The sequence below is a fragment of the Streptomyces luteolus genome (genome assembly GCF_029968015.1).
GTDB classification, from domain to species: domain Bacteria; phylum Actinomycetota; class Actinomycetes; order Streptomycetales; family Streptomycetaceae; genus Streptomyces; species Streptomyces luteolus.
Genome location: NZ_JASCIS010000002.1, coordinates 115,344 through 172,045, shown reverse-complemented (window position 1 = coordinate 172,045; position 56,702 = coordinate 115,344). Strand labels below are relative to the sequence as shown.

At 71.3% G+C, this 56,702-nt stretch carries 51 protein-coding genes and 2 riboswitches (2 of these 53 cut by a window edge); of the genes, 26 read left to right on the top strand and 25 right to left on the bottom strand.

Annotation, left to right across the window (positions count from 1 at the left end; all coding sequences use genetic code 11):
* Positions 1-633, bottom strand: the 5' portion of a protein-coding gene (locus QIT00_RS02495; protein WP_408909704.1) for a L,D-transpeptidase. The gene continues 582 nt to the left of window position 1, outside the view; only the first 633 of its 1,215 coding nucleotides appear in the window; the start codon lies at positions 631-633; its stop codon lies off the left edge, out of view.
* A gap of 316 nt (positions 634-949) precedes the next feature.
* Between QIT00_RS02495 and QIT00_RS02490 the strand changes: the two genes are divergently transcribed.
* Positions 950-1,720: an alpha/beta fold hydrolase gene (locus QIT00_RS02490; RefSeq protein ID WP_282533358.1), complete on the top strand. Its 771-nt coding sequence runs from the start codon at positions 950-952 to the stop codon at positions 1,718-1,720.
* On the top strand, positions 1,717-2,994 hold the full coding sequence (locus QIT00_RS02485) for a cytochrome P450 (protein ID WP_282533357.1): 1,278 nt from the start codon (positions 1,717-1,719) through the stop codon (positions 2,992-2,994). Before QIT00_RS02490 ends, QIT00_RS02485 begins: the two co-directional genes overlap by 4 nt.
* 145 nt (positions 2,995-3,139) lie before the next feature.
* Here the strand turns inward: QIT00_RS02485 and QIT00_RS02480 are convergent, their stop codons facing one another.
* Positions 3,140-3,349: a hypothetical protein gene (locus tag QIT00_RS02480; protein ID WP_282533356.1), complete on the bottom strand. Its 210-nt coding sequence runs from the start codon at positions 3,347-3,349 to the stop codon at positions 3,140-3,142.
* Between the two features lie 231 nt (positions 3,350-3,580).
* Positions 3,581-4,336 carry a hypothetical protein gene (locus QIT00_RS02475; RefSeq protein WP_282533355.1) on the bottom strand — a complete coding sequence of 252 codons (756 nt, stop codon included), beginning with the start codon at positions 4,334-4,336 and terminating at the stop codon, positions 3,581-3,583.
* A 128-nt stretch (positions 4,337-4,464) separates the two neighbouring features.
* Between QIT00_RS02475 and ggt the strand changes: the two genes are divergently transcribed.
* Both ggt and QIT00_RS02465 read left to right on the top strand, forming a co-directional pair.
* On the top strand, positions 4,465-6,276 hold the full coding sequence (gene ggt / locus QIT00_RS02470; protein WP_282533354.1) for a gamma-glutamyltransferase: 1,812 nt from the start codon (positions 4,465-4,467) through the stop codon (positions 6,274-6,276).
* Positions 6,277-6,295: 19 nt separating this feature from the next.
* Positions 6,296-6,982 (top strand): glycoside hydrolase family 75 protein, encoded by a 687-nt coding sequence (locus QIT00_RS02465; RefSeq protein WP_282533353.1) that lies wholly within the window; start codon positions 6,296-6,298, stop codon positions 6,980-6,982.
* 198 nt (positions 6,983-7,180) lie between these two features.
* Here QIT00_RS02465 and map read toward each other — a convergent pair whose 3' ends face one another.
* The gene (gene map / locus QIT00_RS02460; RefSeq protein WP_282533352.1) at positions 7,181-7,948 is read right to left on the bottom strand and encodes a type I methionyl aminopeptidase; all 768 of its coding nucleotides are present in this window, start codon (positions 7,946-7,948) and stop codon (positions 7,181-7,183) included.
* Between the two features lie 78 nt (positions 7,949-8,026).
* On the opposite strand from map, the gene QIT00_RS02455 reads away from it, so the two are divergent.
* The 8 genes from QIT00_RS02455 to cycA all read left to right on the top strand — a co-directional run bounded on the left by QIT00_RS02455 (position 8,027) and on the right by cycA (position 17,083).
* Positions 8,027-8,278 (top strand): helix-turn-helix domain-containing protein, encoded by a 252-nt coding sequence (locus QIT00_RS02455; RefSeq protein WP_282533351.1) that lies wholly within the window; start codon positions 8,027-8,029, stop codon positions 8,276-8,278.
* 104 nt (positions 8,279-8,382) lie between these two features.
* Positions 8,383-8,793 (top strand): PPOX class F420-dependent oxidoreductase, encoded by a 411-nt coding sequence (locus QIT00_RS02450; protein WP_282533493.1) that lies wholly within the window; start codon positions 8,383-8,385, stop codon positions 8,791-8,793.
* A 67-nt stretch (positions 8,794-8,860) separates the two neighbouring features.
* Complete coding sequence (locus QIT00_RS02445; protein WP_408909703.1) at positions 8,861-10,222, top strand: hypothetical protein; 1,362 nt, start codon at positions 8,861-8,863, stop codon at positions 10,220-10,222.
* 198 nt (positions 10,223-10,420) lie between these two features.
* Positions 10,421-11,263, top strand: coding sequence for a nitrilase-related carbon-nitrogen hydrolase (locus tag QIT00_RS02440; RefSeq protein ID WP_282533350.1), 843 nt, complete (start codon positions 10,421-10,423; stop codon positions 11,261-11,263).
* A complete protein-coding gene (locus QIT00_RS02435; protein WP_282533349.1) occupies positions 11,260-12,540 on the top strand; it encodes an aspartate aminotransferase family protein in 1,281 nt (426 codons plus the stop codon). The genes QIT00_RS02440 and QIT00_RS02435 overlap by 4 nt, the downstream gene beginning before the upstream one ends.
* A 56-nt stretch (positions 12,541-12,596) precedes the next feature.
* Positions 12,597-14,003 (top strand): dihydropyrimidinase, encoded by a 1,407-nt coding sequence (gene hydA, locus QIT00_RS02430; protein ID WP_282533348.1) that lies wholly within the window; start codon positions 12,597-12,599, stop codon positions 14,001-14,003.
* A gap of 10 nt (positions 14,004-14,013) precedes the next feature.
* Entirely contained in the window at positions 14,014-15,036 is a 1,023-nt protein-coding gene (locus tag QIT00_RS02425) for a TIGR03842 family LLM class F420-dependent oxidoreductase (protein ID WP_282533347.1), read from the top strand.
* A 97-nt stretch (positions 15,037-15,133) separates the two neighbouring features.
* Positions 15,134-15,231: riboswitch (glycine riboswitch) on the top strand.
* Positions 15,232-15,321: riboswitch (glycine riboswitch) on the top strand. It begins immediately after the preceding riboswitch.
* Between the two features lie 268 nt (positions 15,322-15,589).
* Positions 15,590-17,083 (top strand): D-serine/D-alanine/glycine transporter, encoded by a 1,494-nt coding sequence (cycA, locus tag QIT00_RS02420; protein WP_282533346.1) that lies wholly within the window; start codon positions 15,590-15,592, stop codon positions 17,081-17,083.
* On the opposite strand, the gene QIT00_RS02415 is transcribed toward cycA, so the two are convergent.
* The 4 genes from QIT00_RS02415 to QIT00_RS02400 all read right to left on the bottom strand — a co-directional run bounded on the left by QIT00_RS02415 (position 17,073) and on the right by QIT00_RS02400 (position 22,083).
* Positions 17,073-18,593 (bottom strand): NCS1 family nucleobase:cation symporter-1, encoded by a 1,521-nt coding sequence (locus tag QIT00_RS02415; RefSeq protein WP_282533345.1) that lies wholly within the window; start codon positions 18,591-18,593, stop codon positions 17,073-17,075. The genes cycA and QIT00_RS02415 overlap by 11 nt on opposite strands.
* A 113-nt stretch (positions 18,594-18,706) precedes the next feature.
* Positions 18,707-19,339 (bottom strand): hypothetical protein, encoded by a 633-nt coding sequence (locus tag QIT00_RS02410; RefSeq protein WP_282533344.1) that lies wholly within the window; start codon positions 19,337-19,339, stop codon positions 18,707-18,709.
* Between the two features lie 184 nt (positions 19,340-19,523).
* Positions 19,524-20,579, bottom strand: a complete 1,056-nt coding sequence (locus QIT00_RS02405; RefSeq protein ID WP_282533343.1) for a lipoyl protein ligase domain-containing protein — start codon at positions 20,577-20,579, stop codon at positions 19,524-19,526.
* Positions 20,580-20,808: 229 nt separating this feature from the next.
* Complete coding sequence (locus tag QIT00_RS02400) at positions 20,809-22,083, bottom strand: TIGR02569 family protein (RefSeq protein ID WP_282533342.1); 1,275 nt, start codon at positions 22,081-22,083, stop codon at positions 20,809-20,811.
* A 414-nt stretch (positions 22,084-22,497) separates the two neighbouring features.
* Here QIT00_RS02400 and QIT00_RS02395 point away from each other — a divergent pair, with 414 nt between their 5' ends.
* On the top strand, positions 22,498-24,300 hold the full coding sequence (locus QIT00_RS02395; RefSeq protein ID WP_282533341.1) for a gamma-glutamyltransferase family protein: 1,803 nt from the start codon (positions 22,498-22,500) through the stop codon (positions 24,298-24,300).
* A 138-nt stretch (positions 24,301-24,438) separates the two neighbouring features.
* Complete coding sequence (locus tag QIT00_RS02390) at positions 24,439-25,275, top strand: inositol monophosphatase family protein (RefSeq protein WP_282533340.1); 837 nt, start codon at positions 24,439-24,441, stop codon at positions 25,273-25,275.
* Here QIT00_RS02390 and QIT00_RS02385 read toward each other — a convergent pair.
* On the bottom strand, positions 25,211-25,918 hold the full coding sequence (locus QIT00_RS02385; RefSeq protein ID WP_282533339.1) for a hypothetical protein: 708 nt from the start codon (positions 25,916-25,918) through the stop codon (positions 25,211-25,213). The genes QIT00_RS02390 and QIT00_RS02385 overlap by 65 nt on opposite strands.
* 141 nt (positions 25,919-26,059) lie before the next feature.
* On the opposite strand from QIT00_RS02385, the gene QIT00_RS02380 reads away from it, so the two are divergent.
* The gene (locus QIT00_RS02380) at positions 26,060-27,475 is read left to right on the top strand and encodes a phytoene desaturase family protein (protein ID WP_282533491.1); all 1,416 of its coding nucleotides are present in this window, start codon (positions 26,060-26,062) and stop codon (positions 27,473-27,475) included.
* Positions 27,476-27,669: 194 nt separating this feature from the next.
* On the top strand, positions 27,670-28,182 hold the full coding sequence (locus QIT00_RS02375) for an O-acetyl-ADP-ribose deacetylase (protein ID WP_282533338.1): 513 nt from the start codon (positions 27,670-27,672) through the stop codon (positions 28,180-28,182).
* Positions 28,183-28,396: 214 nt separating this feature from the next.
* Here the strand turns inward: QIT00_RS02375 and QIT00_RS02370 are convergent, their stop codons facing one another.
* The gene (locus QIT00_RS02370; protein ID WP_282533337.1) at positions 28,397-29,071 is read right to left on the bottom strand and encodes a helix-turn-helix domain-containing protein; all 675 of its coding nucleotides are present in this window, start codon (positions 29,069-29,071) and stop codon (positions 28,397-28,399) included.
* 322 nt (positions 29,072-29,393) lie between these two features.
* Here QIT00_RS02370 and QIT00_RS02365 point away from each other — a divergent pair, with 322 nt between their 5' ends.
* From QIT00_RS02365 to QIT00_RS02350, 4 genes are all read left to right on the top strand, one after another.
* A complete protein-coding gene (locus QIT00_RS02365; RefSeq protein WP_282533336.1) occupies positions 29,394-30,833 on the top strand; it encodes an NCS2 family permease in 1,440 nt (479 codons plus the stop codon).
* 160 nt (positions 30,834-30,993) lie between these two features.
* Entirely contained in the window at positions 30,994-32,517 is a 1,524-nt protein-coding gene (locus QIT00_RS02360) for an AlkA N-terminal domain-containing protein (protein ID WP_282533335.1), read from the top strand.
* A 10-nt stretch (positions 32,518-32,527) separates the two neighbouring features.
* Positions 32,528-33,031: a methylated-DNA--[protein]-cysteine S-methyltransferase gene (locus QIT00_RS02355; RefSeq protein ID WP_282533334.1), complete on the top strand. Its 504-nt coding sequence runs from the start codon at positions 32,528-32,530 to the stop codon at positions 33,029-33,031.
* A gap of 204 nt (positions 33,032-33,235) precedes the next feature.
* A complete protein-coding gene (locus QIT00_RS02350; protein ID WP_282533333.1) occupies positions 33,236-33,511 on the top strand; it encodes a hypothetical protein in 276 nt (91 codons plus the stop codon).
* Between the two features lie 8 nt (positions 33,512-33,519).
* On the opposite strand, the gene QIT00_RS02345 is transcribed toward QIT00_RS02350, so the two are convergent.
* The 3 genes from QIT00_RS02345 to QIT00_RS02335 form a co-directional block, all read right to left on the bottom strand.
* Positions 33,520-34,251, bottom strand: coding sequence for an SIR2 family NAD-dependent protein deacylase (locus tag QIT00_RS02345; RefSeq protein WP_282533332.1), 732 nt, complete (start codon positions 34,249-34,251; stop codon positions 33,520-33,522).
* 55 nt (positions 34,252-34,306) lie between these two features.
* The gene (locus tag QIT00_RS02340) at positions 34,307-34,735 is read right to left on the bottom strand and encodes an NUDIX domain-containing protein (RefSeq protein ID WP_282533490.1); all 429 of its coding nucleotides are present in this window, start codon (positions 34,733-34,735) and stop codon (positions 34,307-34,309) included.
* Positions 34,736-34,928: 193 nt separating this feature from the next.
* A complete protein-coding gene (locus QIT00_RS02335; protein WP_282533331.1) occupies positions 34,929-36,047 on the bottom strand; it encodes an ADP-ribosylglycohydrolase family protein in 1,119 nt (372 codons plus the stop codon).
* A 254-nt stretch (positions 36,048-36,301) separates the two neighbouring features.
* Here QIT00_RS02335 and QIT00_RS02330 point away from each other — a divergent pair, with 254 nt between their 5' ends.
* Positions 36,302-37,426, top strand: coding sequence for a glycerate kinase (locus tag QIT00_RS02330; protein WP_349017153.1), 1,125 nt, complete (start codon positions 36,302-36,304; stop codon positions 37,424-37,426).
* Positions 37,427-37,669: 243 nt separating this feature from the next.
* On the opposite strand, the gene pssA is transcribed toward QIT00_RS02330, so the two are convergent.
* The 9 genes from pssA to QIT00_RS02285 all read right to left on the bottom strand — a co-directional run bounded on the left by pssA (position 37,670) and on the right by QIT00_RS02285 (position 48,672).
* Positions 37,670-38,491, bottom strand: a complete 822-nt coding sequence (gene pssA / locus QIT00_RS02325) for a CDP-diacylglycerol--serine O-phosphatidyltransferase (RefSeq protein ID WP_282533489.1) — start codon at positions 38,489-38,491, stop codon at positions 37,670-37,672.
* A 22-nt stretch (positions 38,492-38,513) separates the two neighbouring features.
* A complete protein-coding gene (locus QIT00_RS02320; RefSeq protein WP_282533329.1) occupies positions 38,514-39,170 on the bottom strand; it encodes a phosphatidylserine decarboxylase in 657 nt (218 codons plus the stop codon).
* Positions 39,171-39,341: 171 nt separating this feature from the next.
* The gene (locus QIT00_RS02315; RefSeq protein ID WP_282533328.1) at positions 39,342-40,547 is read right to left on the bottom strand and encodes an acyl-CoA dehydrogenase family protein; all 1,206 of its coding nucleotides are present in this window, start codon (positions 40,545-40,547) and stop codon (positions 39,342-39,344) included.
* A 24-nt stretch (positions 40,548-40,571) separates the two neighbouring features.
* Entirely contained in the window at positions 40,572-41,075 is a 504-nt protein-coding gene (locus QIT00_RS02310; RefSeq protein ID WP_282533327.1) for a MaoC family dehydratase, read from the bottom strand.
* 17 nt (positions 41,076-41,092) lie between these two features.
* Complete coding sequence (locus QIT00_RS02305; protein ID WP_282533326.1) at positions 41,093-42,109, bottom strand: HpcH/HpaI aldolase/citrate lyase family protein; 1,017 nt, start codon at positions 42,107-42,109, stop codon at positions 41,093-41,095.
* Positions 42,106-44,154: a protein meaA gene (locus QIT00_RS02300; RefSeq protein WP_282533325.1), complete on the bottom strand. Its 2,049-nt coding sequence runs from the start codon at positions 44,152-44,154 to the stop codon at positions 42,106-42,108. Before QIT00_RS02300 ends, QIT00_RS02305 begins: the two co-directional genes overlap by 4 nt.
* Positions 44,155-44,188: 34 nt before the next feature.
* On the bottom strand, positions 44,189-45,526 hold the full coding sequence (gene ccrA / locus QIT00_RS02295; RefSeq protein ID WP_282533324.1) for a crotonyl-CoA carboxylase/reductase: 1,338 nt from the start codon (positions 45,524-45,526) through the stop codon (positions 44,189-44,191).
* A gap of 451 nt (positions 45,527-45,977) precedes the next feature.
* Positions 45,978-46,796, bottom strand: a complete 819-nt coding sequence (locus QIT00_RS02290) for a TetR family transcriptional regulator (RefSeq protein ID WP_282533323.1) — start codon at positions 46,794-46,796, stop codon at positions 45,978-45,980.
* 91 nt (positions 46,797-46,887) lie between these two features.
* Positions 46,888-48,672 carry a 3-hydroxyacyl-CoA dehydrogenase family protein gene (locus tag QIT00_RS02285; RefSeq protein WP_282533322.1) on the bottom strand — a complete coding sequence of 595 codons (1,785 nt, stop codon included), beginning with the start codon at positions 48,670-48,672 and terminating at the stop codon, positions 46,888-46,890.
* Between the two features lie 377 nt (positions 48,673-49,049).
* On the opposite strand from QIT00_RS02285, the gene QIT00_RS02280 reads away from it, so the two are divergent.
* On the top strand, positions 49,050-49,634 hold the full coding sequence (locus QIT00_RS02280; RefSeq protein ID WP_282533321.1) for an adenylosuccinate lyase: 585 nt from the start codon (positions 49,050-49,052) through the stop codon (positions 49,632-49,634).
* 95 nt (positions 49,635-49,729) lie between these two features.
* Here the strand turns inward: QIT00_RS02280 and QIT00_RS02275 are convergent, their stop codons facing one another.
* The 3 genes from QIT00_RS02275 to QIT00_RS02265 form a co-directional block, all read right to left on the bottom strand.
* Positions 49,730-50,260, bottom strand: a complete 531-nt coding sequence (locus QIT00_RS02275; protein ID WP_282533320.1) for a GNAT family N-acetyltransferase — start codon at positions 50,258-50,260, stop codon at positions 49,730-49,732.
* A gap of 14 nt (positions 50,261-50,274) precedes the next feature.
* Complete coding sequence (locus QIT00_RS02270) at positions 50,275-51,876, bottom strand: alpha/beta hydrolase (RefSeq protein WP_282533319.1); 1,602 nt, start codon at positions 51,874-51,876, stop codon at positions 50,275-50,277.
* A gap of 136 nt (positions 51,877-52,012) precedes the next feature.
* A complete protein-coding gene (locus QIT00_RS02265) occupies positions 52,013-53,056 on the bottom strand; it encodes an Rv2578c family radical SAM protein (RefSeq protein ID WP_282533318.1) in 1,044 nt (347 codons plus the stop codon).
* 166 nt (positions 53,057-53,222) lie between these two features.
* On the opposite strand from QIT00_RS02265, the gene QIT00_RS02260 reads away from it, so the two are divergent.
* The 4 genes from QIT00_RS02260 to QIT00_RS02245 form a co-directional block, all read left to right on the top strand.
* The gene (locus QIT00_RS02260; protein ID WP_282533317.1) at positions 53,223-53,822 is read left to right on the top strand and encodes a TetR/AcrR family transcriptional regulator; all 600 of its coding nucleotides are present in this window, start codon (positions 53,223-53,225) and stop codon (positions 53,820-53,822) included.
* On the top strand, positions 53,819-54,994 hold the full coding sequence (locus tag QIT00_RS02255) for a GDSL-type esterase/lipase family protein (protein ID WP_282533316.1): 1,176 nt from the start codon (positions 53,819-53,821) through the stop codon (positions 54,992-54,994). Before QIT00_RS02260 ends, QIT00_RS02255 begins: the two co-directional genes overlap by 4 nt.
* Before the next feature lie 305 nt (positions 54,995-55,299).
* Positions 55,300-55,743, top strand: a complete 444-nt coding sequence (locus QIT00_RS02250) for an SRPBCC family protein (protein ID WP_282533315.1) — start codon at positions 55,300-55,302, stop codon at positions 55,741-55,743.
* A gap of 319 nt (positions 55,744-56,062) precedes the next feature.
* A protein-coding gene (locus QIT00_RS02245) for an MFS transporter (RefSeq protein WP_282533314.1) crosses the window boundary here: on the top strand, positions 56,063-56,702 show its beginning. The gene runs 1,778 nt beyond the window's last position; the window shows 640 of its 2,418 coding nt (coding positions 1-640); it begins with the start codon at positions 56,063-56,065; its stop codon lies off the right edge, out of view.

The following is a 56,702-nucleotide window of genomic DNA, read 5'->3' as shown; positions in this document are numbered from 1 at the left end:
CTTCGTGCCCGGCTTCCAGTACTCCTTGGGGCGCCAGTCGATCCGGTCCTTGCCGGAGTAGTCGGTGATCCAGCCCCAGGATCCCTGGGTCGAGTTCGAGGTGGTGACCTTGAGGTGCTTCTCCACGTCCTTCTTGTTCTTCACCGGGTTGTCGAACACGATCGACAGCGGCTGGGCCACGCCCACCGTGGTCTTGTTGCCGGGCGCGAGGGTCAGCTTGTTCACCCGGCCCGCCGCCTCCGTGGTGAACTTCCGCTCGGCGGTGCGGCCGCGGTCGTCCTGGGCCTTCACCTCGTACTTCGTGCCGGGCGAGGCCACGCGGTCCGAGGTCCAGGTGCGGCCGTCCTTCGAGATCCGGCCCGCGAGTTCGCCGCCCTCGTCGTCGCCGACCGAGACGTCCTTCAGGCGTCCCTCGGTCAGCTTTACCTGGACGCGCTCGCCGGCCTTCGCGTTGTCGCCGCGCAGGTTCACGGAGACCTCCGCGTCCTTGTCCGCGCCCAGGTCGGCGCTGCCGTTCGCGGTGCCGCCCGCGCAGCCCGTCAGCGCCAGCGCGAGGCACGCGGCGCCCACGGCGTACACCGTGCCGTGGGGCGGCGAGATGTGACGTATTCGGGTCGGGCGTGTACGGCTCAAGGTGAGACCTCCAGTGCTGCTCTCGGTTCACGGGGGAGGAGTGGGCGGCGGGCGCCGAGGTTGCCGGGGCGGTACGGAAAAATCGCCGGAAACGGTGTGACATGGATTGCACCGGACTCCGGGAGCGGCCGCCCCGGGACGCGGCGGCTCCGGGAACGGCTGCCCCGGGACACGGGAGGGCCCGGCCGGGGGCGCAGGGCGGGCGCAGGCCGCTTCCGGTGTGCCGCGGGTGTGACCACTCTGCGCCCTTGCCGGGGCCGGGAGTTGGGGCCACCTTTGGGGAGCCCGAACGCCCGCACCGCGAACGGAGTCACCCGTGGCTTTCCCGTTGCCCCACACCCTGCTCGGATCAGGACCGCACAAGGTCTTCGCCGTGCACGGCTGGTTCGCCGACCGCAGCGCCTACGCGGCCGTCAGCGCCGACCTCGACCTGGAGTCGTTCACCTACGCCCTCGTGGACCTGCGCGGATACGGCGAGGCGCGCGGGGAGGCCGGGGCGTACACCACGCAGGAGGGCGCCGTCGACCTGGTGGCGCTCGCCGACCGGCTCGGCTGGGACCGCTTCTCGCTGATCGGGCACTCGATGGGCGGCTCGGTCGCGCAGCGCGTCGTGGCGGCCGTGCCCGAACGGGTGCGGCGGATCGTCGGGGTGTCGCCGGTGCCCGCGGCCGGGCTCGCGATGCCGCCCGAGCAGTGGGAGCTGTTCACATCCGCCGCCGAGCTCGCGGAGAGCCGCCGGGCCATCCTCGACATCACCACCGGCGGCAACCGGCCCGCCGCCTGGCTCGACCGCATGGTGGGCCGCTCCTTCGAGTGCAGCGACCCCAAGGCGTTCCGCGCCTGGCTCGACTCCTGGGCGCGCGACGACTTCCACACCGAGATCGAGGGCAGCACCGTGCCCGCCCTCGCCGTCGTCGGCGCCCTCGACCCGGCGCTCGGCGCGGAGCTGACCCGGCGGACCTGGGGGCGCTGCTTCGTACGGGCCGAACTCGCCGAGCTGGCCGCCGCCGGGCACTACGCGATGGACGAGACCCCCCTCGAACTCGTCCGCGTCGTCGAGGACTTCCTGCGTGCGGAGCGGCTGTGACGACCTCCTCGCGGCCGGCCGCCGTACCCCGTGGCGTCCCCGACGTCTTCGACCCCAGGCTGCTGCGCGACGGCATCCCGCACGAGGCCTACCGCGAACTGCGCGCCCACCACCCAGTGGCCTGGCAGGAGGAGTACGAGGTGCTCGGCTGGCCCGCAGGACCCGGCTTCTGGGCGGTGTCGCGCCACGCCGACGTGGTCCGGGTCCTCAAGGAGCACGGCACGTTCTCCTCGCACCTCGGCGCTACCCAGATCCGCGACCCCGACCCCGACGACCTGCCGTTCATCCGCCGCATGATGCTCAACCAGGACCCGCCGCACCAGGTCCGGCTGCGACGGCTCGTCGGCAGGGCGTTCACGCGGGGGAGGGTCGAGCGGTTCGAGGCGAAGGTGCGCGAGCGGGCCCGTCAACTCTGTGGTGCCGCGCGGGAGTTCGGTGACGTGGTCGATCTCGTGGCGGCCGTCACGGACGACTACGCGCTGCTCAACCTCGCCGACCTGCTCGGCGTGCCCAAGGGCGACCGCGGGCTGCTCCTGGAGTGGACCGAGCGCGTCATCGGCTACCAGGACCGGGACGAGGCCGAGGCCCTGGTGCGCGGGCCGGACGGGCGGCCGGTCAACCCGCGCTCACCCGCGATGCTCCGGGAGATGTTCGACTACGCGCAGCGGCTCGCCTCGTACAAGCGCCGCCACCCCAGTGACGACGTGATGACCGCGCTCGCGCACGCCACCGACGGCGATGTGCGGCTCACCGCGCCCGAGCTGGAGATGTTCTTCTTCCTGCTCACCGTCGCGGGCAACGACACCGTGCGCAGCGCCGCGCCGGGCGGCCTGCTCGCGCTCGCCGAACATCCGGATGAGCAGGCGCGGCTGCGGGCCGGAGAGGTCGAACTCGCCCCAGCCATCGAGGAGTTGCTGCGGATGCACCCGCCGGTCCTCACCTTCCGGCGCACCGCCGTGCACGACACGGAGATCGCCGGGCGGCCAATGCGGGCGGGCGACAAGGTGGTCGTCCTGCACGCCTCCGCCAACCACGACGAGCGGGTGTTCCCCGACCCGTACCGCCTGGACCTCGGCCGCACGCCCAACCCGCACGTGTCCTTCGGGGACGGACCGCACGTCTGCCTCGGCGCGCACTTCGCGCGGTTGCAGTTGGGGGTGTTGTACGAGGAGGTGTTGCGGCACTTTCCGGTCCTTGCCCCTGCGGGGCGGCCGCGTCGGCTGGTGTCGAACTTCATCAACGGGATCAAGGAGTTGCCGGTGCGGATCGGCTGAGTCCTGTGAACGGATCGGCTGAGCCCCGTGAACGGAGCGGCTGTCGGGCGCCCCGGCGGACGCCCGCAGCGACGGCAGCTCCCTCGGCCGCACGGCACGGCCGAGGGAGCTGCCGGATCAGAACGGACTCAGCCGTTCACTCCGATCAGACGGTGCCGACGTGGAGGTTCGCCGTCCCGTGCTGCAGGGACGCGCCACCCTCCGCGACGACGCCGTGGCCGGCCAGCTCGACGCCGCCGAATCCGTGGACTCCGCTCGGGTCGCCGTGCAGCGCCAGGGCGGCGGTCCCGCCGGCCACGGCGTCCAGGGCGTCGTCGGCGATCTCGCGGGTCTCGATCTGGGCGTTGTTGTTCATGAGGAACGCTTCCTTCGTTGGCGAAACGGTGCGTGAGTCGGCCGAACTCACTTGTGACAGCGCACCCGGACGGCTCCGTGTCACACCTGCGCGGGGTGGTTCACCGAGGTCGCGCCAACTGTGCCGGTATGCGGTTGATGCGGCGTACCGCAAGATCATCAAGTGTCCGTGGATTGCGGTGTTGTGAGGGCAAGTCAGGACATCCGGCGAGCCGTCGGCACCGGCGCCCGCTCAGTCCTTCGGCGCCCGGTGGGAGTTCCGTACCGCCGGTGCCGGGGCCTGGGCGGCCTTCGTCACGTCCGAGACCAGCTCGACCACGTCGGGGCCGTACGCCTGGGAGTTGACGACCTTCAGGAGCAGGACGAAGGAGTTCGTGCCGTGCTTGCGGGACAGGCGCTCGTGGTGGCGGGCCAGATAGCGGGTCGCCGCCTGGTGCGTGATCGCCCGCTGGCCGCAGAAGAGGAACACCGGCCGCGCCTGCCCGCCCTGGCCCGCGGTGAGGCGGGCGAGTACGACGTACTCGGCGCGGCCGGGCTCCATCCGGTACCGCTCGCTGCCGATCTGGAACGCACCCCGGTCCGGGCCCGGCTCCGGCTCGGAGTTGACCCGTATGCCCGGAAGCATCGCGTGCAGATGCGCGGCCATGCGGCGGTTGGACGCGGGGCCGCCCACGCAGAACTCCGTGCGCTCGCCGAAGCCCTGCTGAGCCGTGTCGTGCGCGATCACCTGGGCGTGCGCGCCGCACTCCTTGATCAGGGCGGAGAGTTCGAGCAGCGAGAACATGTCCGTGCGCGACACGGTGAGTTCCGGGCCCGCCGCGTCACGGTTCACGACAAGGAGGGTCTCCGCGTTGTCGGGCAGCCCGAAGAAGGCCTGCTTCCGCCGGAGCCCCCGCTTCCACAGGTGCGTACGGGCGAACCAGCCGAGGCACAGGAGGATCGCCGCCGCGAACGCGCCCAGGACGACGTGCACAAGGTCTTCACTCATGGGCGGGAACTCTAGCCCCTGCCGTCGAACTCCTGTCCAGCCCACGGCACACCCGGTGTTCGAGGGGGTCCTGACGTGTTCGCGGCGTGAAGTTACGCTGCGCGGACAGTCGTTGACCGGAGGTACGGATGCGTCGTCCAGTTGCGCGGATTCTGTCGCTGCTCGCCGTTTCGGGTGCTTTGGTGGCGGTGGGGGCGGCTGCGCCGCCTTCGTCGACCGCGGCCCCGGGTGCCGCGACACCGCCGCCGAAGTCGCCGGTCGCGGTCGGGTACGGCGGGGCCGTGTCCAGCGTCGACCCGGACGCCTCCGCCGCGGGCATCGAGGTGCTGCGCAAGGGCGGCAACGCGGTGGACGCGGCCGTCGCCACGGCCGCGGCGCTCGGTGTGACCGAGCCGTACTCGGCGGGCATCGGCGGCGGCGGGTACTTCGTCTACTACGACGCGAAGTCCGGCAAGGTGCACACGGTCGACGGCCGGGAGACGGCCCCGGCCAGTGCGGACAGCGAGCTGTTCCTGGAGGACGGCAAGCCGCTGCCCTTCGACGCCGCGAAGACCAGCGGCCTCAGTGTGGGTACGCCGGGCACGCCCGCCACCTGGGACGCTGCGCTCGACGCCTGGGGCAGCCGCTCGCTGCGCCAACTCCTCAAGCCCGCCCAGCGGTTGGCGGCCCAGGGCTTCGTCGTGGACGACACGTTCCGCGCGCAGACCGCCGCCAACGAGGAGCGCTTCGCCGACTTCCCCGCCTCCGCCGAGCTGTTCCTGCCCGGCGGTGAGCTCCCGGCCGTCGGCTCGGTCTTCAAGAACCCCGACCTGGCGCGTACGTACGCCGAGTTGGGCCGCAAGGGCAGCGGCGCCATCTACCACGGCAAGCTCGCCAAGGAGGTCGTACGGACCGTCAACAAGCCGCCGGTCGACCCGGACTCCGGGCGCGAGGCCCGCTCCGGTGACCTGACGGCGGCGGACCTCGCCGGATACGCGGTGAAGCGGCAGGCGCCGAGCCGGTCCGAGTACCGCGGCCTCGACCTCTACTCGATGGCGCCCTCGTCGTCCGGCGGCACGACCGTCGGCGAGGCCCTGAACATCCTGGAGCGCACCGACCTCTCGAAGGCCAGTCAGGAGAACTACCTGCACCGGTACATCGAGGCCAGCCGGATCGCCTTCGCGGACCGCGGGCGCTGGGTGGGCGACCCGGCGTTCGAGGACGTCCCCACGAAGGAGCTGCTCAGCCAGCGGTTCGCGGACTCCCGGGAGTGCCTGATCCGCGACGACAAGGCGCTCACCAGCCCGCTCGCGCCCGGCGACCCGCGGGACCCGAAGCCGTGCGGCACCGGCGACAAGGCAGCGCCGACCACGTACGAGGGCGAGAACACCACGCATCTGACGGCCTCCGACAAGTGGGGCAACGTCGTCGCGTACACCCTGACCATCGAGTCCACCGGCGGCAGCGGCATCACCGTGCCGGGGCGCGGCTTCCTGCTCAACAACGAGCTGACCGACTTCTCCTTCGCCCCGGCGAGCCCGGAGGTGCACGACCCGAACCTGCCGGGGCCGAGCAAGCGGCCGCGCTCGTCGATGTCGCCGACGATCGTCCTGAAGGACGGCCGTCCGGTGCTCGCGCTCGGCTCGCCGGGCGGCGCGACCATCATCACCACCGTCCTGCAGACCCTCACCGGAGTGGTCGACCGGGGCCTGCCGCTCGTCGACGCGATCGCCGCACCGCGCGCCAGCCAGCGCAACGCCGCCGCCACCGAGCTCGAACCGGGCCTGTACGACAGCGAGTTGAGGAAGAAGCTGGAGTCGCTCGGGCACGCCTTCAAGGAGAACCCGGAGATCGGCGCGGCCACCGGAGTGCAGCGGCTGCCCGACGGGCGCTGGCTCGCGGCGGCGGAAAAGGTGCGAAGGGGCGGGGGCTCGGCCAGGGTGGTGCACCCGAGCTCTTGATCAACTTCTAGGGGGCCCCGTGCGTGCGCTGAAGTCCGTGCCGAAATCCTTCCTGGTTCCGGCCGCCCTCGCCCCCGTCCTCCTCGCCACGCTCGCGGCTCCGCCCGCGCGGGCCGAGGAGGACGGGGGAGCGGTGGCAGCCGCGCTCCTCGCCGAGGTCCAGGGCTGCGAGCAGCTCTCGAAGGGCAGGTTCCGTACGGACGACGGGGCGCCCGCGGACATCCCCGTCTGCGGCGGCAAGGGCGTCGTCCACTGGAAGGCCGACCTGGACATCGACTGCGACGGCCGCCCCAGCCCCGTCTGCAACAAGCACACGGACCCCTACTTCCAGCCCACGACGGCCTTCCAGGACTCACGCGGCCGGCACCTCGACTCGGCGAAGCTGCCGTATGTCGTGGTGCCGGGCGCGAGCAAGCGGTGGAACCACCGCGAGGCGAAGGTCTGGGGCGGTGGGCTCGCCGCGATCGTCTACCGGGGCCGGGTGCGGTACGCGGTCGTCGGCGACACCGGTCCGACCAACCTGATCGGCGAGGCCTCCTACGCCACGGCCCGCGCCCTCGGCATCGACCCGCACCCGGTGCGGGGCGGGGCGCCGGGGGGCGTCACGTACATCTTCTTCCAGGGCTCGCAGGTGGAGCGGATCGAGAGTGCGGGGGATGCGGAGCGGGAGGGGGCGCGGTTGGTGGGGGAGTTGTTGGCGGGGTGAGTGGGCCCCCGATAGGGGCGCGGGGCTGTGACATTTGCGGCTCCGCCGCGGGGCGCGAAAAGCCACGACGGCGCGGCAGTCGAACGACCGCCTCGTCGAGGAACGGCGGGCAAAATCAGCCCGTCCGGCGCTTGAGGACGAGCCCGCAGGGCGATCGGCGGCGCCCGAGTCGACAGCGCGGGCCGGACGGCCACAAGCTCACAACACCGTCAGCACCCGCGGCCCCTCCGACGTGATCGCCACCGTGTGCTCCGCATGCGCCGCCCGGCTCCCGTCGCAGGTGCGGAGCGTCCACCCGTCCCGGTCCGCGTAGTAGTCGTCCTTGCCGCCGCCGGTCAGCATCGGCTCGATCGCCAGGACCATGCCGTGCCGCAGCGGCATCCCGCGTCCGGGCCTGCCCTCGTTCGGTACGCCCGGGTCCTCGTGCATCCGGCGCCCGATGCCGTGCCCGCCGAAGCCGTCCGGGATGCCGTAACCGGCCCTGCGGCAGACCGTGCCGATGGCGTGGGCGATGTCGCCGACGCGGTTGCCGACGACGGCCGCGGCGATGCCCGCGTCGAGGGCCGCGAACGCCGTCTCCACGAGCCGGGTGTCGGCCGGGCGCGCCCTGCCCACGGTGAAGCTGACCGCCGAGTCGCCGACCCAGCCGTCGAGCCGGGCGCCGAAGTCGGCGGAGACCAGGTCGCCGTCGCGCAGCCGGTACCCGTCCGGGACGCCGTGCACGATCGCGTCGTTCACCGAGACGCACAGGGTCGCCGGGAACGGGGTCGGGGCGAAGCTCGGCCGGTACCCGAGGAACGGGGAGTCCGCGCCCGCCTCCCGCAGCACCCCGCGCGCCACCCGGTCGAGGTCGACGAGCCGGACGCCGACGTCCGCCGCCTCCCGTACGGCCGTCAGTGCCTGGGCCACGACTCGGCCCGCTTCCCGCATCGCGTCCAGGGACGCGTCCGTCTTGAGTTCCACCATGCCAATTACTATACCGGTATTTCTATACCGTCATTACTGTACCGGTATAAGAATGGGCCGCCGCTGTAGACTGGCCGCATGGTGCGCACCCCCCTCACCCCCGAAGAGCGCGAACGCGGCGAGCGGCTAGGCCGGTTGCTGCGCGAGGCGCGCGGCGAGCGGAGCATGATCGAGGTCGCGGCGCACGCCGGGCTCTCCGCCGAGACGCTGCGGAAGATCGAGACGGGCCGCGCGCCCACCCCGGCGTTCTTCACGGTCGCCGCGCTCGCCGGCGCCCTCGGCCTCTCCCTGGACGAGGTCCTGACGCGCTGCGCACCCGTTCCCGCCTGAGCCGCCCGTCTCGCCCCGCCGGCACCGACGACCTGTTCGTCGCGTGGGAGACCCTCACCCACGCGAGCGGTCCCGGCACCTCCTAAGCTCCCCGCATGACCCCCATGAACGCCGAGCACCTCGGCCGCGTCCGCTACATCAGCCTCACCACGTACCGCCGGAACGGGGTCGGTGTCGCGACGCCCGTATGGGTCGTGCGGTCCGGGGATGAGCTGTGGGTGTGGACGCGGAGCGACTCCTGGAAGGTCAAACGGCTGCGACGGGACAAGGCCGTACGCGTGGCGCCCTGTGACGTGCGCGGGCGGGTCGCGGACGACGCGCCCGCCGTCGACGGCACGGCGCGCTTCCTCTACGCCGATGAGATGCCGCGTCTGCGCAAGCTCCTCGGGCGCAAGTACCGCCTGCAGTACTGGCTCCTCGACCTGCCCGCCACCCTCGTACGGCTCGGCAAGCGCCCGCACACCGGGATCGCCGTGACCCTCGGCGGGACCGCGAAGGGCGCCGACGCGCCGTAGGCGCTTCCGTACGTGCCCGGTGGAAAACTGCCCGTAGCCGTCCCGTAACACGTGGGGTGTGCAATGCGTGCCGGACGGGCGGACCGGAAGGGTCCACTTCTACGCGACGGGGGCGAGCGGCATGGAACGGCATCAACTCCCGGGAGCGGAGGGGGAGTTCGCCGGGTACTTCGGGGATCTGCTGTCCCGGCTCGACCAACGCGCGGGCTGGTGCGGGGTGTTCTGGCAGCGCGACCCCGAGGGCATGACCGCCTGCCTCGACGGCCAGGAGGTGCCGCCCTGGGACGTCGTCCAGGCACTCCTGCACGACCTCGCCGCCGACCGCGGCACCCCGGCCGCCGAACGCGAGGCCGACCTCGCCCGCCCGCTGCACCGCGCCGCGCTCGCCGCCCACGACACCAGGCCCGGCAGCCGCCGACTCCTCGCCGAACGGCTCGACCTGATGCTCGGCGAGGAGCGCTACGCGATCGACCGCCAGGACCGCCTCACCGCACAGCTCTCCGAGGCGCCCACGCCGCACGAGGCCGACCGTATCCAGCTCGACCTCGCCTGGGCCCGCGACGACGAGGAGCGCGCGAGGGCCCGGAGCGAGGAACTCCGCGCCCGCATCGCCGAGTTGGACGAGGCCGCCGAGCAGGACCGGGTGCCTCAGCCGCGTACGGCCGACCGCAAGAAGCGGCCGCGCGGCGCCCGGTACGGCTGGGTCGAGGCGGACGACGGCTCCGCCGCGGACGAGGCCGGGCCCCTGCCCGTACCGGACGTGACGCCCGGGGCGGTCGGCGCTCCGGAGGGGCCGCGCGGCGCCCGGTTCGCGGGTGGCGCCGGTCCCGTACGGGAAGCCGGGCCGCAGCCGGGACGCGAGCCGGACCCCGCCGCTGAGGACCCCGCCACCGAGGACCCCGCCGCCGAGGACGCCGCCGCCCGGGCCGTGCGCGAGCTGGTCCGGCTGCGCGCCGAAGGGCGCGCGGGCGAGGCGTACGCGCTGCTCTGCGAGGCCGTGCTCTGGCCCGCGCCCCGACTGCCGCTGCTCGCCGAGGAGTTGGAGTACGCGGGGCTCGGCGCCGACTGGGTGACGCTGCTGTGGGAGGGCGCATCACTATCCGTGGAGCGACTCGTCGCGGCGGCCGACGCGCTCGCCGCCGCGGGCCGGGCCGACGACGGCGCCCAGCTGCTCAGGCAGGGTGTGGCCCGCCCGGCGCCGGAGATCGCCGACGCGGTGCTCGCCCTGCGGGGCGCCGGCCGGGAGCGGGAGGTGGTGGCGCTGCTCGACGCGTACGTGCGGGTGCGCTCGCCGCAGGAGGCGGCACGGTTCGTGCTGCGCGATCCGGCACGCCTCACGACCCCGGTCCTGGACGCGGCGCGGGCGGTCTCGCCGGAGCGGGAGTGGGACGTGGTGCACGCGCTGCGGGTGGCGGGCATCGCCGTATGAGGCGTCGACATCCGTGGAGCGTGCGCACTGGGTGATCACTTCGCCCGCATGAGTGCCGAAATCTGATCGACTCGGCCGGTTCACGACGATGGTCTTGCCCCGGGCTGTGACGCGGCTTACGTTCATGTCTCCACGCCCTGGCTCTACGGGCGTAGAGGCTCGAAGAAGCTTGTCGGCGTCGCGTCGAAGGAGCAGCTCATGGTGAACGTCGTACGCGCGGCCCTCGTCCAGGCGACCTGGACGGGAGACACCGAATCCATGATCGCCAAACACGAGGAGCACGCCCGGGAGGCCGCTCGTCAGGGGGCGAAGGTCATCGGGTTCCAGGAAGTCTTCAATGCCCCCTACTTCTGCCAGGTCCAGGAGGCCGAGCACTACCGCTGGGCCGAGCCCGTGCCGGACGGGCCGACGGTGCGGCGCATGCGGGACCTCGCCCGCGAGACCGGCATGGTGATCGTGGTGCCGGTCTTCGAGGTCGAGCAGGCCGGGTTCTACTTCAACACCGCCGCCGTGATCGACGCCGACGGCAGCTATCTCGGCAAGTACCGCAAGCACCACATCCCGCAGGTCAAGGGCTTCTGGGAGAAGTACTACTTCAAACCGGGAAACCTGGGCTGGCCGGTGTTCGACACCGCCGTCGGCAAGGTCGGCGTCTATATCTGCTACGACCGGCACTTCCCGGAGGGCTGGCGCCAACTCGGCCTGAACGGCGCCCAGTTGGTCTTCAATCCGTCGGCCACCTCGCGCGGGCTCTCCGCGTACCTGTGGCAGCTGGAGCAGCCCGCAGCCGCCGTCGCCAACGAGTACTTCATCGCCGCGATCAACCGCGTCGGCCAGGAGGAGTACGGCGACAACGACTTCTACGGCACCAGCTACTTCGTCGACCCGCGCGGCCAGACGGTCGGCGAGACCGCCAGCGACAAGACCGAGGAACTCGTCGTACGGGACCTGGACTTCGACCTCATCGACGAGGTCCGCACCCAGTGGGCCTTCTACCGGGACCGCCGCCCCGACGCGTACGACGGGCTGGTGCAGCCGTGACCGACCTCTACCAGCGCCACCGCGCCGTCCTGCCCGACTGGCTCACGCTCTACTACGAGGACCCGATCGAGCTCACCCACGGCGAGGGCCGGTACGTGTGGGACGCCGAGGGCAACAAGTACCTCGACTTCTTCGGCGGTGTCCTCACCACCATGACCGCGCACGCACTGCCCGAGGTCACCAAGGCGGTGAGCGACCAGGCCGCCCGGATCATCCACTCCTCGACGCTCTACCTCGACCGCCCGATGGTCGAACTCGCCGAGCGGATCGCCCAGTTGTCCGGCATCCCGGACGCCCGCGTCTTCTTCACCACCTCCGGCACCGAGGCCAACGACGCGGCCCTGCTGCTCGCCACCGCGTACAACCGCTCCAACCAGATCCTGGCGATGCGCAACAGCTACCACGGGCGCTCCTTCTCGGCCGTGTCCATCACCGGCAACCGCAGCTGGTCGCCGACGAGCCTCTCCCCGCTGCAGACCCTGTACGTGCACGGCGGTGTCCGCAGCCGCGGCCCGTACGCGACCCTGTCCGACGCCGAGTTCATCGACGCCTGCGTGGCCGACCTGGAGGACATGCTCGGTCAGACCCGCGGCGTCGCCGCCCTGATCGCCGAGCCCATCCAGGGCGTCGGCGGCTTCACCTCCCCGCCCGACGGTCTTTACGCGGCGTTCCGCCAAGTCCTCGACCGGCACGGCGTTCTGTGGATCGCGGACGAGGTGCAGACCGGCTGGGGCCGTACCGGCGAGCACTTCTGGGGCTGGGAGGCGCACGGGCAGCACGGGCCGCCGGACATGCTCACCTTCGCCAAGGGCATCGGCAACGGCATGTCCGTCGGCGGCGTCGTCGCCCGCGCCGAGGTCATGAACTGCCTCGACGCCAACTCCTTCTCCACCTTCGGCGGCTCCCCGGTCACGATGGCGGCGGGCCTCGCCAACCTCACGTACCTCCTGGAGCACGACCTGCAAGGCAACGCGCGCCGCGTCGGCGGGATGCTCCTGGAGCGGCTGCGGGCGATCGGCGCGAGCGCTCCCCACGTACGCGAGGTGCGCGGCCGCGGCCTGATGATCGGGATCGAGCTGGCCAGGCCCGGAACCGACGAGGCCGACCCGGACGCCGCGTCCGCCGTCCTGGAGGCGGCCCGCGACGGCGGACTCCTGGTCGGCAAGGGCGGCGGCCACAACACCAGCGTGCTGCGGATCGCCCCGCCGCTCTCCCTCACGGTCGCCGAGGCGGAGGAGGGTGCCGCCGTACTCGAACAGGCCCTGCGCGGCCTGTAGTCCAGCCGCCTGTCCCTCGCCCACCCCCCGTACGAGATCCCATGTGAGGGGAAGCCATGAGCACCCGCACCCTGATCCGCGGCGGACTGGTCATCACCGCCGCCGACGAGACCCACGCCGACGTCCTGATCGAGGACGGCAGGATCGCCGCCCTCGCCGCCCACGGCAGCGAACAGGCCGCGTCCTGGACCGCCGACCGGATCATCGACGCCACCGACAAGTACGTCATCCCGGGCGGCGTCGACGCCCACACGCACATGGAGCTGCCCTTCGGCGGCACCTTCGCCTCCGACACCTTCGAGACGGGCACCCGCGCCGCGGCCTGGGGCGGCACCACCACGATCGTGGACTTCGCCGTGCAGAGCCAGGGCCGCTCCCTGCGCGAGGGACTGGACGCCTGGTACGCGAAGGCCGACGGCCAGTGCGCGATCGACTACGCCTTCCACATGATCCTCTCCGACGTCAACGACGGAACGCTCAAGGAGATGGACCGCCTGGTGGAGGAGGGCATCACGTCCTTCAAGCTGTTCATGGCCTACCCGGGCGTCTTCTACAGCGACGACGGCCAGATCCTGCGCGCCATGCAGCGCGCCGCCGGGAACGGCGGGCTGATCATGATGCACGCCGAGAACGGCATCGCCATCGACGTCCTCGTCGAACAGGCCCTCCAGCGCGGCGAGACCGACCCCCGCTACCACGGCGAGGTCCGCAAGGTCCTCCTGGAGGCGGAGGCGACCCACCGCGCCATCCAGCTCGCCCGCGTCGCGGGCGCCCCTCTCTATGTCGTGCACGTCTCCGCCGAGGAGGCCGTCGCCGAGCTGGCCGCCGCCCGCGACAAGGGCCTGCCGGTCTTCGGCGAGACCTGCCCGCAGTACCTGTTCCTGTCCACCGACAACCTCGCCGAGCCGGACTTCGCGGGCGCCAAGTACGTCTGCTCGACCCCCCTGCGCCCGCGCGAACACCAAGCGGCCCTGTGGCGCGGCCTGCGCACCGACGACCTCCAGGTGGTGTCCACGGACCACTGCCCGTTCTGCTTCGTGGGCCAGAAGGAGCTGGGCCGCGGCGACTTCTCGAAGATCCCCAACGGCCTTCCCGGGGTGGAGAACCGCATGGACCTGCTCCACCAGGCCGTCGTCGACGGCCACATCTCCCGCCGCCGCTGGATCGACATCGCCTGCGCGGCCCCGGCCCGGATGTTCGGCCTGTACGGCAAGAAGGGCACGCTCGCCCCGGGCGCCGACGCGGACGTCGTGATCTACGACCCGACGGCCGAGCAGACCCTCTCCGCCGAGACGCACCACATGAACGTCGACTACTCCGCGTCCGAGGGCAAGCGCGTCCGAGGCCAGGTCGAGACCGTCCTCTCGCGCGGCGAAGTGGTCGTCGACCAGCGGAAGTTCACGGGGCTTGCGGGGCACGGCGTCTACACGCCTCGCGGCACCTGCCAGTATCTGAACGACTAGGAGCCCGTGCATGGACTTCGGACTCGTCCTGCAGACCGACCCCCCGGCCGCGCAGGTCATCAGCCTCATGAAGCGCGCCGAGCGCAACGGCTTCCGCTACGGGTGGACGTTCGACTCCGCCGTGCTCTGGCAGGAGCCCTTCGTCATCTACAGCCAGATCCTGGCCAACACCCGGCGGCTGATCGTCGGCCCGATGGTCACCAACCCCGGCACCCGCACCTGGGAGGTGACCGCGTCGACCTTCGCCACGCTCAACGACATGTACGGCAACCGCACGGTCTGCGGGATCGGGCGCGGCGACAGCGCCATGCGGGTCGCGGGGCGCCCGCCCAACACCCTGGCCCGGGTCAGCGCCGCGATGAAGGTGATCCGTGCCCTCGCCTCGGGCCAGGAGGCGGACCTGGGCGACGGCACGACGGTCCGCTTCCCCTGGGCCGGGGCGGACGCGCGGCTGCCCGTGTGGATGGCGGCGTACGGGCCCAAGGCGCTCAAGATGGCGGGGGAGGAGGCCGACGGGTTCATCCTCCAGCTCGCCGACCCGTATCTGACGCAGACCATGGTGAAGGCCGTCCGTGACGCGGCGTCCGCCGCCGGGCGCGGCCCCGACGAGGTCAGCATCTGCGTCGCCGCCCCCGCCTACCTCACGGAGGACGACTCACCGGACGCCCTCGCGCACGCCCGCGAGCAGTGCCGCTGGTTCGGCGGCATGGTCGGCAACCACGTGGCCGACCTGGTCGCCAAGTACGGCGCCCACTCGGACCTGGTGCCCGAGGCGCTCACCGACTACATCAAGGCCCGCGAGGGGTACGACTACTCCCACCACGGCCGCGCCGACAACCCGGACACCGCCTTCGTACCGGATGACATCGTGGACCGCTTCTGCGTGATCGGGACGGCGGAGCAGCACATCGCGAGGATGCGGGAGCTGCGGGCGCTCGGGGTCGACCAGTTCGCCGTCTACGCCATGCACGACGCCCGGGAGCGGGTCATCGAGGGGTACGGGAGCACGGTGATTCCGGCGCTGCGGGGCTGAGACCTGCACTTATGCCCTCTACATGTATTTCTCCGAACTCCCTTGGACCCCTTGATTTCCGGGGTGGACTCGGCCTAGCCTCGCCGCAACTTGCCGTTCACCCCGCAGCGGGAGAGCACCGGGGCAGCCAGCCCCGGGCGCCGAAGGAGCAACACCTCCCCGGAAACTCTCAGGCATCCCTACCGCGCGGGCAGGCAACTCTGGAAAGCAGGCGCTGCGGCGTCTCGCCCACGGTGCAAGCGGTGTCGGAGCCGCGAAGCTCTCAGGCCATATGACAGAGGGGGAGGCTCACTTCGCAGCACGGGTAACCGGCCCGTGCTCGACCTGCGAGGAGCCCCCTTGATGGCTGCTTTGACGCCCGAGCTGTTGCCCGAGCCGTGGCCACCGCCTGCCCGCCCGGCGGCGGGCTGATCTCCTGCTTTCTCCCGGCCCCCTGACGGGCCTCGGCCCCGCGTGGGTCTCAAGGCCTGCCCCGAGCGGGCCGAACTCCCCCTTGAAGCGAGTGTGTACGGTGCGCGCGCCCGCACGCGTGCGAGATCAGTGAGGTTCGTCCATGCACGACAGCAGCGAATCCGGCTCCACCGCCATGACGGCGGTGTCCGGCGGCAGTCCCGGGGCCCCCGGTACGAAGGGCGCCCCGCCGTCCTCCGGTGAAGGACCGCGGCTCGACCGCCAGTTGTCCAATCGGCACATCCAGCTCATCGCGATCGGCGGTGCGATCGGCACCGGCCTGTTCATGGGCTCCGGCAAGACGATCTCGCTCGCCGGACCCTCGGTGATCTTCGTCTACATGATCATCGGCGCGATGCTGTTCTTCGTCATGCGCGCCATGGGCGAACTGCTCCTGTCCGACCTGCGCTACAAGTCCTTCGCCGACTTCGCCTCCGACCTCCTCGGTCCCTGCGCGGGCTTCTTCACCGGCTGGACGTACTGGTTCTGCTGGATCGTCACCGGTATCGCCGACGTCGTCGCCATTTCCGGATATGTCGCGTACTGGTGGGACGGGGCGCCGCTGTGGATCCCCGCGCTGGCCGCGGTCGTGGTGCTCATCGGGCTCAACCTGCCCACGGTGAAGGCGTTCGGTGAGACCGAGTTCTGGTTCGCGCTGATCAAGATCGTCGCTATCGTCGCGCTGATCGTCGTCGGCCTCGTCATGGTGTTCAAGGGCTTCGAGTCCACCAGCGGCGCCACCGCGAGCTTCGCCAACCTCTGGAACGACGGTGGCTTCTTCCCGACCGGTCCCATGGGCTTCGTGGCCGGCTTCCAGATCGCCACGTTCGCGTTCGTCGGCATCGAGCTCGTCGGCACCACCGCCGCTGAGACCAAGGACCCGGAGAAGAACCTCCCCAAGGCCATCAACTCGATCCCCGTGCGCGTGATGCTCTTCTACGTCGTCGCGCTGGTCGTGATCATCTCCGTGACGCCCTGGCGGGAGATCAGCGCCGATCGCAGCCCGTTCGTCGTGATGTTCACGCTCGCCGGGCTCGCCGTCGCCGCCTCGGTGATCAACTTCGTCGTCCTCACCTCTGCCACCTCGTCGGCCAACTCCGGCATCTACTCGACGTCCCGGATGGTCTACGGACTGGCCCACGAGGGCGACGCACCCGCCTCGTTCGGCAGGCTGAGCTCGCGCCGGGTGCCGGTCAACGCGCTGCTGCTGTCCGGGATCTTCCTGCTCGGCGGTGTCGTCATGGTCGCGATCGGCGGCTCGATCATCGAGGCGTTCACGCTGGTCACGACCATCTCGTCGGTGTGCTTCATGTTCATCTGGACGATGATCCTGATCAGCTACATCGTGTACCGCAAGCGCCGCCCGCACCTGCACGAGGCGTCGAAGTTCAAGATGCCCGGCGGCGTCGCGATGTGCTACGTCGTGTTCGCGTTCTTCGCGTTCCTGATCTGGGCGTTCACGCAGAAGTCGGACACCCTTCAGGCGCTGCTCGTCACCCCGGTCTGGTTCCTCGTCCTCGCCGTCGCGTGGCTGGCGATGGGCCGCAGCCGGGCACGCCGCGCGCAGGCGGAGGCGGACGCCGAGGTCACCTCGTAGCGGCCGGGCGTCGGCTGGTGGCGGCGTACAGCACGAGCGCCGTCACCAGGCCGACCGCCCAGCCGTAGTCGGCCAGCGGCCGCAGCGCCGGAATCAGGCCGTCCGCGGGGAACGGGCCCTTGCCGGGGGCGGAGTGCGAACCGCCCACGGCGAGGATCCCGCCCACGCCGAAGGCGAACAGCGCCCGCCAGTTCCAGCCGCCCGTGTACCAGTACGGGCCGTGCCGGTCGTAGAGCCCGGCCAGATCGAGGGCCGTACGGCGGACGACCCAGTAGTCCGCGATCATCACGCCCGCCACCGTGCCGAGCAGCCCGCCGACCACGCCGAGCCACGTGAAGATGTACAACTCGGGCGTCTCGGTCAGCTTCCACGGCATCACCAGAACCCCGACGACACCCGTGATCACCGCTCCCGTACGGAAGTTGATCACCTTCGGCAGCAGGTTCGACAGGTCGTACGCGGGCGACACCACGTTCGCCGCGATGTTCACGGAGATCGTCGCGATCAGGACCGTCACCAGGGCGAAGAGCAGCCCGAAGACGTTGTCGGTCTTCGCCGCGAGCTGCACCGGATCCCAGACCGGCACCCCGTACACGACCTGCGAGCCGGACGTGACGAGGACGGAGAGCAGCGCGAATGCCGTCATCGTCGTCGGCAGGCCGAGCGACTGGCCCCAGACCTGCGCCCGTTGGCCCTTGCCGAAGCGGGTGAAGTCGGGGATGTTCAGGGACAGCGTCGACCAGAAGCCGATCATCCCCATCAGGGCGGGGAAGAACACCGGCCAGAAGTCCGCGCCCCAGCCCAGCTTCGACGGCTGGTCGAGCAGCGGGCCGAAGCCGCCCGCCTTCACCGTGATCCACGCGAGCAGCACCACGGCACCGACCAGGACGAACGGCGCCGCCCAGTTCTCGAACCGCCGCAGGGTCTGCATCCCCCGGTAGATGATGGCCAGTTCGAGCACCCAGAAGATCACGAAGCAGAGCCACAGCGTCCACGGATGGCCGCCGATCTCCGTGGCCGTGGTCCAGCCGCCGAACACCTTGCCGAGCAGCAGGAAGATGCCCTGCCCGCCGATCCACGTCTGGATGCCGAACCAGCAGCAGGCCACGGCGGCGCGAAGGAGCGCGGGCAGATTGGCGCCGCGAAGCCCGAACGAGGCGCGCACGACGACCGGGAACGGAATGCCGTACTTCGGTCCCGCGTGCCCGGTGAGCAGCATCGGCAGCAGCACGATCACGTTGGCGAGCGCGATGACGAGGACCGCCTGCTTCCAGTCCATGCCGAGCGCGACGAGCCCGGAGGCGAGCGTCCAGGACGGGATGTTGTGGGCCATGCCGATCCACAGCGCCGTGTAGTTGTAGACGCCCCAGGTGCGGCGCTCCATCGGCACCGGCAGCAGGTCGCTGTTGGCGAACCGCGGATCGTCCAGGGCCACCCCCTCGGCGAGCGACACCCGCCCGTCGGAGTGCGTGCGCTGGGTGACCGGCGCGGAAGGAACCGTGGCTGCCATCGTGCCCTCCCTCTGCTGCGGGTGGGGCAGGACTCTACAGCTCGGGCGCGAGAAACTGAGCCCCTCCGACAGGCCCGGAACTGAGCCCCTCCGACGGGCCCGGAACCGCCCGACTAACCCGGCTCGGGCAGCGCCTCAACCGCCGCTCGGGCCGCCCGCACCGCGCCGTCGCGGATCGTGTCCGCCTTGGGCGCGGACTCCGACTGGAAGTCACTGCCGTTGTACGTGACCGTCACGACGGCGTTGCCGGAGCGGGCGACCAGCTTGGCCTCGCGGCTCTGCTGGCCGTCCTTCTCGCTCAGCTTCATGACGACGGCGGCCTGTTCCCCCAGGCCGTCCACGGACTCGGCGGCGCCGCCGGTGCGCGCCGCGTACGCCGAGCGCGCGGCGGCCGTCGAGTCCCGCAGGTCATAGCCGATGTCCAGCCAGCGGTAGTCGTACCCCTCCAGCGCGCTCCACGAGCAGGTGCGGCGGCGCTCCGGGTCGGTCAGGCGCAGCTCCTTGCCGTCGCGGTCCGCGCCCGGCACGAGCTCCTCGACCGCCCCGGACTTCAGCACCCCGCAGGGCGCGGGCGGCTTGTCGTACGCGGCCTCCGCCTCGGTCACCGCGGCCGCCTTGGGCTCGGCGGCGACCGCGGGCCGGTCCTCCGCCGGTGCGTACGGTCCGCTGGTCCAGGCCCAGCCCGCCGTGGCCAGGGCGGCGACGGGCAGCATCCGTGCGGCGAGCAGCAGCGACAGGGAACGCACGGTCGGTCCTCCTCGTACGGCGGGACGCGGTCGGTCGACGAGCCGTGGCCGTGGTCGGTCGGTGAGGTGTGAGGGTCGAGATTGCCATACGGGACGCGGTACGGGATAGGGGCGCCGGCCGGAACCCACGGACGGGTACGGGCCGCTCACCGAGGGCTGTTCTCCGGGGTTCCGGAGAGCCTCCTCAGGGGACGCGGGCCGTCCACTCCGGGGTCGAGAACTTCGTACGCGCGAGGTGCTGGGCCGTGGCCAGTTCGTCCTCCGTGACCTGGCCCGCCGTGAGGCCGTGCCGGGTGCGGAACGAGTCGATCATGCGCTCGATGACCGCCTCGCGCGGCAGCCCGGTCTGCCGGCGCAGCGGGTCGACGCGCTTCCTGGCACTCCTCGTGCCCTTGTCGGAGAGCTTCTCGCGGCCGATCCGCAGCACGTCGACCATCTTGTCGGCGTCGATGTCGTACGCCATGGTCACGTGGTGCAGGACCGCGCCGTCACCGCCGGTCACCCGCTTCTGGGCGGCGCCCGCGATCTTCCCGGCGTCCGTGGCGATGTCGTTCAGCGGCTGGTACCAGGCCTTGATGCCCATGTCGTCGAGCGCGCCCAGCACCCAGTCGTCGAGGTACGCGTAGCTGTCGGCGAAGGACAGGCCCTGCACGAGCGCCTCCGGCACGGACAGCGAGTACGTGATGGTGTTGCCCGGCTCGCAGAACATCGCGCCGCCGCCGCTGATCCGCCGCACCACCTCGACACCGTGGCGGCGCGCGCCCTCCGCGTCGACCTCGTTGCGCAGCGACTGGAAGCTGCCGATCACCACGGCCGGCGTCGCCCACTCCCAGACGCGCAGCGTCGGCGGCCGCAGACCGGCGGCCACCTCGGCGGTGATCACCTCGTCGAGCGCCATGTGCAGGGCTGGGGACTGCGGGCCCTCGTGGATCAACTGCCAGTCGTAGTCCGTCCAGTCCGTGGCGTGCGCGAGCGCCCGTCGTACGGCGACGCCGACGCCCTCCGCGGTCAGCCCGTACATCACCGTGCCCTCCGGCAGGGCCGCCTCGATCCGGGCGGCCAGGCCCGCCGCGTCCGTGTCGGAGGGCACGCCTTCGAGGGACTGGCTCAACGTGAGGAAGGCGTCGTCGGGTTCGAGGAAGAAGTCACCGGCGACCCGCACGTGCCGCAGCGCGCCGTCCTCCACTTCGAGGTCCACGACGACGAGTTTGCCGCCCGGGATCTTGTACTCACCGTGCACTGCGCCATCCTCCAGCCGGCTGGTCGTACGTCGTACGTGGGGTACACAGGTGCAAATCGTACTCCTCGTCGGGGAGGGTCGCGTTCCTGCTCGGGACGGCGCAACGGCGCGCGAAAACCGGCTCTGTCGCGCGGAGTTGCGAGCAGTTGCGAGCGGTTGCGAGCAGTTGCGCGAAAACACGCCGCACGCGCGTGCCTGGGGCGAGGCCGGGCGCGCGCGTGCGGGTCCTTCATGATGGTGAGGAGTCCAGCGGCTCGGTGCGCTGCTCGGTGGACGGCTCGGCGGCCGGTTCGGCGGCCGGTTCGGTGGACGGCTGGGGTGTGGGCTCCGGCTGCTCCTCCTCGGGGAGGGGAGCGCAGACGTCGAGCATCTCCTGCTGAGGCGCGGCCTGTTGGGAGTGGGGCTGGGACTGGGACTCGGGCTGGGTCGGGGTTCGGGGCTGGGGCTCGGGCTCGGGTTCGCGCAGGGGATCGGGCACGGCGGGTGTCGGTTCCGGCTGCGGTTCCGGTTCCGGCTCTCGGACGGCGCGCAGTCCCGTCGGCTCGGGCCGCCGCTCGCTGCGTGCTTCGGCGCGCGGCGCGCCGCGCTGTTCGGCCCGGGGCTCGGTGGCCTGCGGCCAGTGGCCGTCGAGTACCAGGTCGGCCACCGGCCGGTACGCCGCCTCCAGATCCGGGTCAAGGCGCTCGTGCGTGGCGATGCGGAACAGCAGGGCGCGGACGAGGAGTTGGCGCCAGTGCGGGACGTGCGCCCAGCGGTCGAGCACGCCGATATCGGCCCCGTGCCAGCACAGCGCGTCCACGGCGGCCACGGCGGAGGCCCAGCCCGGCGGGCGCCAGTACGCGGGCCAGTCGATGATCGCGGGCGGCAGCCCCTCGGCGTCGGCGAACAGCACATTGCCGAGCAGATCGCCGTGGACGACCTGCGAGGCGTCCTCGGACAGCGGGGAGCGGGCGGCGAGCAGCGGGGCGACGAGCTCGAACTCCCGGGCCGGTACGGCCTCTTCGGCGGCGGACGCCTCGGCGGAGCCCGCCGCGTACCCCCAGGAGAACCGGTCGGCCCGCGACCACGGGTCGTCCCGCTCGTCCAGGAAGGCGGGGCGGGGGAGTTCGGCGAGGGCGGCGTGGAAGGCCCGGCCCACGCGCAGGACGTCGTCCACGCGCCGCTCGTCCGCGGTGCCGGGCACGAGCCGCCAGGCCTCCCAGCCGCCCGCCGTCCAGGTGCCGTCCATCGACCGCACCGGCGGCGCCACCCGGAACTCGTCGGTCTCCGGCAGGGCGTTGAGCGTGTGGGCGCGCCAGGCGGTCTCGGTGCGCAGACCGGTCCGCTTCAGGACGATGCCGTCCGCGCACCAGGTGCCGCCCTGACCGCCGGGCAGCGGCCGGGCCGGACCCTCGGCGCCGAACGCGGCGAGCACGGGCGGGCCGGGCGGCTCCTGCCGGGGCAGGGTCGAGATCGAGCTCACGTTATTGGCGGAATTGGGCTTATTTGGTCTGATCGTGAACATGGCGCGGAGCGTAGCGGCGATCATGGCCCGCCGCTTCCCGTTCCGCTTCGGCGTGGCGCAGGACCCGCGTGACGACGGCCGCCGTCCGGCTCCGCGCGGGAGCCGGTTAGCCTGCGGGAATGGTCGGTTCCGCAGTCGACGCACCGTGCGTGCGAGGGGAGTTGAAGCCGCCGCGACCCCACCCGGCACACCGCACCCGTGCCACCAGAAACAGCATCCGTGCCACCGAAAACAGCACCCATGCCACCGAAAACAGCACCTACGCGCGCGTGCAGCCCCACTTGCTCGCGCGTGCGGCCCCGCGTACGCGTGCGACCCCGGAACCTGACAGCACCACCCCCGCGTAGCCCCGTACTCGCCACTCGCCACCATTACTCGCCACCACCGTCGTACGAGCCGAAGGAGCCGAGCCGTATGTTCACCACCCGTCCCACCCTGCAGGGCACCTTCGGCATGGTGTCGTCCACGCACTGGCTCGCCTCGCAGAGCGCGATGGCCGTCCTTGAGGACGGCGGCAACGCCTATGACGCCGCCGTGGCCGCCGGGTTCGTGCTGCACGTCGTCGAACCGCACCTCAACGGGCCCGCCGGAGAAGTGCCGATCATCCTCGCCCCGGCCGGCGGCGACGTGCGCGTGCTGTGCGGGCAGGGGCCCGCTCCCGCCGGGGCGAGCGTCGGCCACTACCGTTCCCTCGGCCTCGAACTCGTCCCCGGAACCGGCCCGTTGGCGGCCGCCGTGCCCGGCGCCTTTGACGCCTGGATGCTGCTGCTGCGCGACCACGGCACCAAGTCGCTGCCCCAGGTGCTGCGGTACGCGATCGGGTACGCGCAGGACGGGCACGCGCCCGTGGAGCGGATCGGCGCGACCGTCGACACCGTGCGGGCGCTCTTCGAGAACGAACCCGAATGGGCCTCGTCGGCCGAGGTGTACCTGCCCGGCGGCCGCTCCCCGCGCCCCGGCGAGCTGTTCCGCAACCCCGCGCTCGCCGCGACCTGGCAGCGCCTGCTCGCCGAGGCCGCGCACGACGACCGCGAGACCGAGATCGAGAACGCCCGCGAGATCTGGCGCTCCGGTTTCATCGCCGAGGCCCTGCTGCGCCAGTCCGCCCGCCCCACCCTCGACTCCAGCGGTGACCGCCACACCGGCACCCTCACCGCCGCGGACCTCGCCGGGTACAGCGCGTCCTACGAGGCGCCCACCACGTACGACTGGAACGGCTGGACCCTGTGCAAGGCGGGCGGCTGGAGCCAGGGGCCCGCGTTCCTGCAGCAGCTCGCCCTGCTGCCCGACGATCCGGACGAGCTGCCCGAGCCCGGTACCGCCGCCTACGTCCACCGGCTCGTGGAGGGCTGCAAGCTGGCGATGGCGGACCGGGAGGCCTGGTACGGGGACGCCGCCGAGGTGCCGCTGGACGCGCTGCTCTCCGCCGCGTACAGCGCCGAGCGGCGCTCGCTCATCGGGGAGCGCGCCTCGCGCGAACTCCGTCCCGGCAGCCCGCAGGGGCGCGCTCCGCGGCTTGCGGCGGCCGCGCGGACCGTGCTCGACGGGGCGTACGCGATGGGCACACCCGTCGCCGGGGCCGGTGAGCCGACCGTGGCGCGCGGCGGCGAGACCCGCGGCGACACCTGTCACCTCGACGTCGTCGACCGCTGGGGCAACATGGTCGCGGCCACGCCCAGCGGCGGCTGGCTGCAGTCCAACCCGGTCGTGCCCGAGCTCGGCTTCCCCCTCGGCACCCGGCTCCAGATGGCCTGGCTCGAACCCGGACTCCCCAACTCCCTCACCCCGGGCCGCCGTCCCCGCACCACGCTGACGCCGTCCCTCGCCCTGCGGGACGGCGAACCTGTCCTCGCCTTCGGGACGCCGGGCGGTGATCAGCAGGACCAGTGGCAGCTGCACTTCTTCCTCGCCGTCGCCCTGCGTGACCGGGTCCGCGGCGGCCTCGACCTGCAAGGCGCGATCGACGCCCCGAACTGGCACACCGACGCCTTCCCCGGCTCGTTCTTCCCGCGCGGCATGCGGCCCGGCAGCCTGACCGTCGAGTCGCGGCTCGGCGCCGACGTGATCGCCGAGCTGCGCGAGCGCGGCCATGACGTCACCGTGGGTGAGCCCTGGTCGGAGGGCCGCCTGTGCGCCGTCGCGCGCGACCCCAGGACCGGTGTGCTCTCGGCGGCCGCCAACGCGCGCGGGATGCAGGGGTACGCGGTGGGCCGGTGACGCTGAGCAGGCTTTGTGACCGTACGGCAGCCCGTGGTGACCGTACGAAATGAGCCGAATCTCAGCGTTCACGGGGATTCAAGCCGTCGTCCACCGGCCGGGTGGGGGTTGTCAGTGTCGCGTGATGTGATGGGACACATGATCGAAGACCTCGAAGGCTTTCTCGACACCGGTCTGGCCGAAGTGGAGGAGGCTGTCCGCAAGGCCGCCGCAGTTGAGGTGATGCCGCGCTTCCGCCAGCTCGCCGTGCACGAGATCGTCGAGAAGCAGGGCCCGCACGACCTCGTGACGGTCGCCGACCGCCGCGCCGAGGAACACCTCACGGCGTCGCTCACGGCCCTGCTTCCCGGCTCGGTCGTGGTCGGCGAGGAGGGCGTGCACGCCGACCCGTCGAAGCTGGACGCGCTGCACGGCGACGCGCCCGTGTGGATCGTCGACCCGGTCGACGGCACCCGGCAGTTCGTCCACGGCGACCCCGGATTCTGCACGCTCGTCGCGCTCGCCCACCGCGGCGAGGTCCTCGCGTCGTGGACGTACGCCCCGGCGCTCGAAGAGCTCGCCGTCGCCGTCCGCGGCCGCGGCGCGCGCGTCGGTGACCGGGTGCTGCGGCCGGGCGCGCCCGAGGCAGGGCACGTCCTCGAAGTGGCCATGTCCCACCCGGACTTCACGACCGACGAGCAGAAGCACGCACTCCTCGGGCTCGACGTGGACGGGGTGCACGGACGCCCCTGCGGCTCGGCCGGCCTTGAGTACCTGGCGATAGCCAAGGGCGAGGTGGACGCGGTCGCGTTCTCCTGGGAGAACTCCTGGGACCACGCGGCCGGCCTGCTCCTCGTCGCGGAGGCGGGCGGCACCCACAGCACCCTGGCGGGCGAGCCGTTCCGCATCGAGGGCGGCAACGCCCTGCCGTTCACGGCCGGCCGGGACGCGGGGACGGTGCAGCGGGTCCTGGAGCTGCTGCGGGCCGGGGCCTGAGCCTCACCTGCGGCTGACTCCGGCTCTCCGCCGCGCAGTTGAGCCGTACGCCGACCACCTCGAACTCGCCCACCGTGCCCACGGAGGGCCAGAGTCCGGGCTCGCGCGGCAGGTGGCCCATGTCCACGAACCCGAGCACGGGAAGGCCGAGTCCGACGAACAGGCCGGTGACGCCCGCGCCCCACGGGAGCAGCTCGACCGTTCCGCTCAGGCGCAGGCCGACCGGCAGCGGGCCGGTGGTGACCGTGGCGAAGTCCCGGTCCCGACGGGCCCGTCGCCAGGCCCGCTCGAACTCCGCAGCGGTGACGGGACGGCCGTCGGGGGCGGGGGCATCCGGGTGCGGCGGTCGCGGCGAGGCTCCGGCGGGAGTCCCGTACGTCGCCTCGTACACCTCGACGCAGAGCGGGCCGAACTCCTCGCGGAGCCAGGCCAGTTCGGAGCGGTCGGCGGCGGTGACGGCCGCGCCGTCCGAACCGGCGAAGGGCTCTTCGCGGGGAGCGTGCTCGGCCAGGTACGGGGGCGGTTCGGTGCGTGCCGTGCCGGTCGAGAACGACGCCTGCCGCAGCACCGCCCCCGAGTCGTCGCACTCGTACCAGTGGTGCGTGGCGGTGCTCGCGTCGTGGTGCTGTGTCCAGTTCGGCATCGGGCGCAGGCTACCCCCGGCGGTGTTGTCAGTGCCCCGGCATATCCTGGGCGGGACCGGCCACACGGGCCCCGGAGTCGACCGAACCGGGGGAGCAGTGGCCCGGCCACCGGCTGACAAAGGAGTCCGAAGGTGCCGTCGATGCTCGATGCCGTCGTCGTGGGCGCGGGGCCCAACGGCCTGACCGCCGCCGTCGAGCTGGCCCGCCGCGGCTTCTCGGTGGCCGTGTTCGAGGCCGAGGGGAAGATCGGCGGGGGCGCCCGCACGGAAGAGCTCACCCTCCCCGGCTTCCGGCACGACCCGTGCTCCGCCGTGCACCCCCTGGGCATCGGCTCCCCGGCCTTCTCCCGCCTGCCCCTGGAGCGGTACGGACTGGAGTGGCTGCACCCCCCGCTGCCGATGGCGCACCCGTTCCTCGACGGTTCGGCGGCCGTCCTGTCCCGCTCCGTCGCTGAGACGGCCCTGTCGTTCGGCCCGCGCGACGCGGGTGCGTACCGCCGCCTCGTCCATCCCTTCATCGGCAAATGGGACACGCTCGTACGGGACTTCATGTCCCTGCCGTCCACCGCGCTGCCCCGTGACCCGGTCACCCTCGCGCGCTTCGGCCTCGCCGGACTCATGCCGTCGACCTGGCTGATGGCCCAGCGGTTCCGGGACGAGCGGGCGAAGGCCCTGTTCGCCGGGCTCGTCGCGCATGTCATCGCCCCGCTCGGCGGCCCCGCCACCGCGGCCGTGGGCCTGGTCTTCGCCCTCGCCGCCCACGAGCGCGGCTGGCCCGTGGCGAAGGGCGGCTCGCAGTCCGTCTCCGACGCGCTCGCCGCGTATCTGCGCGATCTGGGCGGCGCGGTGCACACCGACTTCGAGGTGAAGCGCCTGGACGACCTGCCGCCCGCCCGCGCCTACGTCTTCGACACCGCCCCCACGGCCCTCGCGAGGATCGCGGGCCTGGGATGGGTGTACGACGGATACCGGTACGGCGCAAGCGCGTTCAAGATCGACTACGCCCTGGACGGCCCAGTGCCCTGGACCGCCGAGGAGGCGCGCGGCGCGGGCACCGTGCAGGTCGGCGCGAGCAAGGCGGAGATCGGCGCCGCGCTCGACGCCGCGTCCCGTCAGCGGCGCGCCCCGGACCGGCCGTTCCTCATCACCGCGCAGCCCAGCCTCGCCGACCCGAGCCGCGCCCCCGAGGGCAAGCACGCGTTCTGGGCGTACGGACACGTGCCCAACGGCTGGGAGGGGGACCTCACCGACGCCGTGGAGCGGCAGTTGGAGCGGTTCGCGCCCGGCTTCCGCGACCGGGTCCTGGCCCGCGCCACGGCCGGCCCGCCCCAACTCGCCGCGCGCAACGCCAACTACATCGGCGGGGACATCGCCTGCGGCGCGGCCTCAGGACTTCAGCTGGTGCTGCGCCCCAAGCCGTCGCTGTTCCCGTACAACACACCGCACCCCGCGGTGTTCCTCTGCTCCCAGGCGAGCCCGCCCGGGCCGGGAGTGCATGGGATGTCGGGGCACAACGCGGCGAAGGCGGTGTGGAGGCGGTTGCGGGCGTCCCGATAGGGGTGCCCCGATAGGGGCGCGGGGAACTGCGCGACCAGCCACGACGGCGTCGCACCCGCCGATGATGGGCACCCGGCAGACACGTCTGCCCGATCAGCAACGTCGGCCGGTACGGGCCGTCGAGGGTTGCTCGCGCCCCGCGGCGCAGCCGCTGATGTCACAGCCCCGCGCCCCTGACGGGGCACCCTAGGTGCATGAGCACCCACCTCACCCTCATCCAGGGCGACATCACCCAGCAGTCCGTCGACGCCATCGTCAACGCCGCCAACTCGTCGCTGCTCGGCGGAGGCGGTGTCGACGGGGCCATCCACCGCCGCGGTGGCCCCGAGATCCTCGACGCCTGCCGGGACCTGCGCGGCTCGCACTACGGCAAGGGCCTGCCGACCGGACAGGCCGTGGCCACGACCGCCGGGCGGCTCGACGCCCGCTGGGTGATCCACACGGTGGGCCCGCGCTGGTCCGCGGACACGGACCGCTCCGAACTCCTCGCCTCCTGCTACCGCGAATCGCTGCGCGTCGCGGACGAGTTGGGGGCACGTACGGTCGCCTTCCCGGCCGTCTCCGCCGGGATCTACGGCTGGCCGATGGACGACGCGGCGCGGATCGCCGTGGAGACGGTCCGGGCGACGGAGACTGCGGTCGAGGAGGTCCGCTTCGTGCTGTTCGACGAGCCGGCCTACGAGGCGTTCGCGGCGCAGGTGGGCTGACGCGCAGCTGAGGCGACCCACGGCGCCCCTCGGGCCCCGCGAGCGCCCGCGCCACCACATAGGACACGGTCTTAAGGAGGTGTCCACGCCTGCCGGGGCGCGCAGCGTCGGCGTCACCGGCGCCGCATCCAGGCCTCGTGGACGTACGGCCGCTCCGGCCCCCGAGCGCGCGCCCGCGCCCGCCCACGGCGGACCCGCCCACCTCGCCGAGGGCCTACCCCTCCAGCCGGTCCCAGAAGTGGTCCACGATCTTGTCGAGGTAGACCTGCCCGGCCTCGCCCGCGGCCGAGTGGGAGCTGGCGCGCATCAGCGTCGCGGCCATCAGGGTCTGGTACTCGTCGTGCATCGCGCGCAGCGGTTCCTTCAGCTCGCGCCGGTCTCTGGAGAGCAGCTTGGCGATGTCCTTGATGTGGGCCTGCCAGCGGGTGGAGACCGCCTCGGTGAGCAGCCGCGCCAGCTCCTCCTCCAGACCCGTGACGGCGACCAGGTCGCGGGGGGCAAGACCGAGGATGCCGCCCAGCTTGGCGGACTGCTGCGCGTCTCCGCTCCAGCGGCCGCTGGCCTCCATCTGCTGGTAGGCCTCGCGCGTCAGGCCGGTGGCGTCGGCGATGTCGTCCGCGGCGATCCCGCGGGCGAGCCGGTGCTCGTGCAGGGTCCGCGGACGGCCCATGAGCTCGCCGGGGGAGCACCACAGTGCACCGGCAAGGGCGTTCAGCTCATGCGCGGTCGGCGCCGCGACGCCCCGCTCCCACGCGGTGATGTGGTCGGGGGTGATGTGGGTCATTCCGTACGAAGCGCTCATGCCGTACGCGACGTGCCCGGGGGCCATCCCGAGTTTCTCGCGCAAGGTCCGGGCGGCGCGCGCGTTGAAGGGGATCGGTGGGTGCACGGACAGAGAGTAGGCAGGCACGGACCGCGACCGCAGTGCCGCTGTCGCGTGCGTCCAGTTTTGGTGGAGTAGGTCCGTAGCGATTTTGTAGGAAAGAACATACTGATCACTAGTCGGGCGCCAGGCCCAAGTCCCGCTATTTCTCATCGGAATTGTGAACTCCGGCTCGCCGCGTATGATCCACCCCCGAGGTGCCGCATGTGCGTTCGTACGACGGCCGGACATGCGTCTGCCGTGGCACCTGACAAGCCCCAAATCCCGCATCGAATACCGCCATTCCCCCGAAACCCCCTCATCTTTTGCAGGGCCAGGAGACGCAGTCATGCAGACCAGTACGGGGCCGGCAGCGCCGCCCGCCAGATCCGGTGGCCCCCTCGACCGGTTCTTCCAGATAAGCGAGCGCGGCTCGACGTACGCCCGGGAGATACGCGGCGGTCTCGCCACGTTCTTCACCATGGCCTACATCCTGGTGCTCAACCCGATCATCCTCGGCAGCGCCAAGGACAAGTTCGGCGACCAGCTCGACCCCGCCCAACTGGCCACCGCCACCACACTGGTGGCCGCGATGATGACGATCATCATGGGCGTCGGCGGAAACCTGCCGCTTGCCCTCGCGGCGGGCCTCGGCCTCAACGCCGTCGTCGCCTTCCAGATCGCCCCGCTGATGAGCTGGGACGACGCGATGGGCCTCGTCGTCCTCGAAGGTGTGCTGATCTGCATCCTCGTGCTCACCGGCCTGCGGCAGGCCGTCATGCACGCCATCCCGCAGGCGCTCAAGCAGGCCATCAGCGTCGGCATCGGCCTGTTCATCGCGTTCATCGGCTTCGTCGACGCCGGCTTCGTCACCCGCGTCCCGGACGCCGCCAACAGCACTGTCCCCGTCCAGCTCGGCTCCGGCACGCTCGTCGGCTGGCCGATGCTGGTGTTCTGCCTCGGCGTGCTCCTGACCGTCGTCCTGCTCGCCCGCAAGGTCACCGGCGCGATCCTCATCAGCATCGCCGTGATGACGGTGCTCTCACTGATCATCAACTCGGTCGCCGACGTCAAGTCCTGGGGCCTGATCTCGCCGTCCCTGCCGGACAACGCCGTCGCCGCCCCGGACTTCGGACTGCTCGGACAGTTCGACGTCATCGGTGCCTTCGGCCAGGTCAGCGTCCTCACCGTGATCCTGCTGATCTTCACGCTGATCCTGTCCGACTTCTTCGACACCATGGGCACGATCGTCGGCGTCACCGCCGAGGCCGGACTCCTCGACGAGCGCGGCCAAGTGCCCGAGCTCGGCCGCGTCCTGCTCATCGACGGTGCCGCCGCCGTCGCGGGCGGTGCGGCCTCGGCCTCCTCGGCGACCACGTACGTGGAGTCCGCCGCCGGTGTCGGTGAAGGCGCGCGCACCGGCTTCGCCAGCGTGATCACCGGCGGCCTGTTCGCCGCCGCGCTCTTCCTCACCCCGGTCCTGACGATCGTGCCGCTGCAGGCCGCCTCCCCGGCCCTCGTCGCCGTCGGCTTCCTGATGATGACCCAGGTCAAGCACATCGACTGGGAGCGGTACGAGCTCGCCATCCCGGCCTTCCTCACCATCGCCGTGATGCCGATGACGTACTCGATCACCAACGGCATCGGCGCCGGCTTCGTGTCGTACGTCGTCATCAAGGCCTGCCTCGGCAAGGCCCGCGAGGTGCACTGGCTGCTGTGGGGCACCGCCGCCCTGTTCACCGTGTACTTCGCGATCGACCCGCTGGAGCAGCTGCTCGGGCTGAAGTAGCACCGCTGCTCGGCCTGAAGTAGCACCGCACGCGCAAGTAGCACCGCATGCGCAAGTAGCACCGCACGCGCACGACCGGAGGCCGTCGGGGCCCTGGCAGTCCGATGTCGATGTCGGATTCTCGCCAGCCCCGGCGGCCTCGTTCGGTGAAGCTTGACGCATGCACACCGACACCGAGAGCTGTGTACGCGCGGTCCAGGCGAAGGACGCCCGCTTCGACGGGGTGTTCTTCACGGCCGTCCTGACGACCGGGATCTACTGCCGTCCGAGCTGCCCTGTCGTACCGCCCAAACCGCGCAACATGCGCTTCTACCCGAGCGCCGCCGCCTGCCAGCAGGCCGGATACCGCGCCTGCAAGCGCTGCCGGCCCGACACCACACCCGGCTCGCCGCAGTGGAACCACCGCGCCGACCTCGTCGCCCGCGCCATGCGCCTGGTCGCCGACGGAATCGTCGACCGCGAGGGCGTCACCGGCCTCGCCACCCGCCTCGGCTACAGCGCCCGGCAGGTGGAGCGGCAGCTCCTCGCCGAACTCGGCGCCGGACCGCTCGCACTGGCCCGCGCGCAGCGCGCCCAGACGGCCCGCATCCTGATCGAGACCACCGAACTTCCCATGGCGGAGATCGCGTTCGCCGCCGGCTTCGCCTCGATCCGCACCTTCAACGACACCGTCCGCGAGGTGTACGCCCTCGCCCCCGGCGAACTCCGCACCCGAGCCACGGCCACCCGAGCCACGGCCACCCGCGCCACAGCCACCCGCGCCGCCCGCACCCCCGGCCGTACGGAGGCAGGCACCCCCGGAGTGCTGTCCCTCCGCCTCCCGTTCCGCGCCCCGCTCAACCCCAGCAACCTCTTCGGCCACCTCGCCGCGACCGCCGTACCCGGAGTCGAGGAGTGGCGCGACGGCGCCTACCGCCGCACCCTGCGCCTGCCGCACGGCCCCGGCGTCGTCGCCCTCACGCCCGCGCCCGACCACATCGGCTGCAGGCTCGCCCTCACCGACCAGCGCGACCTCACCGTGGCCATCAGCCGCTGCCGCCGCCTGCTCGACCTGGACGCCGACCCGGTCGCCGTCGACGAGCAGCTGCGCACCGACGAACTCCTCGCCCCGCTGGTCGACAAGGCCCCGGGCCGCCGCGTCCCGCGCACCGTCGACGAGCCGGAGTTCGCCGTACGCGCCGTCCTCGGCCAGCAGGTGTCCACGGCCGCCGCCCGCACCCACGCGGCCCGCCTCGTCCGCGCCCACGGAGAGCCGGTCGACGACCCCGAGGGCGGCCTCACCCACCTCTTCCCGTCCCCCGAGGCGCTCGCCGCCCTCGACCCCGAGTCCCTCGCCCTGCCCCGCAGCCGCCGCACCACCCTCACCACACTCGTACGTCAACTGGCCGACAGCACACTCAAGTTGGGCCCGGACAGCGACTGGGACGAAGCCCGCGCCCGGCTCACCGCGCTGCCCGGCTTCGGCCCCTGGACGGTCGAGGTCATCGCGATGCGCGCGCTCGGCGACCCGGACGCGTTCCTCCCCACCGACCTCGGCATCCGCCGCGCCGCCCAGGGCCTCGGCCTGCCCTCCACCCCGGCGGCCTTCACGGCACGCGCCGCGGCGTGGCGCCCCTGGCGGGCCTACGCGGTTCAGTACCTGTGGGCGACCGACGACCACCCCATCAACCACCTTCCGGCATAAGGACGTTGCCATGACCACCACGCACACACTTCTCGACAGCCCGTACGGCCCGCTCACCCTCGTCGCCACGGACGGCGCGCTGTCCGGCCTCTACATGACGGACCAGCGCCATCGCCCGCCCGAGGAGAACTTCGGCCTGCGCGTCGCTCCCGACGAGGCCCCCTTCGCCGAGGCGGCCCGCCAACTCGGGGAGTACTTCACGGGTGACCGCCACACCTTCGACCTGCCGCTCCACCTGGCAGGCACACCCTTCCAACGCCGGGTCTGGGAGGGCCTGTCGACCATCCCGTACGGCGAGACCCGCACGTACGGCGAACTGGCCGCGCAGCTCGGGAAGCCGAACGCCTCCCGCGCCGTGGGCCTCGCCAACGGCAAGAACCCCCTCGGCATCGTCGTCCCCTGCCACCGCGTGGTCGGCGCGAACGGCAGCCTCACCGGCTACGGCGGCGGACTCGACCGCAAGCGGCGGCTGTTGGAGCTTGAGGGGAGCGGGGCGGAGGAGGTGCTGTTCTGAACGCCGGGTAGGGTCCGCCGCGAAACGGGCCCAACTCGGTGCGGAAGAGCGGATGATGACGACGAAGGTGTGGCTGGGTGAGCCGGCTGCAAGGAACGAGAAGGCCTGCCCTTACGACAAGCGGGCTGAGCCGTATATGCCTTCCCGGAGCGGACGCTGCCGCCCGGCGGGACCGAGGAGTACCGCACCGCGCGTGGCGCGGGAGTGCGATCCTTCACCCTGTGGGCCGACCGGCACCGGCAGCAGGCCCTCGCATACGTGGTCACCAAGTCCGCGGCCAAGGGCCAGGCTTCGGCGTACGAGATCCTCGGCGCAGCTGGTGAGCCGCTGGCGCGCGTCGTGCGGGAGGGCGCCTTCAACAATGGTGCGGGCCGGACCCGTTGGACTGTGCAGCAGTCGGGTGGCCCCTCACTCGTCGCCCTGCTGAGGAGCCACGACGACGGCCCGCTCGGCAACTCCTGGGACACGAAGGAGGCGTAAGCGGTCCGTCAGCGACCGGCCACCCGCGCCAACAACGCCGGAAGCGCCGTGCCGATCGGCTCGCGGACGACCTCCGCGGCCAGTTCGTCGTACGGCGTCTCCTCGGCGTTGACGATGATCAGCCGCGCCCCGTGCTCCACCGCGAGCCCCACGAGCGACGCGGCGGGCTGCACCTGCAAGGTCGTCCCGACCGCGAGGAACAGGTCGCAGCCCTTCGCGACGGTCATCGCGGCGCCGAGCACCTCCGGGTCGAGCCGCTCGCCGAACATCACGGTCGCCGACTTCAGGATCCCGCCGCACACCAGGCACGCCGGGTCCGCCTCCCCGGCCTCCACGCGCGCCAGCGCCTCCGTCATCGACGAGCGCACGCCGCATCCGACGCAGACCACCGACCGGGCGGTGCCGTGCAGTTCGAGCACCTTGCGCTCGGGCATCCCGGCCGCCTGGTGCAGCCCGTCGACGTTCTGCGTGATCACCCGCACCGGCACCCCGGACCGCTCCAGGTCGGTGATCGCGCGATGCGCCGCGTTCGGCTCGGCCAGCAGCGTCCGATTGGCCCGCCGCATCTGCCACGACCGCCGCCGGATCTCGGGGTCCGATACGTACGCCTCGAACTCGACGAGCCGCTGCGCCTCCGGGTCCCGCCGCCAAAGCCCTTGCGGGCCGCGGTAGTCCGGGATGCCGGAGTCGGTGGAGATCCCGGCCCCGCTCAGAACGGCGACGAGTGGCCTTGTGGTCATGCGGCGAGGGTACGCAGGGGTGGGCGGCCGCCGCGAGCGGATTGCGCGCGGGGCCTCAGCGCGCCGGCTCGCCCTGCACCAGCTCCGCCGGACCCGCCCCCGCTTCGAGCGCCGCCAGCGCGGCCCGCACCCGGAGGACCAGCCAGGGCGGGCCGTACGCGTCGAGCTCCGCGGCCGGCACCAGACGCCAGGAGTCGAGCTCCTCGTCCTGCAGCACGATCGCGTCCAGCTGGTCCTGGGTGAGGACGCCGCCGTCGTAGAGGTACGAGGCGATCGGCGGGCGGCCGGGGCCCGAGACCCAGTCGATGGCGAGGAGCGGGCCGGGGGAGACGTCGAGCCCGATCTCCTCGACCGTCTCGCGTCGGGCCGCGTTGCGCGGGGTCTCGCCGTCGTCCGACTCGATGGTGCCGCCGGGCAGGGCCCAGCCCTCGCGGTAGTTCGGCTCAAGGATCAGGACGCGGCCGTCGGCGTCCCGGAACAGCATGGCGGCCCCGGCGAGGATCTTGGGCAGGCCCGCGATGTAGGCGGCGAAGTCGACAGTCACGCGATCGAGCGTATGCGGTGCGTGCTGGGGGCAGCTACGGGGAGGTGGCTTGGACTCGTGGCCGACCGCGGGGCTCTTTGTGGTTGCTCGCGCGGTTCCCCGCGCCCCTGAGGTGCGCACCGCGTGCGGCACCTCAGGGGGCGCGATCGGCTCCCGACCGCGCCAACTCGACCGTCTCCGCCGCCAGTTGGCTGATCCGCGTGCCGTCCCGGCCGAACACCGCGCTGCGGACCCGGTCCGCGAGTGGTTGGGTCCACTGTGGTGGCAGTGCGGCCGCCCCGCAGCGCACGCCCGCCACCGCGCCTGCCGTGGCGCCGTTGGAGTCGGTGTCGAGGCCGCCTCGTACCGTGAGCGCGATCGTGCGCGTGAAGTCCCCGTCCCCGTAGAGAAGTCCGGCCGCGATGACCGCCGCGTTCGGGACCGTGTGGATCCAGCCGTACCGCGCCGTGTCGTGCCCGACCGCGTCCAGCGTGTCCGACCAGGCGAGGCCCGCCGTGTGCAGCGACAGGACCCGGCGCACCGTACGGGCCAGGCGGCTGCTCGCCGGGATCACGGACTGTGCCGCTTCGAGCGCCGCACGAGGATCCGGTGCCGTGAACGCCGCCGCGACGAGTGCCGCCGCCCACATCGCCCCGTACACCCCGTTCCCGGTGTGCGAGAGCACCGCGTCCTTGCGGGCGAGCGCGGCGGCGCGGCGCGGTCGGCCCGGGCTTGTCAGGCCGAAGATGTCCGCGCGGATCAGCGCGCCGATCCACTCCTGGTACGGGTTGTCGCGCGTCGCGGTCAGCGGCGGCCGCAGCCCGTCGGCGAGATTGCGGTACGCGACCCGCTCGGCGGTGAACGTCTGCAGATACGGAAGCCGCAGCAGCCACAACTCGCCCACCTGCTCGGTCGTGAAGCCGAAGCCGTGCTCGGTCAGCAGGTCGAGGCCGAGGATCGTGTAGTCCACGTCGTCGTCGCGGCAGCTGCCGTCGATCCGGCCGCGCACGCAGGAGCGCCACTCGGGCCGCAGGTCGGCCGTGTCGGCGGCGTCCACCGGCTCGGGCAGGTAGTCGGTGAGCGGCAGGGCGTCGGCCCGCCGCAGATAGCGGTCGATGCGCGCCCGAGACCAGGTCTCACCCTGCTCGACCGGCTTGCCGAGCATGTTGCCCGCGATCCGGCCGAGCCAGCCGCCGTGGATCCGGTCGGCGACTTCGGCGACTTCGGCGTCCGGGAGGGAACCTGGGGAGGAGTTGCCCGGGACAGGGGTCATGTGTCCGGTCTACCGAAACTCTGGCCGGACCGCAGGGCCACAGGCATGCCGCCCCACTGAGGAAGGACATACCCGTACAAACCAGACCGCCGTACCGTCTCGTCGTACGGGCCGCCATGGGCAGGGAGCCTCACCGGGAGATAGGGTCTCAGCGGCGCGACTGCCTTGACGCGAGCAAGGCCCGGAAAGCAAGGGGATCCAAGGTGGCGGACGCTGCAGTGACGGCGGAGTCGGAACGCGCGCAGGCGCGACGCGTGCTGATTGCCGCGGACAAGTTCAAGGGCTCGCTGACGGCCGTGCAGGTCGCCCAGCGGGTGACGGCGGGCCTGCGCCGGGTCGACCCCGAGGTGCGGGTCGAGGCCCTGCCCGTCGCCGACGGCGGCGACGGCACAGTCGCGGCGGCCGTCGCGGGCGGCTTCGAACGCCGCGAGGTGACGGTGACCGGACCGCTCGGCACCGAGGTCATCGCGGCGTACGCGCTGCGCGGCGACACCGCCGTCGTGGAGATGGCCGAGGCCTCCGGCCTCCAGCTGCTCCCCGAGGGCGTCTTCGCCCCGCTCACGGCCACCACGTACGGCTCCGGCGAGCTGCTGCGCGCCGCGCTCGACGCCGGGGCCCGCACGATCGTCTTCGGCGTCGGCGGCAGCGCGACCACGGACGGCGGAGCCGGGATGCTGGCCGCGCTCGGCGCCAGGTTCCTCGACGAGGACGGCGAGCCCGTCGCCCCCGGCGGCGGCCCGCTGCGCGACCTCGCCTCGGCCGACCTCTCCGGCCTCGACCCGCGCTTCGCCGAGGTCGACCTGATCCTCGCCAGCGACGTCGACAACCCGCTGACGGGCCCGAAGGGCGCCCCGGCGGTGTACGGGCCGCAGAAGGGCGCGTCCCCGGAGGACGTGGAGACCCTGGACGCCGCCCTCGCGCACTTCGCCGTCGTCCTGGAGAAGTCCGTCGGCCCGCGCGCCGCCGAGCACGCGAAGGCGCCGGGCGCGGGCGCTGCGGGCGGCATCGGGTACGGGGCCCTGGTCGGGCTCGGCGCGCGGTTCCGGGCGGGCATCGACGTGATGCTGGACGTCCTGGGCTTCGGCCCGGCGCTCGACCGCGCCGACCTGGTGATCACCGGCGAGGGCTCGCTCGACGAGCAGACCCTGCACGGCAAGGCCCCGGCGGGGGTCGCCGCGGCGGCGCGGGCGGAGGGCGTGCAGGTGGTGGCGGTCTGCGGTCGCCTCCAGCTGTCCGAGGAGGCGCTGGTGAACGCCGGGATCTCCAAGGCGTATCCGCTGACCGCGGAGGAGCCGGACGTTGCGAAGTGCATCGCCGAGGCCGGCCCGATCCTCGAGCGGGTGGGGGAGCGAATCGGCCGGGAGCAGCTGCCGGGCTGACGCCTGCTTTCTCCCCGCCCCGCCCCTTCCCGAAAGCTTGCAGCGGCGGTCGGTCGGCTGCTGCGCCGTCGTGGTTGATCGCGCAGTTCCCCGCGCCCCTTTCGGGGCACGTGAAAATTCAGCCCCTCCGGCGATTGAGGAGGCCCGTCTGGCAAGACTTTCGGGAAGGGGCGGGGAGGGGAAACGAAAAGGGCCGGAACCACGGATGGTTCCGGCCCCTTCGCACGCCGCAAAGGCGAAAAGCTACGTCTGCGACGCCGCCCGAGCCTCGCGGCGGTTGTCCCGGAAGTTGTTCACGCGGCGAGCCGTCGCGAACAACGGGATCACCGCCCCGAGCACCAGCTGCAGCGCACAGCCCGTCTGCAGCAGCAGCTGACCACCGGGAGCGTCGAACGCCCAGGCCGCGAGCAGGCCCATGCTCGCGACGATCCACGCCAGCATCGCCACGGCGAGGCGCCCCCGCGGCTTCGGGTACTCGACCCGGCTCACCATCAGCCAGGCGGTGCCGATGATCGCCAGGAGCGTCGCCACGAAGGGCAGCTCCAGGAGCACGATCGACACGACCGTCAGCGCACCGAACGGCGAGGGCATGCCCTGGAAGGTGCCGTCCTTCACCGTCACGCAGGAGAATCTCGCAAGCCTGAGCACCACCGCCAACAGCACCACGATCGCGCCCACCGCCGCGACCCGCTGATACACGCCGTTGTCGGAGACCATGCCGTACACGAGCACGAAGTACGCCGGCGCGAGGCCGAAGCTGATCAGGTCCGAGAGGTTGTCCAGCTCCGCGCCCATCGGCGACGAGCGCAGCTTGCGGGCCACGAGGCCGTCGAAGAGGTCGAAGACGGCCGCGCACAGCATGAGGATCACCGCGGTGGCGGCGCTGTTACGGGCCATGCCCGTCTCGTCGCTGCCGGTGAGGTGCGGGATCAGGATGCCGGTGGTGGTGAAGTACACCGCCATGAAGCCGCAGGTGGCGTTCCCGAGGGTGAGGGTGTCCGCTATCGAGAGCCGCAGTGAGAGCGGCATCTCTTCCTCGGAGTCCTCCTCGTCGGCCTCGGGCACCCACCCGGCCTGTGTCTCTGGATCAATCACGGTCAATGCGAGTCACCCCAGCCACGGTCTTCTGACCGACCTCGACATCCACGTCGACGCCCTCGGGGAGGTAGATGTCGACGCGCGAGCCGAAGCGGATCAGGCCGATCCGCTCGCCCTGCTCCACCTTCGTGCCCTGCGGGATGTAGGGCACGATGCGCCGGGCCACGGCGCCCGCGATCTGCACCATCTCGATGTCGCCGAGCTCGGTGTCGAAGTGCCAGACAACGCGCTCGTTGTTCTCGCTCTCCTTGTTGAACGCCGGGACGAACCCGCCGGGGATGTGCTCCACGGACGTCACCGTGCCCGCGAGGGGCGCGCGGTTGACGTGGACGTTCAGCGGGCTCATGAAGATCGCGACGCGAGTGCGCCCGTCCTTCCACGGCATGATGCTCTGCACCACGCCGTCGGCCGGGGAGATGACCCGGCCCTGGGCGATCTCGCGCTCCGGGTCGCGGAAGAACCACAGCATGCCCGCCGCGAGCGCGGTGGCGGGTACGGCGACGGCCTTGGCGGCACCGGAGCGTCGCGAACGGGCCAGGCTGAGTGCCGCGGTGGCGACGGTCGGCAGGAGCCACGGCGATGCTCCGCGAGCAATGCGGCCGCCCAGGAGGCTGTCGCGTGGTGCAGAGGTTTGGCTGTGGGGCATGGATGACCTTCGTAGCGGATGATGCCGCGCAAGTGACGGGGGACGGCGGCTTTTCCGGGGATGCTATCGGTTGCGAGCCGCAACTGGGCAAGCCAGGAAGCCGAGTCGGCCGCCGAAGAGTGTTGACGGGGTGTGATCTTCCTCCTGAAGAAAACACCCCAAAAGGGACTTTCAGCCCTGGAATCGATACTCTTCGAGCAGTCGACGACCAATGATCATTTTCTGGATCTCGGCGGTACCTTCGCCGATCAGCAGCATCGGGGCCTCCCGGTAGAGGCGCTCGATCTCGTACTCCTTGGAGAAGCCGTATCCGCCATGGATACGGAACGCGTCCTCCACGACTTCTTTGCAGTATTCGGAGGCGAGGTACTTCGCCATCCCTGCCTCGAGGTCGTTTCGCTCCCCTGAGTCCTTTTTGCGTGCTGCGTTCACCATCATCGCATGCGCGGCCTCGACCTTGGTGGCCATCTCGGCCAGCTTGAACTGGATCGCCTGGTGCTGAGCGATCGGCTTGCCGAAAGTGTGACGTTGCTGGGCGTATGAGACACCCAACTCAAATGCACGCTGCGCGACTCCGCAGCCACGGGCAGCGACATTCACGCGGCCGACTTCGACACCGTCCATCATTTGGTAAAACCCTCGACCGGTGGTCCCGCCGAGTACGCGATTGGCCGGAATACGCAGGTCCTGCATGACCAGTTCGGTGGTGTCCACTCCCTTGTATCCCATTTTGTCGATCTTGCCGGGAATGGTGAGTCCGGGGCGCACCTCGCCGAAGCCCGGTTCCTTCTCTACGAGGAAGGTCGTCATCGACTTGTGCGGGGCCGTACCTTCGGGGTGGCCTTCGTCACTTCGGCAGAGAACGGCCACGAGCGTCGACGAACCGCCGTTCGTCAGCCACATCTTCTGACCGTTCAGGACGTACTCGTCGCCGTCGCGTACACCCTTCGACGTGATCGCCGACACGTCGGAGCCGAGCGCCGGCTCGGACATCGAGAACGCGCCGCGCACCTCCCCGAGCGCCATCCGCGGCAGGAAGTGGTCCTTCTGCTCCTGCGTGCCGTGCTGCTTGAGCATGTACGCCACGATGAAGTGCGTGTTGATGATCCCGGACACGGACATCCAGCCGCGCGCGATCTCCTCCACGCACAGCGCGTACGTCAGCAGCGACTCGCCCAGACCGCCGTACTCCTCGGGGATCATCAGGCCGAACAGGCCCAACTCCTTGAGGCCGTCCACGATCTGCTGCGGGTACTCGTCCCGGTGCTCCAGCTCCGTCGCGACCGGAATGATCTCCTTGTCGACGAAGTCCCGGACGGTGGACAGGATCTCCTGCTGAACGTCGGTCAGTCCGGCGGTCTGCGCGAGTCGGCTCATGGCTGTTTCTTCTCCCGCGTGTTGTTAGTTGGAAGGGGCCGGGCGGCCGGGCTGCTCGCCGCCGCGCTCCTTGATGTACGTCTCGGTGGGGACCATGACCTTGCGGCGGAAGACGCAGACCAGGGTGCCGTCCTGCTTGTAGCCCTTGGTCTCCACGTAGACGATGCCGCGGTCGTTCTTGGACCTGGACGGGGTCTTGTCGAGGACCGTCGTCTCGCCGTAGATGGTGTCGCCGTGGAAGGTCGGCGCCACGTGCTTCAGCGACTCGATCTCCAGGTTGGCGATGGCCTTGCCGGAGACGTCCGGGACGGACATGCCGAGAAGCAGCGAGTAGATGTAGTTCCCGACGACGACGTTCTTGCCGAAGTCCGTCGTCTTCTCCGCATAGTTGGTGTCCATGTGGAGCGGGTGGTGGTTCATGGTGAGGAGGCAGAAGAGGTGGTCGTCGTACTCGGTGACCGTCTTGCCGGGCCAGTGCTTGTAGACCGCGCCGACCTCGAACTCCTCGTAGGTGCGTCCGAATTGCATGGTGTCTTACGGCCCCTTCAGTCGACGGGAGTTTCGAACTTCGACGTACGGGTCATCCCTGCCGCGCGGCCCTTGCCCGAGATCACGAGGGCCATCTTGCGGCTGGCCTCGTCGATCATCTCGTCGCCGAGCATCGCGGAGCCCTTCTTGCCGCCCGCCTCGGACGTGCAGTAGTCGTACGCGTCCAGGATCAGCTCGGCGTGGTCGTAGTCCTCCTGCGACGGGGAGAAGATCTCGTTGGACGCCTCGACCTGGCCGGGGTGCAGCACCCACTTGCCGTCGAAGCCGAGGGCGGCGGCGCGGCCCGCGACCTCGCGGTAGCCCTCGACGTTGCGGATCTGCAGGTAAGGGCCGTCGATCGCCTGGAGGTTGTTGGCGCGGGCGGCCATCAGGATCTTCATCAGGATGTAGTGGTACGCGTCCGCGGTGTAGCCGGGCGGCTGCTCGCCGACGACGAGGGACTTCATGTTGATGGAGGCCATGAAGTCGGCCGGGCCGAAGATGATCGTCTCGGTGCGCGGGGAGGCCTGCGCGATCTCGTTGACGTTGTTGAGGCCCTGGGCGTTCTCGATCTGCGCCTCGATGCCGATCTTGCCGACCTCGAAGCCCATCGTCTTCTCGATCTGCGTGAGCAGCAGGTCGAGCGCGACGATCTGCTGGGCGTCCTGGACCTTCGGCAGCATGATGCAGTCGAGGTTCTGGCCGGCGCCCTCGACGACGGTGACGACGTCGCGGTAAGTCCACTCGGTGGTCCAGTCGTTGACGCGCACGACCCGCGTCTTGCCGGTCCAGTCGCCCTCGTTGAGGAACTTCACGATGGTGTGCCGGGCCTCCGGCTTGGCCAGCGGGGCGCAGGCGTCCTCCAGGTCGAGGAAGACCTGGTCGGCGGGCAGGCCCTGGGCCTTCTCCAGGAAGCGCGGGTTCGAGCCGGGTACGGCCAGACACGAACGGCGCGGACGGAGACGGTTTGAATCCGAAGGGCCGGTCGCGGAGCGGCCGTCAGGCAGGGCGGTGGCGGGAGACGGGCGGGTCATGCGGGGACCTCCAGAGGGTCGAGCTTGTTCGCTAGCCGGATCTCGTCGACGATACGGCCGATGATCTCCGTGATGCCGAAGTCCTTCGGGGTGAAGACGGCGGCGACTCCCGCCCTCTTCAGGTCCTCGGCGTCGGCGTTGGGGATGATGCCGCCGACGATCACGGGGATGTCGGTGGCGCCCGCCTCGCGAAGCCGGTCGAGCACGTCCGGCACCAGCTCGGCGTGCGACCCGGACAGGATCGACAGGCCGACGCAGTGCACGTCCTCGGCGAGCGCGGCGGACACGATCTGCTCCGGGGTGAGCCGGATGCCCTGGTAGACCACCTCGAACCCGGCGTCGCGGGCCCGCACGGCGATCTGCTCGGCACCGTTGGAGTGCCCGTCCAGGCCCGGCTTGCCGACCAGCAGGCGGAGCTTGCCGCCGAGTTCGTCACCGGTGCGCCGGACCTTGTCCCGTACGAGAGCGAGCTGCGAGCCCTCCTCGGCGGGCACCGCGACCGGTGCCGACGAGACCCCGGTCGGCGCGCGGAACTCGCCGAAGACCTCGCGGAGCGCGCCCGCCCACTCGCCGGTCGTGACCCCGGCGCGGGCGCACTCCAGGGTGGCCTCCATCAGGTTCTCCGTACCGGCGGCCGCCTCCTTCAGGCGGTCCAGCGCCTGCTGGGTGGTGGGCCAGTGGAACGGGTCGCCCATGCCCTGGCGGTCGCTGGACTCCTGACGCGTGGTGCGCCAGTCGCCGATGGCCCGGACGACCCTGGCCTCGACCTCGTGGTCGACGGTCATGATGGCCGCGTCCAGGTCGGCGGTGAGCGGGTTGGGCTCGGTCGACTCGTAGCAGTTGACGCCGACGATCTTGTCCTCGCCGGCCTCGATCCTGGCCCGGCGCTCGGCGTGCGAGGAGACCAGCTGCGACTTGAGGTAGCCGGACTCGACGGCCGCCATCGCGCCGCCCATCTCCTGGATCCGGTCGATCTCGGCGAGCGACTCGGCGACAAGCGCGTCGACCTTCTTCTCGATGACGTGCGACCCGGCGAAGATGTCCTCGTACTCCAACAGGTCGCTCTCGTGCGCGAGAACCTGCTGGATACGGAGCGACCACTGCTGGTCCCACGGCCTGGGCAGCCCCAACGCCTCGTTCCACGCCGGGAGTTGGACGGCGCGGGCGCGGGCGTCCTTGGAGAGCGTCACGGCCAGCATCTCCAGGACGATGCGCTGGACGTTGTTCTCCGGCTGAGCCTCGGTCAGGCCGAGGGAGTTGACCTGCACGCCGTAGCGGAAGCGGCGCTGCTTCGCGTCCTCGATGCCGTACCGCTCGCGCGTGATCTGGTCCCAGATCTGCCCGAACGCCCGCATCTTGCACATCTCCTCGATGAAGCGGACGCCCGCGTTCACGAAGAAGGAGATACGGGCCACGACGTCCCCGAACTTCTCGGCGGGGACCTGCCCTGAGTCGCGTACGGCATCGAGAACCGCGATGGCGGTGGACATCGCGTACGCGATCTCCTGGACCGGTGTGGCCCCCGCCTCCTGGAGGTGGTAGCTGCAGATGTTGATCGGGTTCCACTTGGGGATGTTCGCCACCGTGTACGTGATCATGTCGGTGGTGAGGCGCAGCGAAGGACCCGGCGGGAAGACGTGCGTGCCCCGCGACAGGTACTCCTTGACGATGTCGTTCTGCGTCGTCCCCTGGAGCTGGGTGATGTCCGCGCCCTGCTCCTCCGCGACGACCTGGTAGAGCGCCAGAAGCCACATGGCGGTGGCGTTGATGGTCATCGAGGTGTTCATCTGCTCCAGGGGGATGTCCTGGAACAGGCGCCGCATGTCACCGAGATGGGAGACGGGGACGCCGACCCGGCCGACCTCGCCGCGGGCGAGGATGTGGTCCGGGTCGTAGCCCGTCTGGGTCGGCAGGTCGAAGGCGACAGACAGACCCGTCTGGCCCTTGGCGAGGTTGCGCCGGTACAGCTCGTTGGACGCCTCCGCCGTGGAGTGACCGGCGTAGGTCCGCATGAGCCACGGCCGGTCCTTCTGACGCTCAGTCATCAGCTGCTTCTCCTCAGGGAGTTCGGACGTACGTTCAGACGTTCCGGAAGCGGTTGATGGCGTCGATGTGCTGCGCGCGCTTCTCCTGGTCGCGCACACCGAGCCCCTCCTCGGGCGCGAGCGCGAGGACGCCGACCTTGCCCTGGTGGAGGTTGCGGTGCACGTCGTACGCGGCCTGGCCGGTGTCCTCCAGCTTGTACGTCTTGGACAGCGTGGGGTGGATCTTGCCCTTGGAGATCAGGCGGTTGGCCTCCCACGCCTCGCGGTAGTTGGCGAAGTGTGAGCCGATGATCCGCTTCAGCGACATCCACAGGTAGCGGTTGTCGTACTCGTGCATGTAGCCCGAGGTGGAGGCGCAGGTGGTGATGGTGCCGCCCTTGCGGGTCACGTAGACCGAGGCGCCGAAGGTCTCGCGGCCGGGGTGCTCGAAGACGATGTCGATGTCCTCGCCGCCGGTGAACTCGCGGATGCGCTTGCCGAAGCGCTTCCACTCCTTCGGGTCCTGGGTGCGCTCGTCCTTCCAGAACTTGTAGCCCTCGGCGCTGCGGTCGATGATCGCGTCGGCGCCCATCGCCCGGCAGATGTCGGCCTTCTGCTCGCTGGAGACGACACAGATCGGGTTGGCCCCGCCCGCGAGCGCGAACTGCGTGGCGTACGAGCCGAGTCCGCCGGAGGCGCCCCAGATCAGGACGTTGTCGCCCTGCTTCATGCCGGCGCCGTTGCGGGAGACCAGCTGGCGGTACGCGGTGGAGTTCACCAGACCGGGCGCCGCCGCCTCCTCCCAGCTCAGGTGGTCCGGCTTCGGCATCAGCTGGTTGGACTTGACGAGCGCGATCTCGGCGAGGCCGCCGAAGTTGGTCTCGAAGCCCCAGATGCGCTGCTCGGGGTCGAGCATCGTGTCGTTGTGGCCGTCGCTGGACTCCAGCTCGACGGAGAGGCAGTGCGCGACGACCTCGTCACCGGGGTTCCAGGCGTTCACGCCGGGGCCGGTGCGCAGGACGACGCCCGCGAGGTCGGAGCCGATGATGTGGTACGGCAGGTCGTGGCGCTTGGTGAGCTCGCTGAGGCGGCCGTACCGCTCCAGGAAGCCGAAGGTCGACAGCGGCTCGAAGATCGAGGTCCAGACCGAGTTGTAGTTCACGGAGCTGGCCATCACGGCGACCAGGGCCTCGCCCGGGCCGAGTTCGGGCACCGGCACGTCGTCCAGGTGGATCGACTTGCGCGGGTCCTTGTCGCGGGTCTCAAGCCCGGCGAACATCTCCGTCTCGTCCTTGTGCACGGTGATCGCGCGGTACGAGTCGGGCAGGGGCAGCGCGGCGAAGTCGGCGGACGTGGCGGTCTGCGACTGGATCGCGTCGAGGATTTCCTTCATGGGTGTGCCTCCGGCGAAAAGCGAGTGAGGGGAACGCTTTTTGAGGGACGTCGGGGTGATGAAGCGGTGCTGAGGTGATGCCGTCGGTTCGGCGGAGGTGGTGGTGCTCGGCGAGCGCCTGGTGGGCGCGGGAGGTGCCTGTGACGCAGGCGTCCGGGCGGGCGCGAGACCCCGTGCGGGGCTTGCTTGGACAGCCGGCGTACGGAGGATCTATGCACGCCGGCCGCCCGGACTGACTTCAACGTATGACACGGCGTGCCAGTGCACAAGGCACTCGGTGCCAGGACTTTCTCTCAGTTGTCAGCGAGCCGCTTCATTTGAGCGATGATCGATCATTGCAGGTCAGAAGGGGTGCGGAAGGGGCTGGAAGGGGCGTACGACGAAGGCGCCGGGCGAACTGATCGATCAGTTCGGCCGGCGCCTTCGCGTCGCGGTGTCGTGAGGAGTGCGGTCAGTGGTCCCGCAGTGCCGTCTCGATGGTGCGCATGACCTCGTCGAGAGGAGCGTCCGTACGGGCCACGGTGACCAGTACCTCGCCGTGCGCGGAGGCGGTCGCCGCAGGGGCCGGAAGAGAGGTGCTCTCCCGGCCCGCGCCTATGCCCGAGCCGAACGTCTTGCGCACGATCGCGAACGCGTGGTCCAGCTGCGTCTCCACGTCGCCCTGGCCGCCGGCCCGCAGCCAGCGCCGCAGTACGTGGTTGTGGGCGGTGACGACCGCCGAGGCCGCGACCTCGGCGAGCAGCGGGTCGTCGTTGCCGTCGTGGTGCGCGCTCTCGTCGAAGTGGCCCAGGAGATAGCGGGTGAACAGCCGCTCGTACCGGGCCACCGAGGCGATCTCGCGCTCGCGCAGCGTCGGCACCTCACGGGTCAGGCGATAGCGCTCCACGGACACCGTCGGCGAGGCCGCGTACATCTTCATGACTTCCTTGATGCCCCGGCACACCGTGTCGAGCGGGTGCTCGTGCGGCGGTGCGGCGTTCAGGACCGCTTCGGCGCGGATCAGGGTGTCGTCGTGGTCCGGGAAGATGGCCTCTTCCTTGGAGCGGAAGTGGCGGAAGAAGGTGCGGCGGGCCACCCCGGCCGTCGCGGCGATCTCGTCGACGGTGGTCGCCTCGTACCCCTTCGTCGCGAAGAGCTCCATCGCGGCGGCCGCCAGCTCCCGGCGCATTTTCAGCCGCTGGGCCGCGGCACGGGAGCCCGCGGGCGTCGCGGGCGCCTCCGGGGCATCGGCGGAGGCGGGTGTACGGGGGGACTTGGCGGCCTTGGACATGGACCGAACGTACTGCATGTCCGCAGCGAGGCGCGCCTCAGGGAGCGGGCCGCCCGGCGTACCGAGCAGCCCTCCCCAGTCGGCGCGTGTCTCAGCGCCTGGCATATTCGCGGAAGCCGCGGCCCGTCTTGCGGCCGAGGCACCCCGCGGCGACCAGGTGCTCCAGGAGGGGGGCCGGCGCCAGGCCCGGGTCGCGGAACTCGCGGTGCAGCACCTTCTCGATGGCGAGGGAGACGTCCAGACCGACGACGTCCAGGAGCTCGAACGGCCCCATCGGGTAGCCGCCGCCCAGCTTCATCGCGGTGTCGATGTCGTCGAGCGAGGCGTAGTGCTCCTCCACCATCTTGATCGCGTTGTTCAGGTACGGGAACAGCAGCGCGTTCACGATGAAGCCCGCGCGGTCCCCGCAGTCCACCGGGTGCTTGCGGATCCTCGTGCACACCTCGCGGACCGTGGCGTGCACGTCGTCACCGGTCAGGACGGTGCGGACCACCTCGACCAGCTTCATCGCCGGGGCCGGGTTGAAGAAGTGCATGCCGATCACGTCCTGCGGGCGCGAGGTCGCGCGGGCGCAGGCGACGACGGGCAGCGAGGAGGTGGTGGTCGCGAGGACCGCACCCGGCTTGCAGACCTTGTCCAGGGTCTGGAACAGCTGCTGCTTGACCTCCAGGTCCTCCGCGACCGCCTCCACGGCCAGGTCGACCTCGGCGAACGCGTCCAGGGTGTCGGCCGGGGTGATCAGGGCGAGCGTCGCGTCCGCCTTCTCCTGGGGCATCCGCCCCTTGGCGACCGAGCGCGAAAGCGACTTGCCGATACGGGACTTGGCGGCGTCGGCCTTCTCCTGGCTGCGCGCCGCGAGCACCACCTCGTACCCCGCCTTGGCGAACACCTCGGCGATGCCGGACGCCATCGTGCCCGAGCCCGCCACACCCACCGAGCGCACGTCACGGCCCCGCGCCGCCTCCGACGCGGTCACCGGGGTGAGCGCGTCCGGCACCACCTCGTCGCTGCCCGGCTCCGCGTACGTGTAGAAGCCGCGGCCCGCCTTGCGGCCGGTCAGGCCCGCCTCGGCGAGCTGCTTCAGGATCGGCGCGGGGGCGTGCAGGCGGTCCCGGGAGTCCGCGTACATCGCGTCCAGGACGGTCCTGGCGGTGTCGACGCCGATCAGGTCGAGCAGCGCGAGCGGGCCCATCGGCAGTCCGCAGCCCAGCTTCATCGCCGCGTCGATGTCCTCGCGCGAGGCGTACCTCGCCTCGTACATCGCGGCCGCCTGGTTGAGGTAGCCGAAGAGCAGCCCGTCCGCGACGAAGCCGGGGCGGTCGCCGACCGAGACCGGCTCCTTGCCGAGGTCCAGGGCGAGCGAGGTGACCGCCTCGACGGTCTGCGGGGCGGTCAGGACCGAGGAGACCACCTCGACCAGCTTCATGGCCGGCGCCGGGTTGAAGAAGTGCAGCCCGACGACCCGCTCCGGGTTGGCGGAGTCGGCCGCGAGCCGGGTCACGGAGAGCGCGTTGGTGCCGGTGGCGAGGATCGTCTCGGGGCGGACGATCGTGTCGAGCCCACGCAGGACCTGGCTCTTGATCTCGTACGACTCCGGCACCACTTCGATCACCAGGTCGGCCTCGGCCGCGGCCTGCAGGTCCGTGAACGTACGGAAGCGGGAGAGGGCGCCCTGCCGCTCCTGCTCGGTGAGGCGCTCGCGGCGCACGGCCCGGGCGGTCGACGCTTCGAGGGCGCCGACGGCCTGCGCCGCGGCGACCTCGCTGATGTCGATGCCGATGACCTCGCGGCCCGCACGGGCGAGGACCTCGGCGATCCCGGTGCCCATGGTGCCGAGGCCGACGACGGCGACGGTGTGCAGAGGGGTACGGTCCATCGCGGACTCCAGAGGGTGTGAGTGACGACTGAGAGGGCGCACGGCGCTTGCGGTGAACTGCTGCGCAGCGTGCGGGAGTTGGTTTCGTGGTCCGGGCCGTCGCGTACGGAGCGACGGTTCCGGTTGAGGTGAAGCGACGGGCCCTGTCCCGGGGCCCGCGTCGTGAAACGTGCACGAGCTGCTTGCACAGCGTGAGACTCGTGCCATACCGAGCCGAACCGACTGCCTCGGCGGCTGCGTCACCAGGCCGCCGAGCGATGCGGGTGTGTCCCGCTCGTATGAGCTTAACCAGCTGGTAACGAGCGCGCCAGTCCTGGAACAGTGTGACGTGGATCGCCCCCTCCTGGCGTGGCCCGCCGATCGCTACGCTGAGCTGCATGGACGACGAGTTGCGAGCGCTCACGGAACGCTTACGGAAAGAGGCCGCGGACGCAGCGGCCTCGGCCCGCTTCGAGCGGCTGCGGTCGACGGACGATCTCGACGAGCTGGCCGAGGTCCTCACGGCGCCCCAACAGCCGCTTTGGGCAAGGGAACTGGCCGCGTTCCGGCTCGGCTGCGCGGGGGAGCGGCGGGCGTTCGAGGCGCTCGTGCTGCTGCTCAACCATCGCGATCCGGAGCGGTGCGCGAGCGCGGCGCAGGCGTTGGCCCGTCTGGGTGACCCGCGTACCGCCCGGGCCGCGGCGGCGCTCGCCACGAACGAACTCCGCGTCGCGTACGCCCTGCATCCGGTCCGGCTGCTCACGGCGCTGCGCGCGCCCGAGTCGGCGCCGGCGCTGATCACGGCCCTGAAGCGGCGGCTCTCCTCGCCGCACGATCCCTACTGGCGGATCGCGCTGGCGTGTGTGGAGGGGTTGGGGGCGCTGGCCGACAAGCGGGCCGTGCCGGTGCTTGATGCGGCTCGGGTCCATCCCCGGCTCGCCGCTGCTGCGGTGGCGGCGCTGGCGCGGATCGGTGAGCGGTAGTTCTTTCCCTCCCCACCCGTCGGGGCTGGTCGCGCAGTTCCCCGCGCCCCTAAAAACCAGCCCCTCCGGCGATTGAGGAGGCCCGTCCGGCAGGACTATCGGGAAGGGGCGGGGAGGGGAAGAGTCAGGCGGACCTCCGGCACAGGTACCCCCTCCACCTCGAAGAGTTCCTCCGCCCCGTCCGCCCTGAAGCCCGCGCACGCGTAGAAGCGGCGGGCGCGGGCGTTGTCCCGTAGGACCCAGAGGCGGACCCGCGGCTTCCCGGCGGCCGTGCAGTGGGCCAGGACCGACCGCATCAGGGCCCGCCCCGCCCCCGTGCCGATGTGCTCGGGATGGACGTACAGCGCGTACAACTCGGTTTCCGTGGGCGGGAGATCGCTGTCCCGGTACGGCCCGAAGCTCGCCCAGCCGACCGCCTGCCCGGCGCGTTCGGCGACCAGGCCGACGACGGCCGGATCGCCGCGCGCGTGCCGCTCGCGGCAGCGTTCGGTGTCCGCCGCGATGTCCATAGTGTCCAGGTACGACTGCGGGATCAGCCCCGCGTACGCGAACTGCCAGCCCCGGACACGTATTTCGGCCACCGCGGCGCAGTCGGCGGCGGTCATCTGCCGTACGGATACGTCCATGGGCGCACCCTAGGTCAGCGGTGGCGGCCGATCAGGCCGTGGAGTGTGGCGCCCTTGCGGGAGTCCGAAGTCCGCTTCGCGGCGGCGGGTTCGGGTTGGGGCTCGGGCAGGGCGTCGCAGGTCGCGTCGGCCGTGGTGGGGCCGCGGCCGCGCGGGACCTTTCCGGAGGCGAGGTAGTCCGCCAAGTGCCGGTCCAGGCAGGCGTTTCCGCTGAGCGTGACGCCGTGGTTGCCGCCGCCCGCCTCCACGACGAGGCTCGAACGCCGCAGCTTGCGGTGGAGGGTGACGGCACCTTCGTACGGGGTCGCCGCGTCGTCCGTCGCCTGGAAGAGCAGGACCGGCGGGAGGTCCGCGTTGGTGACGTCCGGTGGGGTGAGGTGGGCGGTCGGCCAGAACGCGCACGGGGCGTTGTACCAGGCGTTGCTCCAGCTCATGAAGGGCGCCTTGGCGTACGAGCGCCAGGTGTCCGCGCGCCAGGTGTTCCAACTGCGCGGCCAGGGCGCGTCCCGGCACCCCACCGCCGCGTACACCGCGTATCCGTTGTCGCCCGCCTTGTCGACCGCGCCGAAGGTCTTGTACGCCGCGACGAGCGGGGCGGTCCTGTTCTCGTTCACGTACGCGGCGAACGCCTCGGCGAGTTTCGGCCAGTAGCCGTTGAAGTAGCCGCCGGGGAGGAAGGTGTCCTCCAGTTCGCCCGCGCCGACCTTGCCGCCGGCGGGCCGCTCGGCGACGGCCGCGCGCATCGCGTACCACTTGCCCTCGACGACTGCCGGGTCGGTGCCGAGCCCGTACGTCTTGTCGTGCCGGGCGATCCAGGCGGCGAAGGCCTTGTGGCGGGCGTCGAAGGCGAGGTTCTGGTCGAGGTTGTCGCGGTACCAGACGCCCGTCGGGTCCACGACGGAGTCCAGGACGGCGCGGCGCACGCGCCCAGGGTGGAGCTTGGCGTAGACGGCTCCGAGGTAGGTGCCGTACGAGTAGCCGAGGTAGTTGATGCGCCGCGCGCCGAGTGCCTTGCGGATCAGGTCCATGTCCTTGGCGGCGCTGACCGTGTCGAGGTGCTTCAGGAGCGGCCCGTACTTCTTGTCGCAGGCTCGCGCGAAGGCGCGCACCCGGTCGAGGTTGGCTTCCTCGACGCCCTTGCCGATCGGGACCGGGTCGGGGCGTACGGGGTCGAAGTGGCCGGGGCGGCAGTCGACGGCCGGGCGGCTTTCTCCCACGCCGCGCGGGTCGAAGCCGATCACGTCGTACTGCGCGGCGACCTTGCGGGGCAGGGCGTCGGCGACGAACCCGGCGAGACCGCGGCCGCTGCCGCCGGGACCGCCGGGGTTGACGAGAAGCGGGCCCTGGTGGCGGGCGCGGTCGGTGTGCGGGACGCGGGTCAGGGCGAGGGTGATCTGCCTGCCTTCGGGCCTGTCGTGGTCGAGCGGGACGCGCAGGGACGCGCACTGCAGGGTCGGGTACTTCTTCGTGGCGCAGTCCGTCCACTTGAGGGTGGGGCGGGCTTTCGGGGCGCTCGCCCCGCGTGCGTCTGCGGCGCCCGCGGCGGACGGCCCTGCCGACAGCAGTCCGGCGGCTGTGGCGAGGGCGCCGAGCAGCGCGACGGCACGAGATCTCATCTGGACTCCCGAGGCGGCGGAGTTCGGACTGTGCGTGCCACAGCCCGCTGCCGCATGTTCTCGGAAATACCGTCAGAAATAGTGCACCGTGCGGGAAGTTGACCCGAAGGCGTCAGTGCGTCAGTGCGTCAGTGCGTCAGAGGAGGGTGAGTTGGGTGGCCTCCTCCCGGGAGCTCTCCTCCCGGGGCCTCTCCTCGTGGGCGGTCTCCCGCGTCGCCGTGATCCGCCGCGCCGTCGCCGAGGACCGGGGGCCGATGCCGTACTCCTGCGCCAGCTCGTGGACGTATCGCGTGATCCGGCGCTGGTACCACTTCGGCGCGTACGCCCCCTCCGCGTACAGCCGTTCGTAGCGGCGTACGAGATGGGGGTGGTGCTCGGCGAGCCAGGACATGAACCACTCGCGGGCGCCGGGGCGCAGATGCAGGACCAGCGGGGTGACGGAGGTGGCGCCGGAGGCGGCGATCGCACGGACGGTGGCGCGGAGTTGCTCGGGCGAGTCGCCGAGGAACGGGATCACCGGGGCCATCAGCACGCCGCAGCCGATGCCGTGCTCGGTGAGCGTGCGGACGACGTCGAGGCGGCGCTCCGGTGCCGGTGTGCCGGGCTCGACGGTGCGCCACAGCTCGCGGTCGGTGAAGCCGACGGAGACCGAGAGCCCGACCTCGGTGACCTCGGCGGCCTGCACCAGGAGGTCGAGGTCGCGCAGGATCAGCGTGCCCTTGGTGAGGATGGAGAAGGGGTTCGCGCGATCGCGCAGGGCCGTGATGATGCCGGGCATCAGGCGGTACTTGCCCTCGGCCCGCTGATAGCAGTCCACGTTGGTGCCCATCGCGATGTGCTCGCCGTGCCAGCGGGGAGACGCGAGCTGGCGGCGCAGCAGCTCGGGGGCGTTGACCTTCACCACGATCTGCGAGTCGAAGCCGAGCCCGGTGTCGAGGTCCAGATAGCTGTGCGTCTTGCGCGCGAAGCAGTACACGCACGCGTGCGTGCAGCCCCGATACGGGTTCACCGTCCATTCGAACGGCATGCGGGAGGCACCGGGCACCCGGTTCACGATCGACCTCGCCCTGATCTCGTGGAAGGTCACACCGCGGAACTCGGGGGTGTCGAAGGTGCGGGTGGTCACGGCGTCCGCGCCGAACAGCGCGGAGTCGTCGGCGGTCAGGTGGTCCCAGCGCATGGCGCCTCCTCGGTAGCACTGGGCACAGATTAGAACAGATGTTCCCATGATCGTGCGGGACCGTGAGCTCCCTAGTGGTTACCTTCATTTGCCTAAAAGTGTTAGGCGGATGCATTATCGATTTAGGTAGCAGCTGGAACTGGCTGCGGATTCACCTGGAGGAACCGTGGCCGTGCGACCCGGTCTGACCGCGGAGCGCCTGGTCCGTGCCGGTGCCGAGCTCGCCGACGAGGTCGGCTTCGAGCACGTCACCGTCTCGGAGCTCGCCCGGCGGTTCGACGTGAAGGTGGCGAGCCTCTACTCGCACGTCAGGAACTCCCACGACCTCAAGACCCGTATCGCGCTGCTCGCCCTCGACGAGCTGGCCGACCGCGCCTCCGACGCCGTCGCTGGACGGGCCGGCCGGGACGCCCTGACCGCGTTCGCCGACGCGTACCGCGCGTACGCCGTAGAGCACCCCGGCCGCTACACCGCCGCCCGCTTCCCGCTCGACCCGCAGACCGCCGCCGCGAGCGCGGGACCCCGGCACGCCCGCATGAGCCGGGCCATCCTGCGCGGCTACGACCTGCCGGAACCCGCCGAGACCCACGCCGTACGGCTGCTCGGCAGCGTCTTCCACGGCTTCGTGAGCCTGGAGACGGCGGGCGGTTTCAGCCACAGCGCGCCGCCCGCGGCAGAGACCTGGCCGTGGATCCTCGACGCCCTCGACGCGCTGCTGCGTGACGCCCCCGCCTCCCACCGACCGATCAAGGCAGACCCCTCATGAGCACCACGTACTCCTGGACCACCACCCCCGTTACCCCCGAACTCGTGCGCGGCGCTCTGGAGTTGGAGCCCACCGCACACGGCCTGATGCCGCACCGGCTGCCCGCGCGCGCCCGGCGCCAGATCTCCGACAGCATGACCGCCATGGCGGAGGCCCAGCCCTCCGGCGTACGTCTCGCGTTCCGCACCGCGGCCACCGCGATCGAGCTCGACACGCTGCCCACCAAGCGCGCCTACCGGGGTGTGCCGGGACCCGCCCCGGCCGACGGCGTGTACGACCTGCTCGTGGACGGCCGCCTCACCGCACAGACCACCGTGACCGGCGGCAACGTCCTGACCGTCGACCTCGCCACCCAGTCCGTCGAGCTCACCGAGGGCGCCCCCGGCACCGCCCGCTTCACCGAACTCCCCGCAGGGGACAAGGACATCGAGATCTGGCTCCCGCACACCGAGCGGACCGAGCTGGTCGCCCTGCGCACCGACGCGCCGCTCGCCCCGCTGCCCGAGCACGGCCGCAAGGTGTGGCTGCACCACGGCAGCTCCATCAGCCACGGCTCCAACGCCACGCATCCGACCGGCACTTGGCCCGCCCTCGCCGCGGCCCGCGCGGGCGTCGACCTGGTCAACCTGGGCCTCGGCGGCTCCGCGCTGCTCGACCCGTACACCGCGCGGGCGCTGCGCGACACCCCCGCCGACCTGATCAGCGTCAAGATCGGCATCAACATCGTCAACGCCGACGCGATGCGGCTGCGTACCTTCGGCCCGGCCGTGCACGGCTTCCTCGACACGATCCGCGAGGGGCATCCAACGACCCCGCTGCTCGTCGTGTCCGCCGTGCTCTGCCCCGTACAGGAGGACACCCCGGGCCCGCTCGCCCCCGACTTCGCCGACGGGACCGTGCGCTTCAAGGTGACCGGCGACCCGGCCGAGGTCGCCGCGGGCCGCCTCACGTTGAACGTCGTACGTGAGGAGCTCGCCCGGATCGTGGGGGAGCGGGAGGCTGACGATCCGCATCTCTCGTACCTCGACGGCCGTGAGCTGTACGGCGAGGCCGACCACGCCGAACTCCCGCTCCCGGACGCGGTCCATCCGTGCCCGGAGGGCCATGTGCGGATCGCCGAGCGGTTCGGGGAGCGGGTGTTCGGGGCGGGCGGGGCGTTCGCGGGGGCGTGAATTTTCCCCTCCCCGCCCCTTCCCGACTGTGTCGATATGCGGCTGGCGCCGCGTGGCCTCGCCGGATGGGCCTCCTCAAACGCCGGAGGGGCTGAAAATTCAGCCCCTCCGGCGTTTGAGATGGGGGTCCCCCCTGCTCGAGCGCAGCCGAGAGCTTGGGGGAGGGGGTCCGGGGGCGGAGCCCCCGCAGCCGACGGCAGTCTTTCGGGAAGGGGCGGGTAGGGGAAACCCCACCCCCGGCAACCCGTCACAATGGAGTACGCAGCACCCCGTACCCCGAAAAGCAACGCAGTGGAGGAAGTGCCATGGCACAGGTCGAAGCCGTGACCGAGAGGATCATCGCGGCGGCCCCGGACGATGTCTTCGACGCGCTCGCCGACTACAAGGGCACGCGTCCGAAGGTGCTGCCCGCGCACTTCAGCGAGTACGAGGTCCGCGAGGGCGGTGACGGCGAGGGCACCCTCGTCCACTGGAAGCTCCAGGCCACCAAGAAGCGCGTCCGCGACTGCCTCCTCGAGGTCAGCGAGCCGACCGACGGACAGCTCGTCGAGAAGGACCGCAACTCCTCGATGGTGACCACCTGGACCGTCACCCCCGCGGGCGAGGGCCGGGCCAAGGTCGTCGTGTCGAGCGTGTGGATCGGCGCGGGCGGCATCGGCGGCTTCTTCGAGAAGACCTTCGCGCCCAAGGGCCTCGGGCGGATCTACGACGAGCTGCTCGGCAAGCTCGCCGCCGAAGTGGAGAAGTGAGCCCCGCCGAGAAGTGAGCCCCGTCGAGAAGTGAGCCCCGCCGAGAAGTGAGCCCCGCGACAGGCCGGCCGTGACGTCCACGGTCGGCCTGTCGCTGGTTCGGGTGGTTTCCGGGCACGCTCCCGGCGCACTCCCCGCGCACATCACGCACCCGCGTAGCGCGTCAAACCCCGAGGTCCGCCGGGTGCGTGCACGGCCCAACACCCTTGTGGGGAGCGGCCGTAGACCCTGTTCGCGGCGAACTTTTCGGTTGCCCGCAGTTGTCGCGTAATGCGAGAAATGGGCGGCGCGACCGGGCGCGGACGAGGGGAGCGGGTACGTGCGTGGGACGACTCTGGTGCAGGACGAGCAGGCCCCCGAGGCCGCACCGGCAGCGGAGCAGCCCCCACCGCCGGCCGAACCCGGCCCCGACCCCGCGCAGGAGCTGAGCCCGCGCCGGGTCCGCCTGGTATTCGCCGGGCTGATGCTCGCCCTGCTGCTCGCCGCCCTGGAGCAGATGATCGTCGCCACCGCGCTGCCGAAGATCGTCGGCGAGCTGCACGGCCTCGACAAGATGTCCTGGGCGATCACCGCGTACCTCCTGACCGCCACCATCGGACTGCCGATCTACGGCAAACTCGGCGATCTCCTGGGCCGCAAGAGCGTCTTCCAGTTCGCGATCGTCGTCTTCATCATCGGCTCCGCACTCGCCGGCTGGTCGCGGACCATGGATGAGCTGATCGCCTTCCGCGCGATCCAGGGCGTCGGCGCCGGCGGCCTCATGATCGGCGTGCAGGCGATCATCGCCGACATCGTCCCGCCCCGCCAACGCGGCCGCTACATGGGCGTGATCGGCGCCGCGTACGGACTCGCCTCCGTCGCCGGACCGCTGCTCGGCGGCTTCTTCACCGACCACGCGAGCTGGCGCTGGTGCTTCTACATCAACGTGCCGTTCGGCCTGCTCACCCTCGCCGTCATCG

Coding starts and splice junctions, on each gene's coding strand:
- QIT00_RS02415 (WP_282533345.1), bottom strand. CDS start 18,593: ATGGCAGCCACGGTTCCTTCCGCGCCGGTCACCCAGCGCACGCACTCC.
- QIT00_RS02345 (WP_282533332.1), bottom strand. CDS start 34,251: ATGACCACAAGGCCACTCGTCGCCGTTCTGAGCGGGGCCGGGATCTCC.
- QIT00_RS02335 (WP_282533331.1), bottom strand. CDS start 36,047: ATGACCCCTGTCCCGGGCAACTCCTCCCCAGGTTCCCTCCCGGACGCC.
- QIT00_RS02425 (WP_282533347.1), top strand. CDS start 14,014: ATGGACTTCGGACTCGTCCTGCAGACCGACCCCCCGGCCGCGCAGGTC.
- QIT00_RS02285 (WP_282533322.1), bottom strand. CDS start 48,672: ATGGACCGTACCCCTCTGCACACCGTCGCCGTCGTCGGCCTCGGCACC.
- QIT00_RS02305 (WP_282533326.1), bottom strand. CDS start 42,109: ATGACCCGCCCGTCTCCCGCCACCGCCCTGCCTGACGGCCGCTCCGCG.
- QIT00_RS02310 (WP_282533327.1), bottom strand. CDS start 41,075: ATGCAATTCGGACGCACCTACGAGGAGTTCGAGGTCGGCGCGGTCTAC.
- QIT00_RS02395 (WP_282533341.1), top strand. CDS start 22,498: ATGTTCACCACCCGTCCCACCCTGCAGGGCACCTTCGGCATGGTGTCG.
- QIT00_RS02340 (WP_282533490.1), bottom strand. CDS start 34,735: ATGCTGTTCCGGGACGCCGACGGCCGCGTCCTGATCCTTGAGCCGAAC.
- QIT00_RS02365 (WP_282533336.1), top strand. CDS start 29,394: ATGCAGACCAGTACGGGGCCGGCAGCGCCGCCCGCCAGATCCGGTGGC.
- hydA (WP_282533348.1), top strand. CDS start 12,597: ATGAGCACCCGCACCCTGATCCGCGGCGGACTGGTCATCACCGCCGCC.
- QIT00_RS02380 (WP_282533491.1), top strand. CDS start 26,060: ATGCTCGATGCCGTCGTCGTGGGCGCGGGGCCCAACGGCCTGACCGCC.
- ccrA (WP_282533324.1), bottom strand. CDS start 45,526: ATGAAGGAAATCCTCGACGCGATCCAGTCGCAGACCGCCACGTCCGCC.
- QIT00_RS02265 (WP_282533318.1), bottom strand. CDS start 53,056: ATGCGCTGGGACCACCTGACCGCCGACGACTCCGCGCTGTTCGGCGCG.
- QIT00_RS02455 (WP_282533351.1), top strand. CDS start 8,027: ATGGTGCGCACCCCCCTCACCCCCGAAGAGCGCGAACGCGGCGAGCGG.
- QIT00_RS02480 (WP_282533356.1), bottom strand. CDS start 3,349: ATGAACAACAACGCCCAGATCGAGACCCGCGAGATCGCCGACGACGCC.
- QIT00_RS02320 (WP_282533329.1), bottom strand. CDS start 39,170: ATGCCCCACAGCCAAACCTCTGCACCACGCGACAGCCTCCTGGGCGGC.
- QIT00_RS02290 (WP_282533323.1), bottom strand. CDS start 46,796: ATGTCCAAGGCCGCCAAGTCCCCCCGTACACCCGCCTCCGCCGATGCC.
- QIT00_RS02355 (WP_282533334.1), top strand. CDS start 32,528: ATGACCACCACGCACACACTTCTCGACAGCCCGTACGGCCCGCTCACC.
- QIT00_RS02250 (WP_282533315.1), top strand. CDS start 55,300: ATGGCACAGGTCGAAGCCGTGACCGAGAGGATCATCGCGGCGGCCCCG.
- QIT00_RS02300 (WP_282533325.1), bottom strand. CDS start 44,154: ATGACTGAGCGTCAGAAGGACCGGCCGTGGCTCATGCGGACCTACGCC.
- QIT00_RS02390 (WP_282533340.1), top strand. CDS start 24,439: ATGATCGAAGACCTCGAAGGCTTTCTCGACACCGGTCTGGCCGAAGTG.
- QIT00_RS02270 (WP_282533319.1), bottom strand. CDS start 51,876: ATGAGATCTCGTGCCGTCGCGCTGCTCGGCGCCCTCGCCACAGCCGCC.
- QIT00_RS02440 (WP_282533350.1), top strand. CDS start 10,421: ATGGTGAACGTCGTACGCGCGGCCCTCGTCCAGGCGACCTGGACGGGA.
- ggt (WP_282533354.1), top strand. CDS start 4,465: ATGCGTCGTCCAGTTGCGCGGATTCTGTCGCTGCTCGCCGTTTCGGGT.
- QIT00_RS02400 (WP_282533342.1), bottom strand. CDS start 22,083: ATGTTCACGATCAGACCAAATAAGCCCAATTCCGCCAATAACGTGAGC.
- QIT00_RS02385 (WP_282533339.1), bottom strand. CDS start 25,918: ATGCCGAACTGGACACAGCACCACGACGCGAGCACCGCCACGCACCAC.
- QIT00_RS02280 (WP_282533321.1), top strand. CDS start 49,050: ATGGACGACGAGTTGCGAGCGCTCACGGAACGCTTACGGAAAGAGGCC.
- QIT00_RS02475 (WP_282533355.1), bottom strand. CDS start 4,336: ATGAGTGAAGACCTTGTGCACGTCGTCCTGGGCGCGTTCGCGGCGGCG.
- QIT00_RS02315 (WP_282533328.1), bottom strand. CDS start 40,547: ATGAGCCGACTCGCGCAGACCGCCGGACTGACCGACGTTCAGCAGGAG.
- QIT00_RS02375 (WP_282533338.1), top strand. CDS start 27,670: ATGAGCACCCACCTCACCCTCATCCAGGGCGACATCACCCAGCAGTCC.
- QIT00_RS02450 (WP_282533493.1), top strand. CDS start 8,383: ATGAACGCCGAGCACCTCGGCCGCGTCCGCTACATCAGCCTCACCACG.
- QIT00_RS02275 (WP_282533320.1), bottom strand. CDS start 50,260: ATGGACGTATCCGTACGGCAGATGACCGCCGCCGACTGCGCCGCGGTG.
- QIT00_RS02255 (WP_282533316.1), top strand. CDS start 53,819: ATGAGCACCACGTACTCCTGGACCACCACCCCCGTTACCCCCGAACTC.
- map (WP_282533352.1), bottom strand. CDS start 7,948: ATGGTGGAACTCAAGACGGACGCGTCCCTGGACGCGATGCGGGAAGCG.
- QIT00_RS02360 (WP_282533335.1), top strand. CDS start 30,994: ATGCACACCGACACCGAGAGCTGTGTACGCGCGGTCCAGGCGAAGGAC.
- cycA (WP_282533346.1), top strand. CDS start 15,590: ATGCACGACAGCAGCGAATCCGGCTCCACCGCCATGACGGCGGTGTCC.